Source organism: Leifsonia sp. HAY1-4F (assembly GCF_056755275.1).
This window is the reverse complement of sequence record NZ_JBNDHX010000024.1, coordinates 1-40838: the sequence shown is the minus strand read 5'-3', so window position 1 is coordinate 40838 and position 40838 is coordinate 1. Positions and strand designations below refer to the sequence as shown.

The window sequence follows — 40838 nt, the reverse complement described above, 5'->3', positions numbered from 1 at the left end:
CTCGGATGCTACGGGTCACCCAGAGTCGAGACGAATGGATGTGCTGGTCGCCGTTGCGTGTCAGACTGTCCAGCACCATGGACGACATCGATGCACGCATCCTGGACGCTCTGCGCGCCGACGGCCGCGCCTCCATCACGGCGGTCGCGGAGACGACGCATGTGTCCCGCGCGAACGCCTACGCCCGCGTCTCGCGGCTCGTGGCGGACGGCGTGATCACCGGCTTCACTGCCAAGGTCGATCCGCGGCTGTCGGGCCGGACCTCGTCCGCGTACGTCACGATGCGCGTGGAGCAGTCGGCCTGGCACGACCTGCGCGACCGGCTGGCGAGCATCCCCGAGGTGGAGCACTTCGCGCTGGTCGGCGGCGACTTCGACGTGATCCTCCTGGTGCGGGCCCGCGACAACGAGGACCTGCGGCGAGTGGTCCTCGAGGAGCTGACCAGCATCTCGTCGGTGCGCGACACCAAGACGTCGCTCGTGTTCGAGGACCACGACAAGCGCTGAGCCCGGCAGCACATTCGTGACGAATGTGACCCTGCACCGCGGTGAAGGGCACATTCGTCACGAATGTCGCCCTAGCACCGTTGGCGCGTGAGTACGCGGGTGGAAACATTCGTGACGAATGTCGCCCTAGGCCGCGGCGAAAGGCACATTCGTCACGAATCTCGGAGGACCGTGGCACGACGCGCCGACGCACGCGCGACGACGTGAACGGGGGCGCGCGGCGGGTTGCCCAGGGGTCGGGATTCTGCGACGATGACATTGCTGAACGATCGTTCGGTAATTCGTCGCGTTCGAGGAAGAGGGCAGCGATGGCAGAGGCCTACCTCGTCGGCGGGGTGCGCACGCCGGTGGGCCGCTACGGCGGCGCGCTGGCCGGAGTGCGGCCCGACGACCTCGCCGCGCTCGTCGTGGCCGAGGCGCTCCAGCGCGCGGGCGCGCCCGCCGAGGGACTCGACGAAGTGATCCTCGGCGCCGCGAACCAGGCCGGGGAGGACAACCGGAACGTCGCCCGGATGGCCGTCCTCCTCGCCGGGCTCCCGGACGAGGTGCCCGCTATGACCGTCAACCGGCTGTGCGCCTCCGGACTCACCGCGGTCATCCAGGCCGCCCAGGCCATCCGGGCCGGGGATGCCGACCTGCTCGTGGCCGGCGGCGTCGAGTCGATGACGCGCGCCCCCTGGGTGCAGGCCAAGCCCGAGAAGCCGTGGACGCGTCCCGGCCCCCAGTACGACACCTCGATCGGCTGGCGGTTCGCCAACCCCCGGCTGCTCGACCGCGACAAGGCCACCTACACGATGCCGGAGACCGCGGAGGAGGTGGCACGGATCGACGGGATCGGCCGGGAGGAGGCGGACGCGTTCGCCCTCGAGAGTCACCGCCGGGCGGCCGCCGCCGCGGACGCCGGGCGCTTCGACGCCGAACTCGTCCCCGTCGAGACGCCGAACGGCCGCGTGACCGCCGACGAGGGCATCCGCCGCGACACCAGCGCGGAGGCGCTCGCGCGCCTGAAGCCGGTCGTCCCCGGCGGCAGCGTCGTCACGGCGGGCAACGCGTCGCCGCTGAACGACGGCGCCTCGGCGATCGTCGTCGCCAGCGCCCGCGCGGTGGAGCAGTACGGCCTGCAGCCGCGCGCGCGGATCGTCGCCGCGGCGAGCGCCGGCGTCGCACCGGAGGTCATGGGCCTCGGCCCGGTCCCCGCCACGCGGAAAGCCCTCGACCGCGCCCGGCTGGACGTGAGCTCCCTGGATGCCATCGAGCTGAACGAGGCCTTCGCCAGTCAGGCCATCGCGTGCATCCGCCGTCTGGGACTCGATCCCGCGCGGGTCAACGCCGACGGCGGCGCCATCGCCCTCGGTCACGCGCTCGGTTCGAGCGGGTCGCGTATCCTCGTCACACTGCTCGGACGGATGGAGCGGGAAGGCTCCCGCTACGGCCTGGCGACCATGTGCGTCGGGGTCGGCCAGGGCACCTCCCTCATCGTGGAGGCGGTATGACGGACGAGCGCAGCCTGACCGTGGAGGAGCGCGACGACCGCGTCGTCGTTACACTCGACCGCCCGGAGCGCCGCAACGCGATCGACCAGCGGATGGTGGACGAACTCCACCGGGTGTGCGCGCGGCTCGAGGTGGAGCAGCGCATTCTGATCATCACCGGCGCCGGCGGTGTGTTCGCCTCCGGCGCCGACATCGCAGAGCTGCGGGAGCGGACCGCCGAGGATGCGCGCCACGGTATCAACGACACGATCTTCTCCCGGATCGCCGAACTCCCGATGCCGGTCATCGCGGCCCTCGACGGCTACGCCCTCGGCGGCGGCGCCGAGCTCGCCTACGCGGCCGACCTGCGCATCGGCACCCCACGGCTGCGGATCGGCAATCCCGAGACCGGACTGGGCATCATCGCCGCCGCCGGCGCGCTCTGGCGACTCCCTCAGCTTGTCGGGCTGCCGCTGGCGACCGAGCTCGTCCTGACCGGACGGCTCCTGGATGGTGCGGAGGCCCTCGCAGCCGGCCTGGTGTCCTCTCTCCACGAGCCGGAGGACCTGCTCGCCGCCGCGCACGCGCTCGCGGACCGGATCGCCGCGAAGGATCCCCTCGCGACCCAGTGGACGAAGAGGGTGCTGCGAGCGCGGCTCGCCGAGCATCCCTCCGCCGAGCGGGAGGCGCAGGCCGAGCTGTTCGCGTCGCCGGAGAAGCGGCGGCGGATGACGGAGTTCCTGGAACGGAGGACGCGATGACTACCGACACGCCTGCGAGCGCATCCCTCCCCGCACGCATCGCCGTCATCGGCGGCGGCCGGATGGGCTCCGGGATCGCGCACGCGTTCGTCATGGCCGGAGCCGACGTCGCCGTGATCGAACGCGACGCGTCGGCCGCAGCGGAGGCGCGCGACCGCATCCTCGAAGCTGTGGAGGGCAGCGTCCGGCGCGGAGCGGTGGCGCCCGACCCGGCGCGGCTGCTCGTGACGGTCACCTGGGAGGCGCTCGCAGGTGCCGGGCTCGCCGTCGAGGCGGTCCCGGAAGTCCTCGACTTCAAGCGGCGGGCCCTGCGCCGGGCCGAGGATCTGCTGCCGGTGGATGCGGTGCTCGCCACGAACACGTCGTCCCTGTCGATCGACGCCCTCGCCGCCGGCCTCCGGCGCCCGGACGCCTTCCTCGGCCTGCACTTCTTCAACCCGGTCCCCGCCTCGGCGCTCGTCGAGATCGTCCTCGGGAAGGCCACCGCGCCCTCCACGGTGCGTTCGGCGGAGCGCTGGATCGCTGCACTCGGCAAGACCGCGATCGCCGTCCGCAACTCCCCCGGGTTCGCCTCCTCGCGGCTCGGCGTGCTGCTCGGGCTGGAGGCGATCCGGATGGTCGAGGAGGGCGTCGCGACCGCCGAGGACATCGACACGGCGATGACGCTCGGCTACAAGCATCCCGTCGGTCCGCTGCGACTCACCGATCTGGTCGGGCTGGATGTGCGGCTCGACATCGCGGAGTACCTCGCGCGCGAGCTGGGGCCTCGGTTCGAGCCGCCCGCGCTGCTGCGTCACATGGTCGCCGAGGGGATGCTCGGGCGGAAATCCGGGCAGGGGTTCTTCTCCTGGGGCGACGGGACCGCCGACGTCCCCCTCCTTATGGATCGCCCGGCGCCGCCGGAGCCGCCCGCCGGGACCCCGCCTGCTATGGAGCCGGAGCATCCAGAATGAGGTTCGTGATGCGGGCCGTGCAGAGCCGGTTGCCGTCCTCATCCGTCACCACGACCTCGTGGGACGCGATCGTCCGGCCCAGCTTGATCGCGGTCGCGACCCCGGTCACCAGGCCCGAGCGGACCGCCCGGTGGTGCGTCGCGTTGATGTCCACGCCGACTGCGCTGCGTCCCGGGCCGGCATGGATGACCGCCGCCCACGACCCGAGCGCCTCCGCGAAAGCGACCGAGGCGCCGCCGTGCAGCAGCCCGAAGGACTGGCGGTTGCCCTCCACGGGCATCGTCGCCACGACGCGCTCGGCGGACTGCTCCAGGATGCGCACGCCCATCTTCTTGTCGAGCTCGCCCAGTTCGATCGTCCAGTCGTCGTCTGCCATCCGGCCAGCATACGCATCCACTCACGCGTCGATTTCAGGAGGAGTCCGATGATCCTGCCCAGCTATCTCCGCGATGGATGGTGGACCCCTGACACCGCCGACGGAGCCGCCGACGTGCTCGACGCCTCCACCGGCGACCTGATCGCGCAGGTGAGCACCGCCGGGCTCGACCTCGCCGGAGCGCTCGATCACGCGAGGACGGTGGGCCAGCGTTCGCTCGGCGAGCTCACCTTCCACCAGCGCGCCCTCCTCCTCAAGCAGCTGGCCCAGGCCCTGACCGAGCGCAAGGACGAGCTGTATGCGCTGTCGGCGCAGGCCGGGTCCACGCGGGCGGATGCCTGGATCGACGTCGACGGCGGCATCGGCGCCATGTTCACGTACGGATCGAAGGGACGCCGCGAGCTGCCCAACGCGCAGGTCGTCCTGGACGGACCGGCGGAGCAGCTGTCGAAGGACGGCAGCTTCCTCGGCCGGCACGTCTACACGCGGCTGCCGGGCGTCGCGGTGCAGATCAACGCCTTCAACTTCCCGGTCTGGGGGATGCTCGAGAAGCTCGCGCCCTCCTTCCTGGCCGGCATGCCGACGCTCGTGAAGCCGGCGACGCCGACCGCGTTCATCGCCGAAGCGGCGGTGCGGATCATGGTCGAGTCCGGGCTGCTGCCCGCCGGCGCCCTCCAGCTGGTGAGCGGATCGGTCCCCGGCCTGTTCGACCACCTGCGGCTCGGCGACCTGGTCGCCTTCACCGGCTCCGCATCCACCGCTGAACGGCTGCGCGCGCACGACTCGGTGCAGACCGGCGGGGTTCGGTTCACGAGCGAGACCGACTCCATCAACGCCGCGGTGCTCGGGCCGGACGCGGTGACCGGGACGCCCGAGTTCGACGCGTACGTGAAGAGCCTGGTCACCGAGCTGACGGCCAAATCGGGGCAGAAGTGCACGGCCATCCGCCGGGCGATCGTGCCGGGTCCGCTCGTCGAGGACATCACGGCCGCCGTGCGGGAGCGGATCGCGTCGCGCGTCGTCCTCGGCGATCCGCGCGCGGAGGGCGTGACGATGGGGCCGCTCGCATCGCGCATCCAGCGCGACGAGGTGCTGCGGCAGGTCGCGCGGCTCGTCGGCGCGGGCGGCGAGCTCGTGATCGGCGGCCTCGACCAGCCGACCGTGCAGCGGGCGGACGGGACCCTCGGCGCGGCGCCGGAGGGTGCGTTCGTCGCGCCGCTGCTGCTGCACTTCGCCGATCCGTGGACGCCCGAAGCCCATACCGTCGAGGCGTTCGGACCGGTCGCGAGCGTACTGGCGTACGAGACGGCCGAGGAGGCGGTGGCACTCGTCGCCCGCGGCGGCGGCTCGCTGGTGACGAGCGTCGCGACGCACGACGCCGACTTCGCGCGGACGCTCGTGCTCGGGTCAGCGGCCTACAACGGCCGCATCCTCGTCCTCGACCGGGACGACGCGCGCACCTCGACGGGACACGGCTCGCCGATGCCGCACCTCGTGCACGGAGGACCCGGGCGAGCGGGAGGCGGCGAAGAGCTGGGCGGGATCCGCGCGGTGCTGCACCACATGCAGCGGACAGCGCTGCAGGGCTCGCCGGACCTGCTCACCGCGATCACCGGTGTGTGGCACCCGGGAGCTGCGGCGTCCGCGGAGGCACCGCATCCCTTCCGCAAGTCGCTGGAGACCCTGCGGATCGGCGACCAGGTGCAGTCGAAGTCGCGCGAGGTGACGCTCGACGACATCGAGACGTTCGCAGCTTTCACGGGCGACACCTTCTACGCGCACATGGACGAAGAGGCCGCTGCCGCGAATCCGTTCTTCCCCGGCCGGGTCGCGCACGGCTACCTGCTCGTGTCGTGGGCCGCCGGCTTGTTCGTCGACCCGGCGCCCGGGCCGGTGCTCGCAAACTACGGGCTGGAGGACCTGCGCTTCCTGACGCCCGTCGTGCCCGGCGACAGCATCCGCGTCACCCTGACCGCCAAGCAGATCACCCCGCGCGAGACCGACCCCTACGGCGAGGTCCGCTGGGATGCACGCATCCTCAACCAGCGCGACGAGCTCGTCGCCACCTACGACGTCCTCACGCTCGTCGCCAAGTAGCGCACCCTCTCTGTCGCTCCGCTCACCCCCCACCGTCGAGTACACGAAGACTTACGCGACACGCCGTGCGAAACGTGCAGTCTCTGCGGACTCGATGGTGGGGGCGTGAGCGCAGGGCCCTGGTTGCTCCCTGACCGTGGGCACGGGAACGCAATTCGTGCAACGCCGCGTCATGTTTGCGTGACGTCTGCGTCTAAGTAGGTGGAGGGCTTTCTACCCTCCCGATGTGTGACTGCGACCGTTCCGGCTTGTGGCTGTCGCGGCTGACTACCGCCCGGGAGGAGTGGAGCATGAGCATGGGTAGCCTCCCCCGCTGGGTTCGATGGGCTTTCGGGCGTCCTCGAATCATCCACGCGGTGCTGTGGGGAATCCTCGGCGCAGCGTGCGGCGCACTCGGGGTGAGTTACGCGATGCGCGGCCTCCCGAACTGGTGGCTATGGTTTCTGGCCGCACTTTGGGCCTCGGCCGTCGCCGGGGTCTACCTGTTCATTGCTCTGCGGGATCGACGGCGCGGGACGGGCGCCTACAGGCCACCTGCTCCTCGCCGGAGGAGCGACGACTAGAGGGACCCCAGGATGCCTCACCCTCGTCGCAAGTAGCCTCCTGCGGTCAGCGCAGGGCGAGGGCGAGGATGGTGGCGGCGAGGTCGTCGGGCGTGAGCGGGCCCTCGGGGGTGTACCACTCGGTGAGGGAGTTGATCATACCGAAGAGGAGGCGGGCGACGACGGCCGGGTCGGCGTCCGTGCGCAGGGAGCCCTCGTCGCGGGCCTCGGCGACGAGCGCGGCGACGGCGTGGTCGAAGTCGCGGCGGCGAGCGAGGGCGGCGCGCTCCACGTCGGTGTTGCCGCGCACCCGGAGCAGCAGCGTGACGTACGGCAGCTGGTCGGCGAGCACGCGCACGGCCCCGCGCAGCACGAAGGCCAGGCGATCCGCGGCCGCGCCGGTCGTCGCCTCGGGCGCCCGGAGCACTCCCTCCAAGCCGTCGAGCGCCTCATCGAGGGCCAGCCGGAGCAGCTCCTCCTTAGAGGCGACGTGATGGTAGATCGCCGACTTCGACAGCCCGAGCCGGTCGGCGAGCATCCCGATCGAGGTCGCGTCGTAGCCGTGCTCGTTGAAGGCGGCCACCGCCACCTCGAGGATGCCGCGCTGGTCGTACCCCGGCCGCCCGCGGCGGAGCGCCTCGGTGCCGGCAGCGCCGGCAGCGTCGGCCGCGCCGGCCACGTCGGCAACGTCGGCAGCGGCGGCGTCGGCGGGGCCCGCGTCGGCGATCTCGGTCACGCGTTCAGTCTGGCACGCAGCCCCACGTTCCGGATATACTGAACGAACGATCAGTAAGTAAATGATCTGCGACAGGAGGGTCGATGACGACCACCACGGAGGCCCCGCCCGCCGGCCAGGCCCGCTTCGACGAGCTCATCGCCGCCGACTCCCGCATCGAGCCGCGCGACTGGATGCCCGACGACTACCGCCGTACGCTCATCCGCCAGATGTCGCAGCACGCCCACTCCGAGATCATCGGGATGCAGCCGGAGGCCAACTGGATCAGCCGCGCTCCGAGCCTGAAGCGCAAAGCGATCCTGATGGCCAAGGTGCAGGATGAGGCGGGCCACGGCCTGTACCTCTACTCCGCCACCGAGACCCTCGGCATCACCCGCGACGAACTCACCGAGCAGTTGCTCTCGGGCCGCGCGAAGTACTCCTCCATCTTCAACTACCCCACCCTCAGCTGGGCCGACATCGGCGCGATCGGCTGGCTGGTCGACGGCGCCGCCATCTGCAACCAGGTGCCCTTGTGCCGCTGCTCGTACGCCCCCTACGGCCGCGCGATGGTCCGCATCTGCAAGGAGGAGTCCTTCCATCAGCGGCAGGGTTTCGAGATCCTGCTGTCCCTCATGCACGGAACCCCCGAACAGCAGCGGATGGCTCAGGATGCGGTGGACCGCTGGTACTGGCCGTCGCTGATGATGTTCGGGCCGCCCGACGCGGACTCCCCCAACTCGGCCCGGTCGATGGCCTGGCACATCAAGCGGTTCTCCAACGACGAGTTGCGGCAGCGGTTCGTCGCCATGCTCGTTCCGCAGGCGGAGGCGCTCGGCGTCATCCTGCCCGACCCCGACCTCCACTGGAACGAGGAGCGGCAGGCGTACGACCTCGGACCGATCGACTGGAGCGAGCTGCAGGAGGTGATCGCCGGACGCGGGCCCTGCAACGCCCAGCGGATGCAGCGCCGGCGCGAGGCGCACGAGGACGGACGCTGGGTGCGGGATGCCGCGGCCGCCTACGCGGAAAAACGCGCGCATCCCGAAATCGCGGAGGCCGTCGCATGAACGCGGAGCCGTGGCCGCTGTGGGAGGTGTTCGTCCGCGCGTCCCGCGGTCTCAGCCACGTGCATGTCGGCTCGCTGCACGCTCCCGACGAGCAGCTCGCCCTCCGCAACGCCCGCGACCTGTACACGCGCCGCGGCGAGGGCGTCTCGATCTGGGTGGTCCGCTCCGATCGGATCACCGCCAGCGACCCGGATGCGAAGGACGCCTTCTTCACCTCGCCGGAGGGCAAGAACTTCCGGCACGCGACGTATTACACCGCCGCCGAGGGGGTGAAGCACCTGTGACGGACACCGACAAGTCGAGCACCGACCAGAACACCGACGAGCACGGCCGGGTCGAGCTGAGCGCCGTCCTCCTCTCCGACGAGTTCGTCGCCTCCGACACCCCCGCCTCCCCTCTGGTCGCCGAGTACGCCCTCTGGCTCGGCGACGACGCCCTCGTGCTCGCCCAGCGCCTGGGCGACTGGATCACCCGCGCACCGGAGCTGGAGGAGGATGTGGCGCTCGCCAACATCGCTCTCGACCTCCTCGGGCATGCCCGGTCCCTGCTCCGCTACGCCGGCTCCGCCTCGGGCCGGACCGAGGACGACCTGGCCTACTGGCGCGACGAGGGCGACTTCCGCTCCGCGCACCTGTTCGAGCAGCCGAACGGCGACTTCGCGCACACGATCGTCCGCCAGTTCGCCGCCTCCCACTACCTGTTCATCCTCTACGACCGGCTACGCGCCTCCACCGACCCGGTGCTCGCGGGCGTCGCCGCGAAGGCGGTGAAAGAGGTCGACTACCACCGCGATCACGCCGACCAGTGGATGCTGCGCCTGGCGCTCGGCACGGACGAGTCCCGCCGTCGCACCCTCCTCGCCCTGGAGGACATCTGGCCGTACGTGGACGAGCTCTTCTCGGACGATTCGGCCCCGATCGCCGATGCGGACGCGTCTGAGCCGCTCTTCGACGCACTAGAGGGCATCGCCGTCCGTCCCTCCACCCTGCGCGAGCCGTTCGACGCCGACATCGCGCCGGTCCTCGCCGAGGCCGAGCTGGAGCCGCCCACCGCGTTCCACGCGGCCGGCGGGGGCCGGCGCGGACGGCACTCCGAACACCTGGCACCGCTGCTGGCCGAGCTCCAGGTGCTGGCGCGTCAGCATCCGGGGGCATCATGGTGACGCATCATGCGGACGCGGCGCGCGCCTGGTCGGCCGCCGCTGCCGTGGTCGACCCGGAGGTGCCCGTCCTCACCATCGACGACCTCGGCGTACTGCGCGAGGTCACGGTCGGCGACGACGGCGTCGAGGTCGTCATCACTCCGACCTACTCCGGCTGCCCGGCGATGGATGCGATCCGCGAGGATGTGGTGCGCGCCCTGACCTCCGCAGGCTTCAGCGAGGTGCGTGTCCGTCTCACGCTGTCACCCGCCTGGACCACCGACTGGATCAGCGCCGCCGGTCGCACGGCGCTGAAGGAGTACGGGATCGCCCCGCCCTCCGCCGCCGGTCCTGTCAGCCTCCGCCTGTCGGTGAAGTGCCCGCACTGCGGCTCCCTCGACACCCGGGAGGTGGCGCACTTCGGCTCGACCTCGTGCAAGGCGCTGTTCGTCTGCCGCGCCTGCGGCGAGCCCTTCGACCACTTCAAAGCGCTGTGAGCGCCGCCTGATGGCGCGCGCCCGGTTCCACAGCCTGCCCGTGGCGGAGGTGCGTCCGCTGACCGCGGCGAGCGTCGAGGTGACCTTCGCCGTCCCGGACGAGTTGCGCGGCGAGTACGACTACCTGCCCGGCCAGCACGTGGCGCTCCGCGCCCACGTCGACGGCCGCGAGCTGCGCCGCAGCTACTCGCTGTGCCGACCGCCCGAGCCCGGACGGATCAGCGTGGCCATCAAGCGCGACCTCGGCGGCGCGTTCTCCACCTGGGCGACGAGCGAGTTGCGCCCTGGAGACGCGATCGACGTGATGAGCCCGCAGGGCACCTTCACTCTCGACCCCGAGCGCATGCAGGACCGGCACATCGTCGGCATCGCCGCCGGCTCGGGAATCACCCCGCTGATGGCACTCGCCAGCAGCGTCCTCGCCGCATCCTCCACCTCCAGCTTCACGCTCGTCTACACCAACCGCACGGCCGTCGACGTGATGTTCCTGGAGGAGCTCGCCGATCTGAAGGACCGCTACCCGGCGCGGCTCGCGCTCCATCACGTCCTGTCGCGCGAGCAGCGTTCGGCGCCTCTCCTCTCGGGCCGGATCGACGAGGAGCGACTGCGGCGGATGCTGGACACGCTCCTCCCACCGGACACCGTCGACGAGTGGTTCCTCTGCGGACCGTTCGAGCTCGTCCAGCTGTGCCGCGACGTTCTCGAGGAGTACGGGGTGGCGCGGGAGCGCATCCACTTCGAGCTGTTCACCACCGGCGAGCCCGGCGAGCCGCGCGGCGATGTCGGCCACCCGGTCGTCGTGCGCGAGGGCGAGCGCACGGCCGAGATCGAGTTCCGGCTCGACGGGCTGACCTCGACCGTGACAACGCCCGTGGATGCGAACGAGTCCGTCCTCAACGCCGCGCTGCGGGTGCGGCCGGATGTGCCGTTCGCCTGCACCGGCGGCGTCTGCGGCACCTGTCGCGCGCGGCTCGTCTCGGGTGACGTGCGGATGACGGAGAACTACGCCCTCGAGCCCGAGGAGCTCGAGCGCGGCTACGTGCTGACCTGCCAGTCCCATCCGCTCACCGATCGCGTCGTGGTCGACTACGACGTCTGAACCGCCGCCCCCGACCCGACCCCACCGCAAGGAGAACGCCGTGATCGACCTGGACATCGCCGACGGCATCGCCCGCGTGACGCTCAACGCACCCGAGCGGCTGAATGCCCTCGGGCCGGACGACCTCCGCGAGTTGACCGCCGCCTACACAGAGGCGGAGGCGTCCGGCGTGCGCGCGCTCGTGCTGCGCGGCGAGGGCCGCGCCTTCTGCGCCGGCCGCGATATCGCCGGCGTCGACCCGGCCACCGACGATGTCGCCGGCTATCTCGACGGCCTCGTCACTCCGCTCCTGCGCCGCATCGCGGCCTTCCCCGCGCCGACCTTCGCGGCCGCGCACGGCGCCTGCCTCGGGGTCGGGCTCGGCCTGCTGGCCATGACCGACGTCGTCTACGTCGCCGAGGACGCCAAGGTCGGCTCCCCCTTCGCGGCCCTCGGAGCCGCCCTCGACTCCGGCGGCCACTGGCTGCTCGTCTCGCGGCTGGGCCCGCATCGCGCGCTCGACCTCATCGTCTCCGGCCGCCTGCTCTCCGGCACCGAAGCCGTCGCCGCCGGCCTGTTCTCGCGCGCCCTCCCGGCCTCTCAGCTGAGGGGCGAGGTGGATGCAGCCGCCACCGCAGCAGCCTCCGGCGCGACTGAGTCGTTCCTGGCGAGCAAGCGCATCGTCGCCGGCCTGCGCGACGGCTCCCTCGACCTCTGGGGATCCGTCGCCGCCGAGAACGCCGCGCAGGCCCGCTTGCGCGACACGGCGGACTACCGGGAGGGGTTCCGCGCCTTCCAGGAGAAGCGCAAGCCGGGCTTCACCGGGCACTGAAGCGCGCGGACGACCGGCGCGTGTGGCCCGGCCGCCGACTCAGCCCACCCGGGCCGCCAGCAGCCGCTGCACCGCGGCGAGCGGGATCGGGATCCACGACGGGCGGTGCCGCGCCTCGTAGGCGATCTCGTACACCGCCTTGTCGAGCTCGAAAGCGTCCAGCAGCTGCTCGAAGTCCTCGACCTCGGAGCCTGCGACCGAGGCATACCCGTCCAGGTACGCCGCCCGGGCCGCCGCCGTCCAGCCGGTGGCGTCGATCGGCGTCTCCCGCCGGGCGAGCGATCCGGCGACGTAGTCGAACGAGCGCAGCATGCCGGCGACGTCCCGCATCGTCGCGTCGGGAATCGCCCGTTCCGAGAGCGGACGCAACGGCTCGCCCTCGAAGTCGATGAACTGCCAGCCGCGTTCCGGCGAGTACAGCACCTGCCCCAGATGCAGGTCGCCGTGGATGCGCTGCAGCAGCGGAAGAGGCGCAGCCGCCGCCTCCTCGTACACGGCGGTGATCCCGGCCCGCAGCTCCTCGACCTCCGGCACCTCGGTGGTCGTGACCGCCAGCCGCCGGAACATGCCGTCGAGAGCGAGGGCCACATCCTCTCGGGTGGCCCGCTTCGTGGGGAGCACCTGCGCCATCAGCCGGTGCAGTTCAGCCGTCCCTGCTCCCAGCTGGAACGCGCGATCGGTGAAGTCCTCGCCGTTTTCGGCGGCGCTGACCGCCAGCTCCCAGCCGTCCTCCGCGCCCGGCAGGAAGTCCTGCATGAGGGCGAGCTCGCCGGACGCGATGCCGCCGTCCCCGGTGGGCCAGCGTCCGGTCAGCCAGCCGAGCAGCGACGGAGTGCGCCGGGAGCCGCCTGCCGTGAGCGCCGCGAGCGTGGAGACGTCCGGGTTCTCGCCGTCCTGCACCACGCGGAACACCTTGATGAGCGCGGGGCGTCCGCCCTCCAGCTCCCCGACGATGGAGGTGTTGGACTGCTCCCCGGTCAGCCGCCGCGACGATCGCACCACCAGCGGTCCTCCCAGCGAGTGCCCTTCGGCGAGCGCTGCCCGTCCCTCCGCCCGTTGCTCGCCCGTCATCAACTGCACCAGCGAGGCGACGTACGCCTCCTCCGTCGGACCGTCGTACAGGTAACGGCCTCCGGCCTCCCCGATCAGGGCCGCCTCCTCGCCGTCCCGGCCGGCGCGCGCCACCACCGGCACCTGGTAGACGCGCGGAGTCCGCGGAGCGTCGTCGCAGAAGAAGAAGGTGGTGATGCGGACGTCGCCGTCCCCTGGCCGCGCGTCCACCGGTCCGGGATCGAACGATCCGAGCAGCCGCAGCCGCGGCTCGACATTCTTCGTCGAGTACCAGCGCTGACGCCGCATCCACGTCCCGACGAGCTCCGTGAGTTCGGTCATGTCCCGAACGGTACGCCCGCTCCGGCGATTGCGCGCGGGTGCCCGGCCAATCCTGAGGTAGGCGCGCCTCGGATCGATGTGTGGATGCGCTCAGAGCGTCCCGAGCACCACGCCGCGCGCCGCCATGAACGGTTGCGGGTCGATCTGGAGCCCGTTGACGTGGACCTCGAAGTGGAGGTGGCATCCGGTCGACAGGCCCGTGGAGCCGACCTGGGCGATCGGCTGGCCGGCGGCCACGTGCTCGCCGATCGTCACCCCGATGCCGCCGTCGCGGATGTGGCCGTAGGCCGTCTCCACTCCGCCGCCGTGGTCGATGAGGATGTAGTTGCCGTACCCGCTGAACGGCCCGGCCCGCTCGACCGTACCGGCCGCGGCGGCGAAGATCGTGGTGCCGCACGCTGCACCGAGGTCGTCCCCGGGGTGGAAGAGCGCGGTCCCCAGCGGACGAGAGGGACGCGGACCGAACACGTCGGTGATCGGTCCGTGGACCGGGAGCGCCCATCCACTCGACACCAGCGTGGCGTCGGAGGTGAGCACCTGGAAGTTCGAGCCGGCCGCGATCACCGTCGGCGTCGCTGCGAGGGCGGCGGACGCGGCGTTGACCTGCTGCTGCGCCGACTCGACCGCCTGGGCGCTGGCCTGGACGTCGATGGCGGAGGCGGCGTCACGGGCGCCCTGCGCCTTCTTCGCGATGGCCTCGGCGCTCTTCTTGTCCTTCGCGGCGGCGCGGAGCGCGGCATCGGCCTGCGCGGAGAGGGAGGACAGCCGGTCCGCAGCGCCGAGCTTCGTGAGGAGATCGCCGCCGGACCCGGTGAGGGCCGCAGCGAGCGGATCCGGCCGGAGCAGGTGCGCGCCGGCCGAGCGGATGAGCGCCGTCGCGAAGGCGGCCGTTCCCTCCGCATGCTTGGTGGCGGCAGCGGCCTCCTTCTTCAGGGCGTCAGCGGCCGCCTGGGCCTGCGCGTGCTCACGCTGCGCGCCCTGCGCCTGCTGCGTGGCGTCCGCCAGCTGCTGCTGCGCCGCCGCCAGGTCGCTCGCCAGTTGGGCGGCCTGCTGGAGCTGAGCGAGGTCGATGTTCTGGAACGACGGGAGGTCGGGCGCCGTCAGCGTGATCTCGTCGACGGGAGCGGGCTGGGGCGGAGCTGCGGGGGCGGCGGTGGGTGTCGGAGTCGGCGTGTGTGCCGGGGTCGGGATGGGCGTCGGCGTGGGTGTGGGTGTCGGAGTCGGCGTGGGGGTCGGGGTTGGCGTGGGTGTCGGCGTCGGTGTAGGCGTCGGGGTCGGAGTCGGCGTCGGCGTGGAGCTCGGATCCGGATCCTTGTCCGTCCCCCCTCCGTCGTCCCCTCGCTGCGGATCGGTCGTCAGTCCCGAGGTGGGGCCCGGCGTCGGCAGGGGCGTCGATGTCGGGATGGGCGTCGAAGTCGGCGACGCGCATCCCACAGTGCATTCGTCCGCGGCGGCCGGCTGCGGCGCCGCCAGCATCCCCCCGGCCACGAGAACCAGCGCGGCCCACGCGGGGATCAGGCGCGGTCCCCCGAACCGCGTCGCCTGCCTACCTCGACTGAAAGCTCTGCGCATGATGGGCGGGCGCCGGCGAGAAATGTGCCGGCTGACCCGTAGTGAGATGTTCTCACCGTGTCGCTGAGGGAACAAGACACCCATTCGAGGTTGGATGCGGCTCACAGGCTCGGCACGTTACGGTGAGAGACTGTGACCGACAGTACAGCCACCGCGCGTCCGCGCCGCGCCGCACGGCGCACCTCCAATTGGAAGACGCTGCTGCGGGATGTCGTGGTCATCTTCGTGGTCGCGGTGCTGGTCTCGTTCCTCATCAAGACCTTCGTCGCCCGCTCCTTCTACATCCCGTCCGGATCGATGGAGAACACCCTCCAGATCAACGACCGGATCATCGTGAACGAGCTGCAGCCGAAGGTCTTCGGCCTGCAGCGCGGCGACGTCGTCGTGTTCAAGGATCCGGGCGGCTGGCTGCCGCCTGCGCCCCCGCCGACGGGCAACGCGTTCCAGCAGGGCGTCGGCGCCGTGCTCGACTTCGTCGGTCTGGGCGCCTCCGACTCGGACCAGCACCTCGTCAAGCGCCTCATCGGCCTGCCGGGAGACCACATCAGCTGCTGCAACGCTCTCGGCCAGCTGAGCGTGAACGGCGTGCCGCTGAAGGAGCCGTACGTGCTCCTGCCCGCCGGCGTGCAGGCCGTCTCCGAGAAGTCGTTCGACGTCACCGTCCCGCAGGGAACGGTGTGGGTGATGGGCGACAACCGCTACAACTCGGCGGACTCGCGCTATCACATGAACGACCCGGGCAAGGGGTTCGTCCCGCTCTCGGATGTCGTCGGCAAGGCGTTCGTGATCAGCTGGCCGGTCAGCCACTGGTCGTGGCTGGATGACTACCCGGACGTGTTCCGCGGCGCGGAGCGCGAGAACCAGTAGCGTTCCTGGCGAAATCCTCACGCTCACAGCGGAGTCGGGCCACAATGTCGAGAAGTGGTCGTCTCGTTCGACGTCCCGATGAAACGTTCGCGAATCGAGAGGACAGAACGATGAAGTACATGATGTTCGTAGTCACCACCACCGAGCCGGACAGCGAGAAGGACGACTCCGATGTCGACCTGTGGGTCGACGAGCTCGAATCCTCGGGCAAGCGCCTGATCGGCGAGGTGCTGCAGCCGCCCTCCGAGGCCCGTATGGTCCGGGTGCGCAACGGCAAGCGGTACGTCACCGACGGTCCGTTCGCCGAGACGAAGGAGTGGATCTGCGGATTCGACATCCTGGACGTCGACAGCATGGAGGAGGCCATCGAGATCGCCTCGCGTCACCCCATGGCGCGCAACGGGCAGCTGGAGCTGCGCCCGTTCATGCAGTGGGAGGAGACCGCCGGGGCGTGAACGGTCGGCCGGTCGTCGTCACGGCAGCGGGCGCGGTCCGCGGCCGCGACGACGGCCGCGTGGCCGCCTGGCGCGGCATCCGCTACGCAGAGCCCCCGACGGGCGCTCTCCGCTGGCGGGCGCCGGTCCCGGCCGCACCGTGGCGTGGCATCGCCGAGGCCGGCGCCTTCGGTCCTGCGTCGCCTCAGCGACCCAACCCCGCCGTCCCGCTCGGCCCGCCGGGCACGGTGCGGATGGACGAGGACTGCCTGTTCCTCAACGTCGTCCGCCCTTCGGCGGAGGCGGCATCCGGCCGTCCACGACCGGTGATGGTGTGGCTGCACGGCGGCGCCTACGCTGTCGGCGCCTCGAGCCAGCTGATCTACCACGGCGAGGTGCTGGTCACGAGCGCCGACGTCGTGCTCGTCACGCTCAACTATCGGCTCGGCCCGCTCGGTTTCCTCGACCTCGGAGCGGCCGGCGTCGCGACGGCGCAGTCGAACCTGGCGCTGCGGGATGTGCTGCTCGCCCTCCGCTGGGTGCAGGACAACATCCACGCGTTCGGCGGCGATCCGGACGCGGTGACGGTCTTCGGCCAGAGCGCCGGAGCCGGCCTCGTCACCGCGCTCCTGGCGTCGCCTGCCGCCGGCGGCCTGTTCCAGCGGGCCATCGCGCAGAGCCCGCCCGCCGGGTCGATGTACGGCCCCGAGCGCTCTGCGACGGTCGCGCGACGCTTCCTCGAGCACCTCGGAGTGCCCCCGGGAGACGCGGCGGCGCTCCGCGACCTCCCCGTCCAGGCCATCGTGGATGCGGGAGCCGCCGTGTACACCGAGATCCCGCGCGAGCATCCCGGCCGGCTCGCCTTCGCCCCCGTCGTCGGCGACGACCTGCTGCCGGAACCGCCCCTCCGGGTGCTGAGCGAGGGCCGGGGGCTGCCCGTCCCCCTGGTGATCGGGACGAACCGGGACGAGGCGACGCTCTTCCGGCTGATGCGGTCACCGCTGCTGCCCATCCGTCGTGCGGCACTGGAGCGGATGTTCGCAGCACTTCCCGCCGAGCAGGCGCCGGGCGTCCGCTTCCCCTCCCGCGAGGCCGTCCTCGCCGTCTATGCCCGCCGGCCGCTCTCCCGCGGCGTCCGCGTCGCCACCGACATCGCCTTCCGGATGCCGGCCCTCTGGACCGCGGCCGGCCACAGCACCGTCGCGCCCACCTTCCTGTACCGCTTCGACTACGCACCCCGGCTGCTCCGGCTGACCGGGATCGGCGCAGCGCACGCGACGGAGCTGCCCTACGTGTGGGGCGACTTCGGCACGCTCCCGCGCGACCCGTCGTTCTTCCTGGGCGGCCGCCGCACGGCGGAGGCGGTCTCCGAACGGGTGCGCGCACGCTGGGCCGCCTTCGCCCACGGCGGCGTCCCCGGTACCGGATGGAAACCCTACGACGTGGACGAGCGGGCGACCCTCGTCATCGGCCGGAACGATCGGCTGGTGCCCGATCTGGATGCGCGGCTCCGCGCCGGCTGGGGCGAACAGGTCCTGACATTCCGCTGACCCTCCCCCTAGACTCGCGGGATGGTCGTCCTGCCGCTGATCCTGCTGACGGTGTTCGTGGTCGCCCTCGTCGACGTCATCCTGCGCCGCGACGATCAAGTGCGGTACCTGCCGAAGCTCGCGTGGGTGTTCATCGTGATCCTGCTGCCCCTCATCGGAAGCGTCCTGTGGTTCACGGTGGGACGCGAGTACCAGCCGCGCCCGTCGCGCCCCCGCACCGTGGGGATGCCCGGACAGTACCGCCCGTCGGCGCCGGCTCCCTCCGCGCCGGCTCCCTCCGCGCCGGCTCGCTCCGCGGACAGCACCGAGGCGCAGCTCGCCGCCCTCGAACGCGAGATCGAGGAGGCCGACCGCGCCCGGACCATCCGGCGCCTCGAGGAGGAGCTCCGCCGCAGGAACGACGCCGGCGAGACGGCCTGACCCGCGCGGTCACCGCTCGGGCAGCAGTTCGGCCGAGCGGGCGGCGATGATGCTGGAGTCCGACAGTTGCCTGGTGATTCTGCGTGCTGCGCGTCACGCGCGGTGCTCTCACCCCGTCTTACAGGGGGTAGGAACAGATCGGCACATCCAGGATCGAGGGAAGCACATGGCGGAAATCAGTGTGACGGAGGACGTCTCCGTTCGGCGCCGCGACCACACGGAGGCCTGGACGAAGCTGCGGCACGCCATCGTGGAGGAATACGTCGGCAAACTCCCCGAGCTGCTCGACATCCACGAGTTCGCACGGCTGGCGGGGATGACGATCCGGGAGGTCCGCCATGCCGCCTCGTCCGGCGCCCTCGTCATCTCCATCCGCTCCGGGCGACGTGGCATCGCACCGGCGGACAACGTCCCGTTCCTCCTGGGCGCGCGGCTGCTGCGGCTGCACGCGGCGAAGCCGGTCCGGGAGCACACCGATCCACGCTCGCTCCCGGTCAGCGAAGCCGCCTACGAGCGGGTATGGGATGAAGCGGTCCGCACCTCCCTGACCCCGGCCGAGGCGCTCGAGCAGCTCATCCTCACAAGCTCGGGATCAGCCCCGGTGGCGAGCTCGAACGGCGTGCCGTCGGCTCCGAGCGCATAGCCATCGGCGCACAGAGCGTCGCTCGGGTCGGGCGACACGTGTGCGGTCGTCAGAGCCGGCGGTCGCTGCGCTCGAGCATCCACACCCAGAACCCGCCGACCAGCAGGACGGCCGCGATCGCCGCTGCCGTCGCGACAGCGAAGACGGTGGCCGTCACCCCGAGCGGCACGACGCAGACCGAGATCAGGGCGATCGCGGAGACGAGGACGCAGCTGGCTCCGATGATCGTCGCGGCGATCGCGAACATCGTGTCACGGTCCATCCGCCGCAGCCGCTGCGGCTCATCCAGAATCACGGATGCGTCAGGTGGGAGGTCGACGGCGGTCGCTCTGCGGATTTCGTTCGTCACACTAGCAATAGACGAGGCGTGGGAACGGACATGACGCTGGATCCCGAGGGAGCCGGCTGCGGGACTCGAACCCGCGACCGCTCGCTTACAAGGCGAGTGCTCTACCAACTGAGCTAAGCCGGCGATGGCGGTCGCCCGCCGTCCACAATCCTAGAGCAGCGGGAGAGGTTGCCGGAGATGCGGCCGGGTCGACGACCGGGTCAGGGCGTGGACGACGGAGTCGGCGTGGGTGTGGCGGTCGAGGAGTACTGGTCGCCCTGCGCCTGCAGCACGAAGGCCTTGAAGTCGCTCGCGCTGGTCAAGGGACCCGTGTACGGCTTGCCGTTCACCAGCACCAGCAGAGCGTTGGTCATCTTCTTGACGTCGGAGTTCGGGATGGGGCCGCTCAGCGCGCGGTCGCTCGCCGCAGTCACCCAGCTGGTGAAGCGTCCATCCGCGATGCACGAGTCGATGTCGCTGGTGTTCGTGGCTCCGGCCGCGGCCACCCGCTTCTTCAGGACGTCGTCGCTGAGGCCCGGGCCGCCCTCCGCCGGCTGCTTCTGGAAGAGGGAGGCGTTGAACTTCCAGAAGGCGTCCGGGTTGTAGTTCGCCACGCACGCCGCTGCGTTCGCCGCGCGGAGAGAGTACTTGGTACCCGCGGAGTGACTGGTGTAGATCGCGACCGGGTGCATCTCGACGGTCACGGCGCCGTCCTTCACCAACGGCTCCAGCTGCTTCAGGTTGGTGCGCTGGAAGTCGCCGCACAGCTTGCACAGGTAGTCGGCGTAGATGCGGATATCGACGGTGCTTCCCGATGGGTCGGGCCGGCTGGCGACCGGCGTGGCGTCGGCCGCCAGCGCTGCCGTCGTCTTGACGGCGAGGCCCGAGCCGACGACGACGCCGTCGCTGGCCATGTTGCGCGGACCGGGGACCGTCGGACGGATCGAGCTGACGATGACGATGACGACGATCGCGGCGACGGCGAGGGCGCCGAGCAGGATCCCGCCCGTCAGCAGGAGACGACGACGACGGTCTCGGCGCTGCTGCGACGTGCGAAGCTGGCGAGCCTTCTCCCGGGCGGCCGCGCGGACGTCGCCGGGGCGGCTGTCGTCGGGATCGGTCATGGAACTCATAGTCTGGGCGTACTGCTCTCGGGGTCGAGGGGCCGCGCGGGGGACGCGGCGGGCGGCGCACCTCCGGCGCACACAACCGGGACAGCGTAAACCGGCTGTCTGGGAATCGACCAGACGGTGGCTGGACGCCCCGGGTACATCGCAGGTCCGCCGATGCCATATTATGGCCAGGTGGCATCGACGCCATCGCAACGTCGACCACGTTCATCCATTCACAACGGATCGTCCGGCACGTACCTGCCGGTGAAGGAGAAAAGAAGAAAATGGCGACAGTCACCTACGACAAGGCGACCCGGCTCTACCCGGGATCCACCCGCCCCGCCGTGGACGCACTGGACCTGGAGATCGCAGACGGGGAATTCCTCGTCCTCGTCGGTCCCTCGGGTTGCGGTAAGTCCACCTCGCTCCGCATGCTCGCGGGCCTCGAAGAGGTCAACGACGGCAACATCTTCATCGGAGAGCGCAACGTCACCGATGTGCCGCCGAAGGACCGCGACATCGCGATGGTGTTCCAGAACTACGCGCTGTACCCGCACATGACCGTCGCCGAGAACATGGGCTTCGCGCTCAAGATCGCGGGCGTCGGCAAAGAGGAGCGCGCGAAGCGCGTCCTCGAGGCGGCGAAGCTGCTCGACCTGGAGCCGTATCTCGGCCGCAAGCCGAAGGCCCTCTCCGGTGGTCAGCGTCAGCGTGTCGCCATGGGCCGGGCGATCGTCCGCTCCCCCCAGGTGTTCCTCATGGACGAGCCGCTGTCGAATCTCGACGCCAAGCTCCGCGTGCAGACCCGCACGCAGATCGCGTCGCTGACCCGCCGCCTCGGCGTCACCACCGTCTACGTCACGCACGACCAGACCGAGGCGCTGACCATGGGCGACCGCATCGCGGTGCTCAAGGACGGCGTCCTCCAGCAGGTGGGCACCCCGCGCGACCTGTACGCGCAGCCGAACAATGTCTTCGTCGCCGGCTTCATCGGCAGCCCGGCCATGAACCTGTTCACGGCGGATGTCACCGATGGCGGAGTGCGCTTCGGTTCGGCCGTCGTGCCGGTCGAGCGCGACACGATCGCCAACGCCGGCTCGTCGGTCACGATCGGTGTCCGTCCCGAAGACGTCGTCGTCTCCAACACCGAGGGGACCGGCCTCAAGGTCACGGTCGACCTCGTCGAGGAGCTCGGAGCAGATGGCTACCTGTACGGCCACTCCGAGGTCGAGGGCAAGCGCACCGACATCGTCGGCCGCGTGGACGGCCGCGTTCACCCGAACGCCGGCGACACCGTCTACATCACCCCGAAGCCGGGCCACGTCCACGTCTTCCACGCGGAGTCGGGCGAGCGCCTCGGCGGCGCCGTGGTCGACTGAGCCTTGTCATAGGCTGAGGCCGCAGAGCGGTTCACACTCTGCCGCAGTCCGGATCGGGCTGCGGCAGAGTGGCTTAACGGCCCGCTCGGCAGCCTCAGCGAAAACACCGACCGGAGGACCATCGTGGCCGGATCCGTCAACATCACCGCAGCGACCGTCGACCCGGCGCTCCTCGACCTCCCGTGGAGCATTCCGCTCGAGGACTGGTCGAACGAGCACATCGCCCTCCTGCCGAAGGGCATCAGCCGGCACCTCGTGCGCTTCGCCAACCTGTCCGGCTACGTCATCGCCATCAAGGAGACGACGGCCGAGATGGCGCAGCGCGAGTACGACATGCTCCGCACGCTCCAGCGTCTGGATGTGCCCTGTGTCGACCCGGTCGCGGTGATCAAGAACCGCACGGACGAGGACGGCACGCCGCTCAACGCGGCGCTGGTGACCCGGCACCTGAAGTTCTCACTCCCCTACCGCGCACTGTTCTCGCAGACCCTGCGGCCGGACACGGCCACTCGACTCGCCGATGCTCTCGCCGTGCTCCTGGTGCGCCTGCACATCGTCGGGTTCTTCTGGGGAGATGTGTCGCTGTCCAACACGCTGTTCCGCCGCGATGCCGGGGCGTTCGCGGCCTATCTGGTGGATGCCGAGACCGGCCAGCTGTACGAGGGCGGCCTGTCGAACGGGCAGCGCGAGAACGACCTCGAGATCGCGCGCGTCAACATCGCCGGTGAGCTGATGGATCTCGAAGCGGGCGGCCGTGCGGACGAGGAGCTCGACCCCCTCCGCGTCTCCGAGGGGATCGTCGCCGCCTACCGCTCGCTCTGGAAGGAGCTGACCGGCAGTGAGTCGTTCTCCTCGTCGGAGCGGTGGCGCATCAGCGAGCGTGTCGAGCGGCTCAACGAGCTGGGCTTCGACATCGAGGAACTGGCGATCAAGACGTCGGAGGAGGGCACGAAGGTGCGCATCCAGCCGAAGGTCGTGGATGCCGGTCACCATCAGCGCCGCCTGCTCCGCCTCACGGGACTGGATACGGGAGAGAACCAGGCGCGCCGCCTGCTCAACGACCTGGACTCCTATGCCGCGACCGTGGGCAAGGAAGGCCTGGACGAGGAGGCGATGGCCCACGAGTGGCTGCTGCGCGTCTTCGAGCCGGTCATCCGCTCCATCCCGGCCGACCTGAAGGGCAAGCTGGAGCCGGCCGAGGTCTTCCACCAGCTGCTGGAGCACCGCTGGTTCATGTCGCAGAACGAGGGACGGGATGTTCCCCTCGCGGAGGCGCTCACGTCGTACATCAACGACATCCTCCGGCACCGCCGAGACGAGGCGACGGTGATCGCCCCGCCCACCGAGACGATCAGCATCCCGGTGCTGGGCGGGGCGGCCGCGACGAACGACGAGGACGACGACGACGACTGGCGTTCGAAGGTCTGAGGTCCGGCCTCCCGGAGCTCGACGTGCTCCTGTAGCTCGTCGCGCTGCTTAGCTCGTCGCGCTCCCGTACCTGGTCGCTTCGTAGGTCGTGGCGCTGCCCTAGCTCCTGGCGCCGGCGCCGGCCTCCGCCCGGAGCTTGGCGATCTCGTACAGTGTGACGCTCGCGGCGATGCCGGCGTTGAGGGACTCGGTCGCGGCCGTGATCGGGATGGACACGACAGCGTCGCACGTCTCGGTCACCAGTCGCGAGAGGCCTTTGCCCTCGCTTCCGACGACGATCACCACCGGCCGGTCGGCGAACGAGAGGCCGGGGAGAGCGACGTCGCCGCCGCCGTCGAGGCCGAGGACGAACACTCCGGCCTTCTTGAAGTCCTTCAGCGTCTGCGTCAGATTCGCCGCCATGGCGACCGGGGTGCGCGCTGCTGCGCCCGCCGAGGTCTTCCAGGCCGACGCCGTCATGCCGACCGAGCGCCGTTGCGGAACAATGACGCCCTGGCCGCCGAACGCCGCGGTGGACCGGATGATCGCCCCGAGGTTGCGGGGGTCCGTGATCCCGTCGAGGGCGACGAACAGCGGCGTCTGGCCGGTGCGGATCGTCCGGTCGAGCAGTTCTCCGGGGTGCGCGTACTCGTACGGCGGCACCTTGAGGGCGACTCCCTGGTGGACGGCGTCGCGGCCGGCCAGACGGTCGAGCTCCGGGCGCATGACCTCGAGCATCGGCAGTCCGCGCCGGGTCGCGATGGAGAGGATCTCCTTCATCCGGTCGTCGAACTCCACCCTGGCCGCGATGTACAGCGTGCTGGCCGGGATGTTGGCGCGCAGTGCCTCCAGAACGGAGTTGCGGCCCGTCACGATTTCGCTCTCGTCGCCGTTCTTGGCGCGACGCGAGGCGCCTGAGGCTCCGCGCGGAGCCGCATCCCGTCCCCCGCGCTGGGCCGCTTTGGCTGCCGCCCGCTCGCGCAGGGCCTTCGCCTTGCCCGCGGGATGGTAGTCCCGGTCCTCCGCCTTCGGCGTCGGGCCGCGGCCCTCCAGTGCCTTGCGACCGTGGCCCCCGGTGCCGACCTGGGCGCCCTTCTTGCTCTTGCGTACCGCGCCGGCGCGCGGCTTTCCACCCGAGTTCTTCATGATCCGATGCTCCAATGCGACCCCGTCGGGGTGTCTTCGATGGTGATTCCTGCCGCCGTCAGCTCGTCGCGGATGCGATCGGCTGCGGCGAAGTCACGCGCGGCCCTGGCGTCCTGCCGGTCGGCGAGGAGGCGGTCGATCAGCTCGCCGAGCGCCGACTCGACGACGGTCGAGCCGCCGCTGCGCCACTGCGGCGACAGCGGGTTGATGCCGAGGACCTCCGTCATCGCGAGCGCGTGCCCGCGAGCGGTGGCCGCCGCCTCCAAGTCTTCCGCATCCAGTGCCGCATTGCCTGAGCGTACGGTGTCGTGGAGGACCGCGAGCGCCTGAGGGACAGCGAGATCGTCGTCCATCGCCTCGGCGAACGCGTCGGGCACGACCTCGACGCCGTGCCCGGCGAAGCGCGTGCCGGACAGGCGGCGTTCCACCCGCTCGAAGAAGCCGGCGATCCGGTCGAGCGCCGCCTCGGCCTCGCTGAGCGACCCGTCGTGGAAGTCGATGGTCGAGCGGTAGTGCGCCGAGCCGAGGTAGTAGCGCACCACGAGCGGACGGGCCGCGCCGAGCAGGTCGGCGGCGTACACCGAGTTGCCGAGCGACTTGCTCATCTTCTGGCCGTTGACGTGGACCAGGCCGTTGTGCACCCAGTAGTTGGCGAACGGGTCACCGGCGGCCGTCGACTGGGCCACCTCGTTCTCGTGGTGCGGGAAACGCAGGTCGAGCCCGCCCCCGTGGATGTCGAAGTGCGGTCCGAGGTACTTCCGCGACATCGCGGAGCACTCGATGTGCCACCCCGGCCGTCCTGCTCCCCAGGGCGACGGGAACGCGGCGGACTGCGGCTCGTCCGCCTTCCGCCCCTTCCACAGTGCGAAGTCGCGCGGATCGTGCTTGGCGCGAGGATCGGCGTCGGCTGCCGCCTCCATGTTGTCGATGCTCTGGCGGGTCAGCTCGCCGTACGACGGCCAGCTCTTGACGTCGAAGTACACGTCACCGGAACCGTCCGGCGCAGCGTATGCGTGACCCGACTCGATGAGTCGCCCGATCAGTTCCTGCATTTCGGGGATGCTCGCCGTCGCGCGCGGCTCGTAGGTCGGCGGCTGGATGCCGAGCGCGCGATAGGCGTCGGTGAACTCCAGCTCGAAACGGTACGCGAGCGCCCACCACTGCTCACTTCCGCCCTCTTCGAGTCCCGCGGCCGCGTTGACCAGGATCTTGTCGTCGATGTCGGTGACGTTGCGCACGAGTGTCACGTCGAATCCGCGGTACGCGAGCCAGCGACGCAGCTGGTCGTACACCAGGGCCGAACGCAGGTGGCCGATGTGCGGTGACGACTGAACCGTCGGCCCGCACACGTAGATGCCGATCTCGCCCTCGCGGAGGGGGACGAAGTCGCGCAGAGCGCCGGCTTTCGTGTCGAAGAGTCGCAGGGTCACGGCATAAGCCTACGGGCCGCCTCCTCGTCGACGCGCCGCATGTCGAACATGTGGATCAGTCCCCAGCACGCCGGGCTGTGGACGGAATCAGCTGAACAGGAGGGCCGTCGCCTGCGCCAGGACGCCCTCGCCCCTCCCGGTGAAGCCCAGGCCGTCCGTCGTGGTGGCGCCGATCGACACGGGTGCACCGAGGATCGCCGACAGCCGCTCCTGAGCCTCGGCCCGCCGCGGGGCGAACTTCGGACGGTTCCCGACCAGCTGCACGGCGACGTTGCCGATCCGGAAACCGGCCTCCTCCACCAGCCGGCGCGCCTCGGCCAGGAAGACCTCGCCATGCGCGCCGGAGAACCGCGGGTCGCCCGTCCCGAAGACACCACCGATGTCGCCGAGGCCCGCGGCGGACAGCAGGGCGTCGACGATCGCGTGGGCGACCGCGTCCCCGTCGCTGTGCCCGGCGAGTCCCGGCTCGCCCGGCCAATGGAGTCCGGCAAGCCACAGCTCGGCGGCGGGATCGAAGGCATGTGTGTCGCTCCCCGTCCCGATCCGCGGCACGGCGGAATCGGCGAGCAGCTCTTCGGCCAGCCGCAGGTCCCAGGGGGTCGTCACCTTGAACGCGTGCGCGTCGCCGGCCACGACATCCACCCGGAATCCGGCCGCCGCCACGAGGCCCGCGTCGTCGGTCTCCTCGCTCTCGGCGAGCGCGTAGGCGGTCAGCAGTTGCTCGCGGGGGAACCCCTGCGGGGTCTGCACCGCCGAGAGGATGCTCCGGTCGACCGTCTCGTGCACCGCGCCGTCGGTGCCGACCCGCTTCACGGTGTCGGCGACGGGCAGCCCCGGCACCACGCCGTATCCCCGTTCCCGCACGGCATCCACGACCGCGTCGAACAGCGCGGACGGCGCCAGCGCGCGGGCGGCGTCGTGCACGAGGACCACCTCGGCCTGCGCATCCACCATCGACAGCCCCTCCGCCACGGAGGCCTGCCGTGTCGCGCCGCCGGCGACGACGGTCACGGGCCTCCCCGCTGCCCGCTGCGCCAGCTCGGCTGCCTCGTCCACACGGTCCGCCGGAACGACGACGATGGCCTCGGCCGGGTACCGCATTCCGCGAACGGCATGGAGCGACCTCTCCAGCAGGGTCACTCCGCGGAGCGTCACGAACGCCTTCGGCACATCGGCGCCCAGGCGGGTCCCCGAGCCGGCGGCGACGATGACGACCGCGACGCGCGGTCCGGTGATGCTGTCCACGCGACGAGCGTACCGGGCCGGGCCCGGCGTCGCGGCGATGCCGCCTGGCCGTGCCTCCCGGAGACGCCGACCGGCTGCGCCGATCAGCCGCGTCGCCCGGCAACGAGAACGGCCCCGCCGCACTGTGCGTCGGGCACAGGGCGGCAGGGCCGTGAATTCGTCGGAAGCGGCCTTAGGAGGCCAGCACCTCATCCAGCAACGTCGAAGCCTTCTCGTCGTCCGTCTTCTCGGCGAGCGCGAGCTCGGAGATCAGGATCTGACGGGCCTTCGCGAGCATGCGCTTCTCGCCCGCGGAGAGCCCCCGGTCCTGGTCCCGGCGCCACAGGTCGCGGACGACCTCGGAGACCTTGATCACGTCGCCGGAGGCCAGCTTCTCGAGATTGGCCTTGTAGCGGCGCGACCAGTTCGTCGGCTCCTCGGTGAACGGGGCTCGCAGCACCTCGAAGACGCGGTCGAGACCTTCTTTGCCGATGACATCGCGTACACCGACGAGATCGACGTTCTCGGCGGGGACCTCGATGGTCAGGTCGCCCTGCGTCACGTTGAGCTTGAGGTACAGCTTCTCTTCACCCTTGATGATTCTCTTCTTGACTTCGGTGATCGTTGCGGCACCGTGGTGCGGATAGACGACGGTCTCGCCAACCTCGAAAAGCATAGATTTGTTGTCCCTTCAGCAATGAATAGGATACCACACGAGGCACATGCTAAGGTTCGCCCTCACGCCTCCAGCGGGCCCGGACACCCCTTCTCCATACGATAGAGTTGCAGGGAAAAACCACCGGGAGGGTCATCCGTGAAAGCTCGAGTCGCGACGTCCGTCGCCCTCGCCCTGGCCGTCGCGTTCGGCACCGCGGGATGCGGTTTCATCGCCCCGCAGGCCACCACCAAGCACTACGACGCGAGCGACGGCGTCGGCGGAAGTGTCGGATCGATCGACATCCGCGACGCGATGATCATCACCGACGCGAAGAACGGCACGGTCGGCAACCTCGTCCTCACGCTCGTCAACACGGGTTCGGCGAGCGAGCAGGTCGCGATCAGCGCCGGCGACGGCAGTTCCAGCGCCGCCCACGTGACGGTCGGCCCCGGCCAGATCACGCAGCTCGGCCAGAACCCGGAGGATGGGGGGCCGCACAACGTTCTCATTCCGGAGTTCAGCACCAAACCAGGCGGCCTGTACAAGGTGTACTTCCAGTACGGCGACCAGACCGGCGTGAACCTCACGGTTCCGGTCCTCGACGGCCGGCTCCCCGAGTACTCGAACCTGGTGCCGCCGACGATCCTGCCGGCCGCCCGCTAGGCGTTGAAGCGGTAGCCGAGCCCGCGGACGGTCACCAGCATCTGCGGCTCGGACGGGCTCTCCTCGATGCGTGAGCGGATGCGCTTGATGTGTACATCCAGCGTCTTCGTGTCGCCGAAGTAGTCGCTCCCCCACACCCGGTCGATCAGCTGCCCGCGCGTGAGAACGCGGCCGGCGTTGCGGAGGAGCAGCTCGAGCAGCTCGAATTCCTTCAGCGGCATGGAGATCTCCTGGCCGTTGACGGCGACGGTGTGGCGATCCACATCCATCCGGACAGTGCCCGCCTCCAGCACGCCGTCATCCTGCAACTCCTCTTCCTCCACGCGTCGGCGCAGAACCGCACGGATGCGGGCGAGCAGCTCGCGCGACGAGTAGGGCTTCGTCACGTAGTCGTCGGCTCCGAGCTCGAGCCCGACCACGATGTCCACTTCGGAGTCCTTCGCCGTCAGCATGATGATCGGAACGTTCGAACGGGTGCGGATCTCCCGGCACACCTCGGTGCCCGGAATGCCCGGCAGCATCAGGTCCAGCAGGATCAGGTCGGCGCCGTCACGGTCGAACGCGGCGATCGCGCCCGGTCCTTCCTCCGCCACCTGGATCTCGTACCCTTCGCGTCTCAGCAGGTAGGCGAGCGGCTCGCTGAGCGCCGCTTCATCCTCGACGAGCAGGATCGATGTCACTGGTGGTCTCCTATCGGGGGTCGGACAGTGGAGGCTTCCGGCAGCCGGATCGTGAACGTGGAGCCGCGACCCGGTTGCGACCAGACCCGCACCTCGCCGCCGTGGTTCTGCACGGCGTGCTTCACGATGGAGAGTCCGAGCCCGGTGCCTCCGGTGTTGCGCGAGCGCGCCTGGTCGACACGGAAGAAGCGCTCGAACACACGGTCCAGATCCTCCTCCGGGATTCCCTCGCCCTGATCGGTCACGGCGATCTCGACGACGCCGCCGGAATTGCGGACACCGATGCCGATCCGCGAGTCGTCCGGCGAGTACTGGATCGCGTTCGAGATCAGGTTGTGCACGGCGGTCACCAGGAGGGTCTCGTTGCCGAGGACCTGGGCCTGCTTGTCGCCGCGCATCGCGATCTCGATGTTCCGGGTCTCGGCAGCCACCTTGTTCTGGTCGATCGCGGCCCGCACCACCTTGCTGGCGGAGAGCTCCACGGCGGTGCCCAGGGCATCCGTCGCCTGCAGCCTGCTGAGCTCGATGATGTCCTGCGTGATCCGCGCGAGACGCTGCGCCTCCTCCGACAGCCGCAGTGCGAAGCGCTGCACCTGATCCGGGTCGTCGGAGGCATCGTCGAGCGCCTCTGCCAGCAGGCCGACCGCGCCGATCGGCGTCTTCAGCTCGTGGCTGATGTTCGCCACGAAGTCGCGCCGGACGGCATCCAGTCGGTAGGACTCCGTGCGGTCCTCGGCGAGCAGCAGGATGTAGCGCGAACCGAGCCGTGCAACCCGGACGCTGAGGTGGATGTTCGCGTCGCCGAAGGGACCCCGGGAGAGCTCGCACTCCTCGGTCAGCGATTCGCCCGTGCGCCGGACGCGGTTCACGAGGTCGATGAGGTGCGGGTGCACCAGGGCGCCGTTCCAGACCAGGCCGATCGCATGCGCCCCGGGCGACGCCTTGATCACGTTGTTCGACGGGTCGAGGACGACACCCGCTGACTCCAGGGCGTCGAGCACCTGATCCACACCATCCGGCACGACCGGATTCACCACCTGCGCGGCATGGTCGCCGCGTCGAGCGGCGATGTGTAGGATCCAAACGAAACCGGCGCCGACGGCGAGCCCCAGGCTCAGCGACAGCAGCACCAAACCGGTGGAGTCCATAGCCTCCAGCGTAGGTGATGCCGATGCGCACGCATGGACGCGTCCCGCCCCCGGCCGCGTCTTTTCGCGGGTACGTTAGAGACTGTTCAGCCGCGGGGCACCGTTTGTTAACCTGGCGCGGCGAACATGGAACACAGGGTCAGAAGGCCCGACATCCCGCGTGCCCGCGCACGCCAGGAAGGACCACACCCCATGCGCGAAGTCTTCCAGCAGGAGCTGGCGGAAGTTCAGGACCGCCTCGTCGAGATCGCCGAGCTGGTCGTCCGCTCCATCAAGAACGCGACGCTCGCGTTCAACGATTCGGACGTGTCGCTGGCCGAGGACGTCATCGCCAACGACCACCGGATCGACGAGCTCACGGTGCTGCTCGACGAGCTGTCCATCCAGATCCTGGCACGCCAGCAGCCGGTCGCCCGCGACCTGCGGATCGTGGTGAGCGCACTGCGCATCAGCGCGTCCCTGGAGCGGATGGGCGACATGGCGGAGCACATCGCGCAGCTCGCGCGGTACCGCTTCCCCGACAAGGTCGTGCCGAAGAGCCTCCGTTCGACCTTCGGCGAGATGGGCCGGCTCGACGTGCAGATCGCCCAGAAGCTCGCCGAGCTGCTCCGGACACAGGATCTGCGCCTCGCGGACGAGATCCGCAACGACGACGACGACATCGACGAGCTGCACATCAGCGTCTTCGACAAGGTGCTCGGCGAGACCTGGAAGGGCCAGGCCGTCGACACCGTCGACGCGACCCTCGCCTCGCGCTATCACGAGCGCTTCGCCGACCACGCCGTCTCGATCGCCAAGAAGGTGCAGTACCTGGCCACCGGCGACTGGGCCCCCGAGCTCGCCTCCTGACCTCACCCCTCCCGCCCCACCATCGAGTCCACGAAGATTGCACGTCGACGCGGCGTGTCATGTGCAATCTTTGTGGACTCGACGGTGGGGCGGTCCGCTTCAGGGACGGAGCGGGACGCGGGCGGCGATTCGGCGGAGGCCATGAGGGGCACGGGCCACGACGGAGAGCTCGGCGAGGAGCGCGTGCTCGCCGGGGTGCAGGCGGCCGGTCCGCTGATCCGTCACGTGCGGGCGGTAGCCCTCGCGGAGGTGATGCTGGTCGCGGAGGCTGGCACCCGACGCCTCGAGCGCATCCACGATCGCGATGTGCAGTGAACGCAGTGCGCCGGAGTCACGCAGAACCGTGACGGGCACCGTGCCGTGCACGCCGAAGCGCTCCCGGGCCGCGGCCACAACGGGGATGGGCGGCACACGCGGGATCAGGGCGGCCACGGCCTCCGCATCCGCTTCTGTCTCGAACGGCGGGACGACGGTCACGTGCAACGGCCAATCCGACGCGGGGAACGTGTCCGGAGGCACGTCGTCGCCGCGCCCCGGGAGGAACGCGACGACGACGAACGTGCTGGCCGTGGCTGCCCGTTACTTCTTGCCCTGCGCGGCGACCGCTGCCGCACCCGCGGCGGCCGCTTCGGGGTCGAGGTAGTACGACGGCTCGAGCGGTGCGAAATCCTCACCGAGCTGGTAGACGAGCGGGATGCCGGTCGGGATGTTGAGGCCGGCGATGTCCTCGTCGGAGATCCCGTCGAGGTGCTTCACCAGCGCGCGCAGCGAGTTGCCGTGCGCCGTGACGAGGACCGTCTTGCCCGCCGAGAGGTCGCGCGTGATGTCCGACTCCCAGTAGGGAAGCATCCGGGCGATGACATCCTTCAGGCACTCGGTCCGGGGCACGCCGTCGCCGAGGTCGGCGTAGCGGGCGTCGCCCACCTGCGAGAACGGGCTGTCGTCGGCGATCACCGGCGGCGGGACGTCGAACGAGCGGCGCCACAGCTGGAACTGCTCGGGGCCGTACTTCTCGAGCGTCTCGGCCTTGTCGAGGCCCTGCAGCGCACCGTAGTGACGCTCGTTGAGGCGCCAGGACCGCTGGACGGGAATCCACAGCCGGTCGGACACATCGAGCGCGAAATGGGCGGTCTGGATGGCGCGGCTGAGCACCGAGGTGTGCAGGACGTCCGGCTGGAACCCGGAGTCGCGGAGCAGCTCACCTGCCCGCTTGGCCTCGGCGACGCCGGTCTCGCTGAGACGCACATCGACCCAGCCGGTGAACAGGTTCTTCTCGTTCCACTCGCTGCTGCCGTGGCGCAGGAGGATCAGGGTGTAGGGAGCGGGCATGCTCCCAATCTATCGTGTCGGCCGCATCCGTCCGGCCTGCCGGCGGCGGCTCGCGGCCGGCCCGTCGGCGGCTGGCAGGATGGACGCATGGCTTCGGGCGCAGTCGGCACGGTGACCCGTGGCACGACCAACACGAACCGGCTGCGCCGCGTCGACCGCTGGATCGCTGCGCAGCCCGAGCTGCGTCGCACGCACGACCCGGTCGTCGTCGACCTCGGCTACGGCGCCAGCGGCGTCACGGCGCTCGAATTCCACCAGCGGCTCGCGAAGGCACGCGCCGACGTCGAGGTCGTCGGCCTCGAGATCGAGCCGGGCCGGGTGCGGAGCGCGAACCAGCAGCTGGAGGCGGTGCGGGACGGCCGGACGGGCTTCGGCCCGGCGGCGCGCATCCGCTTCGCACTCGGCGGCTTCGAAGTCCCGCTGCCGGACGGCCGGAGCGCAGCGGTCATCCGCGCCTTCAACGTGCTCCGGCAGTACCGCGAGGTCGAGGTCCCGCATGCCTGGGAGCGGATGCGCTCCCGCCTGCAGCCCCACGGCCTCCTGGTCGAGGGCACCTGCGACGAGATCGGCCGCATCTCCAGCTGGATCGCCCTGGATGCCGCGGGTCCCCGCTCGCTCAGCGTCTCCCTCCGGCTGCGCGGGCTGGATGCGCCCTCGATCGTGGCGGAGCGGCTGCCGAAGGCGCTCATCCACCGCAACGTCCGCGGCGAGCGGGTCCATGCGTTCCTGTCGGAGCTCGACCGGCTCTGGCGCATCCACTCGCCGCTCGCCGCGTACGGGCCGAGTCAGCGCTGGATCGCCGTCGCCCAGGGGATGCGGGATTCCGGATGGCCGGTGCAGGGCGGCCGCAGCCGCTGGCGGCTGGGTGAGCTGACGGTCGGATGGGAGGCGGTCGCGCCGGCGGAGTGACGCCACCGGGCCGAACCCGGAATGCGCGGCACTGGACTGCTGCAGCGGAGTGCGCGACCTCGAGCTACTAGCGGGGAGCCCGGGTCACCGCACCCAGGCGCGGGAGGCGCGGCACGTGCGCTTCCGCACCCGCCTCCGGCGGAACCACGATCTCCTGCGCGGCGGCGACGGCGACACCATCCGCATCCACGGTCAGCGTCGCGTTCGGATCGGCCGACCGCTTCACGACGGCGAGCGCGATCGGTCCCAGCTCGTAGTGCAGAGCCGAGGACGTGACGGCACCCACCTCGCGACCGTCGAGCGAGACGACCGCACCCTTCGTGGGATGCGCGCCCTCCGAGCCGTCGAGGTGCAGCATCACGAGGCGGCGAGGCGGATGGCCGAGGTTGTGCACCTTGGCGACCGTCTCTTGCCCGCGGTAGCAGCCCTTGCTCAGGTGGACGGCGGTGCGCAGCCAGTCGAGTTCGTGCGGGATGGTGCGCTCATCGACCTCGGTCGAGAACCGGGGCCGCCACGCTGCGATGCGCAGGGCATCGGCGGCCAGCGTTCCGGCGGCGGACAGTTCTCCGGCGCGGATACGGGTCACGAGCGACGACAGGGCGTCTCGCGGGATGAGGCGTTCGCTCCACGTCCAGCCGGCGCCGGGATGCTCGCCCTGCGCGTACTGGTGACCGCCCGGCGCCACGGCGCGCCACGGATCGTGCCAGATCAGCGGGATGCCGTTCGGCGCTGCGATCGGCAGTGGCGGATCGCCGAGTGTCCCGATCGTTGCGAAGTCGGCCGTCCTGTCGGCGACCTCGACGCGCAGCATGAACCGCATCGAATCCAGCCAGCCCTGCAGTCCCCCGGCCTCCGGCCGGTCGACCAGGAGCCAGAGCGTGTCGCCGTCGTCGAGCAGGCGCGCGGCGTGCTCGACGTGGCCCGTCACATCCAGGAGCAGGGTCTCCGAGGACTCCCCCGGACGCAGGCCGGCGAGCGCCTGACTCGTCAGCGAATTGAGCCACGTCAGGCGGTCCGGGCCCTGGATCGTCAGCACCGCACGGTCGGAGAGATCGACGATCGCGCCCCGCTCGACCAGTGCCCGCTGTTCGGAGAGCGGGCTCCCGTAGTGGGCCGGCACCCCGAGCCCGTCCGTGTCGACGGCGCCCGGGAGGTCGAGGAACGGCGATGCCCCTGCCGGGGTCGCGCGAGGTACAGCATCCATCGGTCCGCCGCCTTTCAGTCGACCTTGGCGAGGCGCGCGGAGGCGTGCGTCCGCAGTTCGTGGCCGAGGGCGGCGATGTCCCAGGCCCACAGCAGATGGCCCTCGACGAGGCCGTACAGCCGCGTCGCCGCGGTGTACTCCTTCGCGCCGGAGGTGCGTAGCACCGCGTCCGTCGCGAGATCGATGCGGGGACCGGCGACCTGGCCGATGTAGACCTCGTTCACGCCGTCGGGATGGATGATCGACACATCGAGATCGAACGCGCCGTTCGAGTTGCGCAGCGTCTCGACGGACTGCGCCGTGCCGAAGGGGCGCGCGCCGACGCCGGGGAGCATCGCCGGTCCGGCGTCGCCCTCCACTAGCTTCCTGCGCAGCCGCCAGTAGCCGGTCTCCGCGGCGAGCGGCGTGTTCTGCTCGTCGAGGATCCACGAGTTCGCGGAGTAGTTCAGGTAGCCCAGTCCGTCGTGGCTGAAGCTGATCCGCTGGCCGAACTCGAGTTGGGTGTGCTCCTCGTCGATGGCGTAGTCGAGCACACCGGTTCCCTCCCAGACGCCGATGAGCCAGGAGAGTGGAACCAGCTCGGCGGGAAGATCGGTGGGGATCTCGATCATGATCCGGCTGAGGGGCTCAGCGCTGACCGCGGAAGAGGTTGTAGACGACCAGCCCCGAGACACCGAGGATGGCAAGCGTTGCCAGGCCCAGAAGGCCGACGAAGAAGAGTTCGAGAGCGACCAGCATGCGTCCAGTCTAACCAGGGACCGCCGACATCCGTTCGCCTTCAGGCGGCGGCGAAGGCAAGTGCCAGGATGCCGCCGATCAGCCCGAGTACGACGAAGGTCCCGGCGAAGGTGACGGCCAGCCGGTCGATGAAGCCGTCCTTCTGCTGCGTCGCCAGCTGAGCGACGAAAGCGAGCAGCACGCACACGGCGAGCGCGAGAGACAGCCACGACGCATAGGCCGCGGGGCGCGACAGCACACCGATCAGGATGCCGAGCACGAGCGCGACCACCCACACCGAGCCGATGCTCGTCGCCGTCGCCCAGCGCGGCAGCGGCGGCTGCACGGGCCCGGCCGCGGCGGCGGGACCCATCGCGCGGGGTGCAGGGGTGTCGGGTGTCTCGTCGCTCACGCCTCCATTGTGCCCCCAGCGGCCGGGCGGCGCCTGGCTGTGCGCCCTGCGGCAGATGAGCGGCGGAAGGGCGCGCGTGCATTTCCGGTAGCATTGCGCCACGGGTTCCCGAGGGCCGATCGGGTGAGGAGGAATGTGTGGCGCAACTGCTGATCCTCACTTCTGCGCCCAGCTCCCCCGCGCCGTCGTCGGCGCCTAACACCTCCCGCGTCGACTCCGGACCGGGTGCCGAGGTGCTTCCTGCGCTGGCTCTGCTCAGCCACCGCGTCCGTCAGATCCCGGCCGAGCCCGCGTCCCTCATCAACGCGCCCAGCTGCGACCTCATCTTCGTGGATGCACGGCGCGACCTGGCCAGCGCGAAATCGCTCTGCAAGATCCTCACCACGACCGGGGTCACCGTCCCGCTCCTCCTGGTGCTGACCGAGGGCGGGCTCACCGCGGTGAGCGCCGACTGGGGCGCCAGCGATGTCGTACTCGACACGTCGGGCCCGGCCGAAGTGGATGCGCGCATCCGGCTCGCCATCGGCCGCCAGACGCAGGAGCATTCGCAGTCCAAGATCCAGGCCTCCGGGATCACGATCGACGAGGCCAGCTACTCGGCGAAGGCGCACGGTCGCCAGCTCGACCTGACCTTCAAGGAGTTCGAGCTCCTCCGCTTCTTCGCGACGCACCCGTCCCGCGTGTTCACGCGCGAGCAGCTGCTCAGCGAGGTGTGGGGCTACGACTACTTCGGCGGTACGCGCACGGTCGACGTCCACGTGCGGCGGCTGCGCGCGAAGCTGGGCGACCTGGAATCCCTGATCGGCACCGTCCGCAACGTCGGCTACCGGTTCAATGTGTACGAGGACGACAACGACCGCCTTCCCACCTCCGTCCGTTCCTGACCCCGGCGGCGCGGCCGCCACGACGAGCAGCCGTCCATCCACAGTCAGCGTTTATCCACCGTTTACGTGGTGCCTCCTCCGGCAGGTTCCGGCGGTGACATGATGGGTGGATGGATGAGCGCACCACACTCGAGAACGGCCTTCTGGAAACAGGGCTGGGCGGCAGCCTGGGCAGCGATTTCGACGACGACTTCGCCCCGTTCATCTACGAGCCGGACCCGACGCTCCCGGACAACCGCTACCTCGACCGCGAGCTGAGCTGGCTCGCCTTCAACCAGCGCGTGCTGGAGCTCGCAGAGGACCCCCTGCTGCCGGTCCTCGAGCGCGCCAACTTCCTGGCGATCTTCGCGAGCAACCTCGACGAGTTCTTCATGGTCCGGGTCGCCGGCCTGAAGCGCCGGATCGCGACCGGTCTCGCCGTTCCGACCAACGTGGGCCGTGCGCCGCAAGACGTGCTCGCCGACATCTCCGAGAAGGTCCACGAGCTGCAGCTGCGCCATGCCCGGGCCTACCACGACCTCGTGCTGCCCGCGCTGCGGGATGCCGGCATCACGGTGGTGAGGTACGACGAGCTCGACGACGCCGACAAGGTCCAGCTTCGCGAGATCTTCTCGCAGCAGATCTTCCCGGTGCTGATGCCGCTCGCCGTGGATCCGGCGCATCCGTTCCCCTATATCTCCGGGCTCTCGCTCAACCTGTCCGTCAGGGTGCGCAACTCGCGGACCGGCAAGGAGCAGTTCGCCCGCCTCAAGGTTCCGCAGATGCTGCCTCGCTTCGTGCGCATCGACCAGCGCGAGAGCGTCGGCCAGGTGCGGTTCATCACGCTGGAAGACCTCATCGCCAACCACCTCGGCGACCTCTTCCCGGGCATGGAGATCCTCGAGCACCACGTCTTCCGCGTCACCCGGAACGAGGATGTGGAGATCGACGAGGATGAGACGGAGAACCTCATCCAGGCCCTCGAGCGCGAGTTGCTGCGGCGCCGCTTCGGCCCGCCCATCCGTCTCGAGGTCACCGACGACATGGATGCGGTGACCCTCGGGTTGCTGGTGCGCGAACTGGATGTCACCGAGCAGGAGGTCTACCGGCTGCCGGCGCCGCTCGACCTCGGCGGCCTGTTCGACCTCGCGAAGATCGACCGTCCAGACCTGCACTATCCGAACCACGTGCCGACGACGCCCGCACAGCTGATGCCGAGCGAGCCCAACGCCAAACCCGACATCTTCGCCGCCGTCGCCCGGCAGGATGTCCTCGTCCACCACCCCTACGAGTCGTTCGCGACCAGCGTCCAGGCCTTCCTGGAGCAGGCCGCCGCCGATCCGCACGTCCTCGCCATCAAGCAGACGCTCTACCGCACCTCGGGCGACAGCCCCATCGTCGAGGCGCTGATCGACGCGGCCGAATCGGGCAAGCAGGTACTGGCGCTGGTCGAGATCAAGGCGCGGTTCGACGAGCAGAACAACATCTCGTGGGCGCGAAAGCTCGAGAAGGCGGGCGTGCACGTCGTGTACGGGCTGGTCGGACTGAAGACCCACTGCAAGCTGGCCCTGGTGATCCGCGAGGAGAAGGGCGTCCTCAAGCACTACAGCCACATCGGCACGGGAAACTACAACCCGAAGACCTCCCGCATCTACGAAGACCTGGGGTTGCTGACGGCGGACGACCAGGTGGGCAAGGACCTCACCCGTCTCTTCAACGAGCTGTCGGGCTATGCCATCGAGAAGAAGTTCAAGCGCCTGCTCGTCGCACCGCTGCACCTGCGGAAGGGATTGCTGAAGCGCATCGAGACCGAGCGCGCCAACGCCGCCGCCGGGCGACCCTCCGGCATCCGCATCAAGCTCAACTCCATCGTCGACGAGGCGATCATCGACGGCCTCTACCGCGCGAGCCAGGCCGGAGTGCCGGTCGATCTCTGGGTGCGCGGCATCTGCGGCGTCGTGCCCGGCCGCGAAGGCCTGTCGGAGAACATCCGCGTGCGGTCGGTGCTCGGCCGCTACCTCGAGCACTCCCGTGTCTTCTCGTTCCTCAACGGCGGCGAGCCGCAGGTGTACATCGGCAGCGCCGACATGATGCACCGCAACCTCGATCGCCGCGTCGAGGCGCTCGTCCGGCTGACCGACCCCGAGCACCTGCGCGAGCTCGACGATCTGTTCGACCTCGCCTTCGACGACCGCACAGCGACCTGGAAGCTCGATCAGGACGGCGTCTGGACCCGGCATCATCTGGATGAGAACGGCAAGCCGCTGGTCGACCTGCAGAACAAGCTCATCCAGCAGTACAGTCATCGCCCGCGCAGCACCCGCACGGGAACGAGGCGGTGAGTCCGGCCATCTATGCCGCCGGCGCCCTCTGCTGGCGGGTGGTAGAAGACCGCATTGTGGTGCTCGTGGTGCATCGGACGAAGTACGGCGACGTCACCATCCCGAAAGGGAAGGTGGACCCGGGTGAGACGCTCCCGCAGACCGCCGTGCGCGAGATCGAGGAGGAGACGGGGCTGAAGATCGGCCTCGGCGTTCCCCTCGGCGTCTCCACGTACCCGCTCAGCAGCGGGCGGGAGAAGATCGTCCACTACTGGGCGGCAGAGGTCGGCGAGAAGGCGATCGAGCGGTCGACCTTCATCCCGAACAGCGAGATCGCCGCCATCGAATGGGTCACCATCAAGAAGGCCCGGGGCTATCTCACGTACGAACGCGACGTCGAGATCCTCGACACGTTCGATGCATTGGTCCGCCAGGGCATCACATCCACCTTCGCGATCATCGCGCTGCGCCACGGGAAGGCGGCCCCACGCGACCGGTGGGAGGGAAGCGACGCCTCGCGACCGCTCACCGAGCGCGGCGTGAGGCAGTCCGCAGCAGACGTCGCCACGCTTCAGGCATGGCGGCCGAAGCGGATCATCACCAGCGACGCCGTCCGCTGCGTCACGACGGTCGCGCCGCTCGCAGCAGCCACGGGAGTCAAACCGCGCCGCGAGCACGGGATCAGCCAGGATGCCTACGAGGAGGGCCGCGGCGAAGTTCGGGCAGTGGTCGGCAAACGCATCCGCGCACGCAAGACCGCCGTGCTGTGCAGTCACGGACCGGTACTGCCCGAGATCATGCGCGAGGTCGCACTGGCCACCGGGACGATGCCCGGCAGCTACCTCGACGACGCTGCGGATCTCGACACGGGCGGCTTCTCCGTGGTGCACCTCTCGGCCACCAACCCCGCCTCCGGCATCGTCTCCATCGAGACCTATGCGCCGGTGGAGGCGTAGAGCTCCCCTCCCGCTGCGAAGGAGATTCGAACGCACGGCGTTCGGAACTCATTCCGTGCTGCCATCCGAAGGAGATTCGAGACCCGATCTCCTTCGATTCATCGCGGAAAGCGACGTCGCCATGAGCCTGTCCGCGGCGAATCTTCCGTCCTCCATCTTCCACGAACAATGCCTACATTCCATCTATCATCATTGCGTCTGAGATATCACCGGGGTAGTGTGTTTCGGGGATGCCAGTCCGGCATCGCTTCGCACCACCAGAGGACATGAATGACCAGCTCAACGCGCATCCGTTTCGGCGCACTCGCGGCCGCGTCCGCCGTCGTGGCAGGTGGCTTCTTCGCCGCCGTCCCGGCCAACGCCGCCGGTACCACCCTGACCGCCACGAACACCACCTTCACCGTCGGCGACTGGGGCACCGGCCTCGAACTGACCGGTACCGGCTTCACTGCGGACGGGATGGTGACGATCACGCTCGCCAGCTCGCTGAACGGCACCCTCGAGACGACCAGCGCCACGGCGGACGCCGCAGGCGACATCGCCGTCAGCCCCGCCTGGATCCCGACCGTTCCGCTCGCAGCCCTCGCCGCAGGCGAGACGCTCTCCGTCACGGCGACCGACGACGCGAACACCACGCTCACCGCGAGCGTTCCGCTCACGGTCAACGCCGCGGTTCAGGCGCCTGTCCTCGAGCCCAAGGGCATCTCGACCAGCGTCAGCACGATCACGACGGCAGAGTTGGCCGACCCCGGCATCGACGTCCACGCCGCCGGCTACACGCCCGGAGAAGTGGTCACCATCACGGTCGACTACAACGGCTCTGTGCAGACCCTCCAGCCGACTACAGCCGCGGCCGATGGGACGGTCGACTTCACGCTGTTCCTGGAGGCCGGAACAGCCGTTGCCGGCAGCATCACCGTCACCGTTGTCGGCTCCGACTCGGGTGTGAGCAACACGGCGACGGTCGAGGTCACGGGAGATGATGTCCCCGTCGACGGCACCCCTGGGCCGGTCGATCTGGGCTCGACCGAGACGACCACCGCAGCTGTCACCGCAGCTCCTGTCGCCAACCTTCCGGTCGTCAGCGGCTGACTCTCAGCACTCCGGCCGGGGGGGGGGGGGGGGGGGGGGGGGGGGGGGGGGGGGGGGGGGGGGGGGGGGGGGGGGGGGGGGGGGGGGGGGGGG

The 40838-nt window shown here is 70.1% G+C and carries 42 protein-coding genes and 1 tRNA gene; 25 read left to right on the top strand and 18 right to left on the bottom strand.

What is annotated here, in order from left to right:
• Nucleotides 1–77 precede the first annotated feature (77 nt).
• The 4 genes from ACPYOG_RS07230 to ACPYOG_RS07215 all read left to right on the top strand — a co-directional run bounded on the left by ACPYOG_RS07230 (nucleotide 78) and on the right by ACPYOG_RS07215 (nucleotide 3692).
• Nucleotides 78–506 (top strand): Lrp/AsnC family transcriptional regulator, encoded by a 429-nt coding sequence (locus ACPYOG_RS07230; RefSeq protein WP_481293563.1) that lies wholly within the window; start codon nucleotides 78–80, stop codon nucleotides 504–506.
• A gap of 308 nt (nucleotides 507–814) precedes the next feature.
• Nucleotides 815–1999 (top strand): thiolase family protein, encoded by a 1185-nt coding sequence (locus ACPYOG_RS07225; RefSeq protein ID WP_481293562.1) that lies wholly within the window; start codon nucleotides 815–817, stop codon nucleotides 1997–1999.
• The gene (locus tag ACPYOG_RS07220) at nucleotides 1996–2739 is read left to right on the top strand and encodes an enoyl-CoA hydratase/isomerase family protein (RefSeq protein WP_481293561.1); all 744 of its coding nucleotides are present in this window, start codon (nucleotides 1996–1998) and stop codon (nucleotides 2737–2739) included. Before ACPYOG_RS07225 ends, ACPYOG_RS07220 begins: the two co-directional genes overlap by 4 nt.
• On the top strand, nucleotides 2736–3692 hold the full coding sequence (locus tag ACPYOG_RS07215) for a 3-hydroxyacyl-CoA dehydrogenase family protein (protein WP_481293560.1): 957 nt from the start codon (nucleotides 2736–2738) through the stop codon (nucleotides 3690–3692). The genes ACPYOG_RS07220 and ACPYOG_RS07215 overlap by 4 nt, the downstream gene beginning before the upstream one ends.
• Here ACPYOG_RS07215 and ACPYOG_RS07210 read toward each other — a convergent pair.
• Nucleotides 3667–4068 carry a PaaI family thioesterase gene (locus ACPYOG_RS07210; RefSeq protein ID WP_481293559.1) on the bottom strand — a complete coding sequence of 134 codons (402 nt, stop codon included), beginning with the start codon at nucleotides 4066–4068 and terminating at the stop codon, nucleotides 3667–3669. The genes ACPYOG_RS07215 and ACPYOG_RS07210 overlap by 26 nt on opposite strands.
• Nucleotides 4069–4116: 48 nt before the next feature.
• On the opposite strand from ACPYOG_RS07210, the gene paaZ reads away from it, so the two are divergent.
• Nucleotides 4117–6165, top strand: coding sequence for a phenylacetic acid degradation bifunctional protein PaaZ (gene paaZ, locus ACPYOG_RS07205; RefSeq protein WP_481293558.1), 2049 nt, complete (start codon nucleotides 4117–4119; stop codon nucleotides 6163–6165).
• Nucleotides 6166–6774: 609 nt separating this feature from the next.
• Here paaZ and ACPYOG_RS07200 read toward each other — a convergent pair.
• A complete protein-coding gene (locus ACPYOG_RS07200; protein ID WP_481293564.1) occupies nucleotides 6775–7386 on the bottom strand; it encodes a TetR/AcrR family transcriptional regulator in 612 nt (203 codons plus the stop codon).
• 140 nt (nucleotides 7387–7526) lie between these two features.
• On the opposite strand from ACPYOG_RS07200, the gene paaA reads away from it, so the two are divergent.
• The 6 genes from paaA to ACPYOG_RS07170 are packed head-to-tail and all read left to right on the top strand — an operon-like array spanning nucleotide 7527 to nucleotide 12040.
• Nucleotides 7527–8492 carry a 1,2-phenylacetyl-CoA epoxidase subunit PaaA gene (paaA, locus tag ACPYOG_RS07195; protein WP_481293557.1) on the top strand — a complete coding sequence of 322 codons (966 nt, stop codon included), beginning with the start codon at nucleotides 7527–7529 and terminating at the stop codon, nucleotides 8490–8492.
• Nucleotides 8489–8776 (top strand): 1,2-phenylacetyl-CoA epoxidase subunit PaaB, encoded by a 288-nt coding sequence (gene paaB, locus ACPYOG_RS07190; RefSeq protein WP_090040801.1) that lies wholly within the window; start codon nucleotides 8489–8491, stop codon nucleotides 8774–8776. Before paaA ends, paaB begins: the two co-directional genes overlap by 4 nt.
• Nucleotides 8773–9654: a 1,2-phenylacetyl-CoA epoxidase subunit PaaC gene (gene paaC / locus ACPYOG_RS07185; protein ID WP_481293556.1), complete on the top strand. Its 882-nt coding sequence runs from the start codon at nucleotides 8773–8775 to the stop codon at nucleotides 9652–9654. Before paaB ends, paaC begins: the two co-directional genes overlap by 4 nt.
• Complete coding sequence (gene paaD, locus ACPYOG_RS07180) at nucleotides 9648–10130, top strand: 1,2-phenylacetyl-CoA epoxidase subunit PaaD (protein WP_090040802.1); 483 nt, start codon at nucleotides 9648–9650, stop codon at nucleotides 10128–10130. Before paaC ends, paaD begins: the two co-directional genes overlap by 7 nt.
• Nucleotides 10131–10140: 10 nt before the next feature.
• On the top strand, nucleotides 10141–11229 hold the full coding sequence (gene paaE, locus ACPYOG_RS07175) for a 1,2-phenylacetyl-CoA epoxidase subunit PaaE (protein WP_481293555.1): 1089 nt from the start codon (nucleotides 10141–10143) through the stop codon (nucleotides 11227–11229).
• 40 nt (nucleotides 11230–11269) lie between these two features.
• On the top strand, nucleotides 11270–12040 hold the full coding sequence (locus ACPYOG_RS07170) for an enoyl-CoA hydratase/isomerase family protein (RefSeq protein WP_481293554.1): 771 nt from the start codon (nucleotides 11270–11272) through the stop codon (nucleotides 12038–12040).
• 39 nt (nucleotides 12041–12079) lie between these two features.
• Here the strand turns inward: ACPYOG_RS07170 and ACPYOG_RS07165 are convergent, their stop codons facing one another.
• The gene (locus ACPYOG_RS07165; protein WP_481293553.1) at nucleotides 12080–13432 is read right to left on the bottom strand and encodes a maltokinase N-terminal cap-like domain-containing protein; all 1353 of its coding nucleotides are present in this window, start codon (nucleotides 13430–13432) and stop codon (nucleotides 12080–12082) included.
• Between the two features lie 90 nt (nucleotides 13433–13522).
• Entirely contained in the window at nucleotides 13523–14920 is a 1398-nt protein-coding gene (locus ACPYOG_RS07160; RefSeq protein ID WP_481293552.1) for a M23 family metallopeptidase, read from the bottom strand.
• A 216-nt stretch (nucleotides 14921–15136) separates the two neighbouring features.
• Between ACPYOG_RS07160 and lepB the strand changes: the two genes are divergently transcribed.
• The 5 genes from lepB to ACPYOG_RS07135 all read left to right on the top strand — a co-directional run bounded on the left by lepB (nucleotide 15137) and on the right by ACPYOG_RS07135 (nucleotide 18918).
• Nucleotides 15137–15871: a signal peptidase I gene (gene lepB / locus ACPYOG_RS07155; RefSeq protein ID WP_481293551.1), complete on the top strand. Its 735-nt coding sequence runs from the start codon at nucleotides 15137–15139 to the stop codon at nucleotides 15869–15871.
• Nucleotides 15872–15981: 110 nt separating this feature from the next.
• Entirely contained in the window at nucleotides 15982–16326 is a 345-nt protein-coding gene (locus tag ACPYOG_RS07150) for a YciI family protein (protein ID WP_481293550.1), read from the top strand.
• Nucleotides 16323–17855: a carboxylesterase/lipase family protein gene (locus ACPYOG_RS07145; RefSeq protein WP_481293549.1), complete on the top strand. Its 1533-nt coding sequence runs from the start codon at nucleotides 16323–16325 to the stop codon at nucleotides 17853–17855. The genes ACPYOG_RS07150 and ACPYOG_RS07145 overlap by 4 nt, the downstream gene beginning before the upstream one ends.
• A gap of 21 nt (nucleotides 17856–17876) precedes the next feature.
• Nucleotides 17877–18275, top strand: coding sequence for a PLD nuclease N-terminal domain-containing protein (locus tag ACPYOG_RS07140; RefSeq protein WP_481293548.1), 399 nt, complete (start codon nucleotides 17877–17879; stop codon nucleotides 18273–18275).
• A 166-nt stretch (nucleotides 18276–18441) separates the two neighbouring features.
• On the top strand, nucleotides 18442–18918 hold the full coding sequence (locus ACPYOG_RS07135) for a hypothetical protein (RefSeq protein ID WP_481293547.1): 477 nt from the start codon (nucleotides 18442–18444) through the stop codon (nucleotides 18916–18918).
• Between the two features lie 49 nt (nucleotides 18919–18967).
• Here the strand turns inward: ACPYOG_RS07135 and ACPYOG_RS07130 are convergent, their stop codons facing one another.
• From ACPYOG_RS07130 to ACPYOG_RS07120, 3 genes are all read right to left on the bottom strand, one after another.
• On the bottom strand, nucleotides 18968–19267 hold the full coding sequence (locus tag ACPYOG_RS07130; RefSeq protein ID WP_481293546.1) for a hypothetical protein: 300 nt from the start codon (nucleotides 19265–19267) through the stop codon (nucleotides 18968–18970).
• A gap of 50 nt (nucleotides 19268–19317) precedes the next feature.
• Nucleotides 19318–19390 (bottom strand) — tRNA-Thr (locus ACPYOG_RS07125).
• Nucleotides 19391–19467: 77 nt separating this feature from the next.
• Nucleotides 19468–20370, bottom strand: a complete 903-nt coding sequence (locus ACPYOG_RS07120) for a DsbA family protein (RefSeq protein WP_481293545.1) — start codon at nucleotides 20368–20370, stop codon at nucleotides 19468–19470.
• A gap of 272 nt (nucleotides 20371–20642) precedes the next feature.
• Here ACPYOG_RS07120 and ACPYOG_RS07115 point away from each other — a divergent pair, with 272 nt between their 5' ends.
• Both ACPYOG_RS07115 and ACPYOG_RS07110 read left to right on the top strand, forming a co-directional pair.
• Complete coding sequence (locus tag ACPYOG_RS07115) at nucleotides 20643–21737, top strand: ABC transporter ATP-binding protein (RefSeq protein WP_090040822.1); 1095 nt, start codon at nucleotides 20643–20645, stop codon at nucleotides 21735–21737.
• Nucleotides 21738–21860: 123 nt separating this feature from the next.
• The gene (locus ACPYOG_RS07110; RefSeq protein WP_481293544.1) at nucleotides 21861–23165 is read left to right on the top strand and encodes a DUF4032 domain-containing protein; all 1305 of its coding nucleotides are present in this window, start codon (nucleotides 21861–21863) and stop codon (nucleotides 23163–23165) included.
• A gap of 99 nt (nucleotides 23166–23264) precedes the next feature.
• On the opposite strand, the gene rlmB is transcribed toward ACPYOG_RS07110, so the two are convergent.
• The 4 genes from rlmB to ACPYOG_RS07090 form a co-directional block, all read right to left on the bottom strand.
• Entirely contained in the window at nucleotides 23265–24290 is a 1026-nt protein-coding gene (rlmB, locus tag ACPYOG_RS07105; RefSeq protein ID WP_481293543.1) for a 23S rRNA (guanosine(2251)-2'-O)-methyltransferase RlmB, read from the bottom strand.
• Nucleotides 24287–25720 (bottom strand): cysteine--tRNA ligase, encoded by a 1434-nt coding sequence (gene cysS, locus ACPYOG_RS07100; protein ID WP_481293542.1) that lies wholly within the window; start codon nucleotides 25718–25720, stop codon nucleotides 24287–24289. The genes rlmB and cysS overlap by 4 nt, the downstream gene beginning before the upstream one ends.
• An 87-nt stretch (nucleotides 25721–25807) precedes the next feature.
• On the bottom strand, nucleotides 25808–26965 hold the full coding sequence (gene ispD, locus ACPYOG_RS07095; RefSeq protein ID WP_481293541.1) for a 2-C-methyl-D-erythritol 4-phosphate cytidylyltransferase: 1158 nt from the start codon (nucleotides 26963–26965) through the stop codon (nucleotides 25808–25810).
• Nucleotides 26966–27137: 172 nt separating this feature from the next.
• Nucleotides 27138–27620, bottom strand: coding sequence for a CarD family transcriptional regulator (locus ACPYOG_RS07090; RefSeq protein ID WP_090040831.1), 483 nt, complete (start codon nucleotides 27618–27620; stop codon nucleotides 27138–27140).
• Between the two features lie 138 nt (nucleotides 27621–27758).
• On the opposite strand from ACPYOG_RS07090, the gene ACPYOG_RS07085 reads away from it, so the two are divergent.
• The gene (locus ACPYOG_RS07085) at nucleotides 27759–28265 is read left to right on the top strand and encodes a hypothetical protein (RefSeq protein ID WP_481293540.1); all 507 of its coding nucleotides are present in this window, start codon (nucleotides 27759–27761) and stop codon (nucleotides 28263–28265) included.
• On the opposite strand, the gene ACPYOG_RS07080 is transcribed toward ACPYOG_RS07085, so the two are convergent.
• Both ACPYOG_RS07080 and ACPYOG_RS07075 read right to left on the bottom strand, forming a co-directional pair.
• Nucleotides 28262–28945: a response regulator gene (locus ACPYOG_RS07080; RefSeq protein WP_481293539.1), complete on the bottom strand. Its 684-nt coding sequence runs from the start codon at nucleotides 28943–28945 to the stop codon at nucleotides 28262–28264. The genes ACPYOG_RS07085 and ACPYOG_RS07080 overlap by 4 nt on opposite strands.
• A complete protein-coding gene (locus ACPYOG_RS07075) occupies nucleotides 28942–30093 on the bottom strand; it encodes a sensor histidine kinase (RefSeq protein WP_481293538.1) in 1152 nt (383 codons plus the stop codon). The genes ACPYOG_RS07080 and ACPYOG_RS07075 overlap by 4 nt, the downstream gene beginning before the upstream one ends.
• A gap of 192 nt (nucleotides 30094–30285) precedes the next feature.
• On the opposite strand from ACPYOG_RS07075, the gene phoU reads away from it, so the two are divergent.
• Nucleotides 30286–30942, top strand: a complete 657-nt coding sequence (gene phoU / locus ACPYOG_RS07070) for a phosphate signaling complex protein PhoU (RefSeq protein WP_090040837.1) — start codon at nucleotides 30286–30288, stop codon at nucleotides 30940–30942.
• Between the two features lie 99 nt (nucleotides 30943–31041).
• Here the strand turns inward: phoU and ACPYOG_RS07065 are convergent, their stop codons facing one another.
• A complete protein-coding gene (locus ACPYOG_RS07065; RefSeq protein ID WP_481293537.1) occupies nucleotides 31042–31461 on the bottom strand; it encodes a 2'-5' RNA ligase family protein in 420 nt (139 codons plus the stop codon).
• Nucleotides 31462–31521: 60 nt separating this feature from the next.
• Entirely contained in the window at nucleotides 31522–32271 is a 750-nt protein-coding gene (locus ACPYOG_RS07060) for a phosphoglyceromutase (RefSeq protein WP_481293536.1), read from the bottom strand.
• A gap of 87 nt (nucleotides 32272–32358) precedes the next feature.
• Here ACPYOG_RS07060 and ACPYOG_RS07055 point away from each other — a divergent pair, with 87 nt between their 5' ends.
• Nucleotides 32359–33180 carry a class I SAM-dependent methyltransferase gene (locus ACPYOG_RS07055; protein ID WP_481293535.1) on the top strand — a complete coding sequence of 274 codons (822 nt, stop codon included), beginning with the start codon at nucleotides 32359–32361 and terminating at the stop codon, nucleotides 33178–33180.
• A 67-nt stretch (nucleotides 33181–33247) separates the two neighbouring features.
• Here ACPYOG_RS07055 and ygfZ read toward each other — a convergent pair whose 3' ends face one another.
• From ygfZ to ACPYOG_RS07040, 3 genes are all read right to left on the bottom strand, one after another.
• Nucleotides 33248–34384, bottom strand: a complete 1137-nt coding sequence (gene ygfZ / locus ACPYOG_RS07050) for a CAF17-like 4Fe-4S cluster assembly/insertion protein YgfZ (protein WP_481293534.1) — start codon at nucleotides 34382–34384, stop codon at nucleotides 33248–33250.
• 14 nt (nucleotides 34385–34398) lie between these two features.
• Nucleotides 34399–34995, bottom strand: a complete 597-nt coding sequence (locus tag ACPYOG_RS07045; protein ID WP_481293533.1) for a nitrobindin family protein — start codon at nucleotides 34993–34995, stop codon at nucleotides 34399–34401.
• A gap of 167 nt (nucleotides 34996–35162) precedes the next feature.
• The gene (locus ACPYOG_RS07040) at nucleotides 35163–35513 is read right to left on the bottom strand and encodes a hypothetical protein (protein ID WP_481293532.1); all 351 of its coding nucleotides are present in this window, start codon (nucleotides 35511–35513) and stop codon (nucleotides 35163–35165) included.
• 137 nt (nucleotides 35514–35650) lie between these two features.
• Here ACPYOG_RS07040 and ACPYOG_RS07035 point away from each other — a divergent pair, with 137 nt between their 5' ends.
• The 4 genes from ACPYOG_RS07035 (at nucleotide 35651) to ACPYOG_RS07020 (ending at nucleotide 40745) form a co-directional block, all read left to right on the top strand.
• Nucleotides 35651–36397 carry a response regulator transcription factor gene (locus ACPYOG_RS07035; RefSeq protein ID WP_481293531.1) on the top strand — a complete coding sequence of 249 codons (747 nt, stop codon included), beginning with the start codon at nucleotides 35651–35653 and terminating at the stop codon, nucleotides 36395–36397.
• A 110-nt stretch (nucleotides 36398–36507) separates the two neighbouring features.
• A complete protein-coding gene (locus ACPYOG_RS07030) occupies nucleotides 36508–38718 on the top strand; it encodes an RNA degradosome polyphosphate kinase (protein WP_481293530.1) in 2211 nt (736 codons plus the stop codon).
• Entirely contained in the window at nucleotides 38715–39653 is a 939-nt protein-coding gene (locus tag ACPYOG_RS07025; protein ID WP_481293529.1) for an NUDIX hydrolase, read from the top strand. The genes ACPYOG_RS07030 and ACPYOG_RS07025 overlap by 4 nt, the downstream gene beginning before the upstream one ends.
• Nucleotides 39654–39923: 270 nt before the next feature.
• Complete coding sequence (locus ACPYOG_RS07020; RefSeq protein ID WP_481293528.1) at nucleotides 39924–40745, top strand: hypothetical protein; 822 nt, start codon at nucleotides 39924–39926, stop codon at nucleotides 40743–40745.
• Nucleotides 40746–40838: the final 93 nt, after the last annotated feature.

What these genes read in the sequence shown, in the direction of transcription:
- paaE (WP_481293555.1), top strand. Translation starts at nt 10,141, where the DNA reads ATGGCGCGCGCCCGGTTCCACAGCCTGCCCGTGGCGGAGGTGCGTCCG.
- phoU (WP_090040837.1), top strand. Translation starts at nt 30,286, where the DNA reads ATGCGCGAAGTCTTCCAGCAGGAGCTGGCGGAAGTTCAGGACCGCCTC.
- ACPYOG_RS07075 (WP_481293538.1), bottom strand. Translation starts at nt 30,093, where the DNA reads ATGGACTCCACCGGTTTGGTGCTGCTGTCGCTGAGCCTGGGGCTCGCC.
- rlmB (WP_481293543.1), bottom strand. Translation starts at nt 24,290, where the DNA reads ATGAAGAACTCGGGTGGAAAGCCGCGCGCCGGCGCGGTACGCAAGAGC.
- ACPYOG_RS07215 (WP_481293560.1), top strand. Translation starts at nt 2,736, where the DNA reads ATGACTACCGACACGCCTGCGAGCGCATCCCTCCCCGCACGCATCGCC.
- ACPYOG_RS07150 (WP_481293550.1), top strand. Translation starts at nt 15,982, where the DNA reads ATGAAGTACATGATGTTCGTAGTCACCACCACCGAGCCGGACAGCGAG.
- ACPYOG_RS07115 (WP_090040822.1), top strand. Translation starts at nt 20,643, where the DNA reads ATGGCGACAGTCACCTACGACAAGGCGACCCGGCTCTACCCGGGATCC.
- ACPYOG_RS07220 (WP_481293561.1), top strand. Translation starts at nt 1,996, where the DNA reads ATGACGGACGAGCGCAGCCTGACCGTGGAGGAGCGCGACGACCGCGTC.
- ACPYOG_RS07030 (WP_481293530.1), top strand. Translation starts at nt 36,508, where the DNA reads ATGGATGAGCGCACCACACTCGAGAACGGCCTTCTGGAAACAGGGCTG.
- ygfZ (WP_481293534.1), bottom strand. Translation starts at nt 34,384, where the DNA reads ATGGATGCTGTACCTCGCGCGACCCCGGCAGGGGCATCGCCGTTCCTC.
- ACPYOG_RS07090 (WP_090040831.1), bottom strand. Translation starts at nt 27,620, where the DNA reads ATGCTTTTCGAGGTTGGCGAGACCGTCGTCTATCCGCACCACGGTGCC.
- paaD (WP_090040802.1), top strand. Translation starts at nt 9,648, where the DNA reads ATGGTGACGCATCATGCGGACGCGGCGCGCGCCTGGTCGGCCGCCGCT.
- ACPYOG_RS07135 (WP_481293547.1), top strand. Translation starts at nt 18,442, where the DNA reads ATGGCGGAAATCAGTGTGACGGAGGACGTCTCCGTTCGGCGCCGCGAC.
- ACPYOG_RS07210 (WP_481293559.1), bottom strand. Translation starts at nt 4,068, where the DNA reads ATGGCAGACGACGACTGGACGATCGAACTGGGCGAGCTCGACAAGAAG.
- ACPYOG_RS07060 (WP_481293536.1), bottom strand. Translation starts at nt 32,271, where the DNA reads ATGCCCGCTCCCTACACCCTGATCCTCCTGCGCCACGGCAGCAGCGAG.
- ACPYOG_RS07140 (WP_481293548.1), top strand. Translation starts at nt 17,877, where the DNA reads ATGGTCGTCCTGCCGCTGATCCTGCTGACGGTGTTCGTGGTCGCCCTC.
- ACPYOG_RS07055 (WP_481293535.1), top strand. Translation starts at nt 32,359, where the DNA reads ATGGCTTCGGGCGCAGTCGGCACGGTGACCCGTGGCACGACCAACACG.
- ACPYOG_RS07165 (WP_481293553.1), bottom strand. Translation starts at nt 13,432, where the DNA reads ATGACCGAACTCACGGAGCTCGTCGGGACGTGGATGCGGCGTCAGCGC.
- ACPYOG_RS07045 (WP_481293533.1), bottom strand. Translation starts at nt 34,995, where the DNA reads ATGATCGAGATCCCCACCGATCTTCCCGCCGAGCTGGTTCCACTCTCC.
- ACPYOG_RS07225 (WP_481293562.1), top strand. Translation starts at nt 815, where the DNA reads ATGGCAGAGGCCTACCTCGTCGGCGGGGTGCGCACGCCGGTGGGCCGC.
- paaB (WP_090040801.1), top strand. Translation starts at nt 8,489, where the DNA reads ATGAACGCGGAGCCGTGGCCGCTGTGGGAGGTGTTCGTCCGCGCGTCC.
- ACPYOG_RS07230 (WP_481293563.1), top strand. Translation starts at nt 78, where the DNA reads ATGGACGACATCGATGCACGCATCCTGGACGCTCTGCGCGCCGACGGC.
- paaA (WP_481293557.1), top strand. Translation starts at nt 7,527, where the DNA reads ATGACGACCACCACGGAGGCCCCGCCCGCCGGCCAGGCCCGCTTCGAC.
- ACPYOG_RS07120 (WP_481293545.1), bottom strand. Translation starts at nt 20,370, where the DNA reads ATGACCGATCCCGACGACAGCCGCCCCGGCGACGTCCGCGCGGCCGCC.
- paaZ (WP_481293558.1), top strand. Translation starts at nt 4,117, where the DNA reads ATGATCCTGCCCAGCTATCTCCGCGATGGATGGTGGACCCCTGACACC.
- ACPYOG_RS07020 (WP_481293528.1), top strand. Translation starts at nt 39,924, where the DNA reads ATGACCAGCTCAACGCGCATCCGTTTCGGCGCACTCGCGGCCGCGTCC.